General features: G+C 72.3%; 53 protein-coding genes (2 of these 53 only partly in view). 28 read left to right on the forward strand and 25 right to left on the reverse strand.

What is annotated here, in order from left to right; all coding sequences use genetic code 11:
• From ACFQQJ_RS15575 to ACFQQJ_RS15600, 6 genes are all read left to right on the forward strand, one after another.
• On the forward strand, positions 1–416 hold the 3' portion of the coding sequence (locus ACFQQJ_RS15575; RefSeq protein ID WP_377107885.1) for a 4-hydroxy-3-methylbut-2-enyl diphosphate reductase. The gene continues 547 nt to the left of window position 1, outside the view; 416 of the gene's 963 nt are visible here — the last part of the coding sequence; the start codon falls outside the window, past its left edge; it ends in the stop codon at positions 414–416.
• A 145-nt stretch (positions 417–561) separates the two neighbouring features.
• Entirely contained in the window at positions 562–1,665 is a 1,104-nt protein-coding gene (locus ACFQQJ_RS15580; RefSeq protein ID WP_377107887.1) for an ABC transporter ATP-binding protein, read from the forward strand.
• Entirely contained in the window at positions 1,662–2,306 is a 645-nt protein-coding gene (locus tag ACFQQJ_RS15585) for an ABC transporter permease (RefSeq protein ID WP_377107889.1), read from the forward strand. The genes ACFQQJ_RS15580 and ACFQQJ_RS15585 overlap by 4 nt, the downstream gene beginning before the upstream one ends.
• A complete protein-coding gene (locus ACFQQJ_RS15590) occupies positions 2,303–3,031 on the forward strand; it encodes an ABC transporter permease (protein ID WP_377107891.1) in 729 nt (242 codons plus the stop codon). The genes ACFQQJ_RS15585 and ACFQQJ_RS15590 overlap by 4 nt, the downstream gene beginning before the upstream one ends.
• A 28-nt stretch (positions 3,032–3,059) precedes the next feature.
• The gene (locus tag ACFQQJ_RS15595; RefSeq protein ID WP_377107893.1) at positions 3,060–3,983 is read left to right on the forward strand and encodes an ABC transporter substrate-binding protein; all 924 of its coding nucleotides are present in this window, start codon (positions 3,060–3,062) and stop codon (positions 3,981–3,983) included.
• 91 nt (positions 3,984–4,074) lie between these two features.
• Complete coding sequence (locus ACFQQJ_RS15600) at positions 4,075–4,956, forward strand: EamA family transporter (RefSeq protein ID WP_377107895.1); 882 nt, start codon at positions 4,075–4,077, stop codon at positions 4,954–4,956.
• Here ACFQQJ_RS15600 and ilvA read toward each other — a convergent pair whose 3' ends face one another.
• The 3 genes from ilvA to ACFQQJ_RS15615 form a co-directional block, all read right to left on the reverse strand.
• Positions 4,957–6,207 (reverse strand): threonine ammonia-lyase IlvA, encoded by a 1,251-nt coding sequence (gene ilvA / locus ACFQQJ_RS15605; RefSeq protein WP_377107897.1) that lies wholly within the window; start codon positions 6,205–6,207, stop codon positions 4,957–4,959.
• Positions 6,208–6,273: 66 nt separating this feature from the next.
• Positions 6,274–6,564 (reverse strand): DUF4287 domain-containing protein, encoded by a 291-nt coding sequence (locus tag ACFQQJ_RS15610; RefSeq protein WP_377107899.1) that lies wholly within the window; start codon positions 6,562–6,564, stop codon positions 6,274–6,276.
• Positions 6,565–6,597: 33 nt separating this feature from the next.
• Complete coding sequence (locus ACFQQJ_RS15615; RefSeq protein ID WP_377107901.1) at positions 6,598–8,109, reverse strand: DNA recombination protein RmuC; 1,512 nt, start codon at positions 8,107–8,109, stop codon at positions 6,598–6,600.
• A gap of 106 nt (positions 8,110–8,215) precedes the next feature.
• On the opposite strand from ACFQQJ_RS15615, the gene ACFQQJ_RS15620 reads away from it, so the two are divergent.
• Positions 8,216–8,779: a hypothetical protein gene (locus ACFQQJ_RS15620; protein ID WP_377107903.1), complete on the forward strand. Its 564-nt coding sequence runs from the start codon at positions 8,216–8,218 to the stop codon at positions 8,777–8,779.
• Between the two features lie 35 nt (positions 8,780–8,814).
• Positions 8,815–10,074, forward strand: coding sequence for a M18 family aminopeptidase (locus tag ACFQQJ_RS15625; protein ID WP_377107905.1), 1,260 nt, complete (start codon positions 8,815–8,817; stop codon positions 10,072–10,074).
• Here ACFQQJ_RS15625 and ACFQQJ_RS15630 read toward each other — a convergent pair.
• Positions 10,053–10,961, reverse strand: coding sequence for an HAD-IA family hydrolase (locus ACFQQJ_RS15630; RefSeq protein ID WP_377107907.1), 909 nt, complete (start codon positions 10,959–10,961; stop codon positions 10,053–10,055). The two genes, ACFQQJ_RS15625 and ACFQQJ_RS15630, sit on opposite strands and share 22 nt — an antisense overlap.
• Before the next feature lie 85 nt (positions 10,962–11,046).
• Here ACFQQJ_RS15630 and ychF point away from each other — a divergent pair, with 85 nt between their 5' ends.
• Positions 11,047–12,120: a redox-regulated ATPase YchF gene (ychF, locus tag ACFQQJ_RS15635; RefSeq protein WP_377107909.1), complete on the forward strand. Its 1,074-nt coding sequence runs from the start codon at positions 11,047–11,049 to the stop codon at positions 12,118–12,120.
• A 188-nt stretch (positions 12,121–12,308) separates the two neighbouring features.
• Here ychF and ACFQQJ_RS15640 read toward each other — a convergent pair whose 3' ends face one another.
• Both ACFQQJ_RS15640 and ACFQQJ_RS15645 read right to left on the reverse strand, forming a co-directional pair.
• Positions 12,309–13,592, reverse strand: a complete 1,284-nt coding sequence (locus ACFQQJ_RS15640) for a hypothetical protein (RefSeq protein ID WP_377107911.1) — start codon at positions 13,590–13,592, stop codon at positions 12,309–12,311.
• A gap of 438 nt (positions 13,593–14,030) precedes the next feature.
• Positions 14,031–15,289 (reverse strand): IS3 family transposase gene (locus tag ACFQQJ_RS15645; RefSeq protein WP_377107913.1). Its coding sequence is split into 2 segments (ribosomal slippage): positions 14,031–15,001 and positions 15,001–15,289, totalling 1,260 coding nucleotides; the frame shifts between segments, so codons are not numbered across the junction.
• Positions 15,290–15,403: 114 nt separating this feature from the next.
• On the opposite strand from ACFQQJ_RS15645, the gene ACFQQJ_RS15650 reads away from it, so the two are divergent.
• Together ACFQQJ_RS15650 and ACFQQJ_RS15655 are read left to right on the forward strand one after the other, a co-directional pair.
• Positions 15,404–16,096, forward strand: coding sequence for a hypothetical protein (locus ACFQQJ_RS15650; protein WP_377107915.1), 693 nt, complete (start codon positions 15,404–15,406; stop codon positions 16,094–16,096).
• 108 nt (positions 16,097–16,204) lie between these two features.
• Positions 16,205–16,642 carry a hypothetical protein gene (locus ACFQQJ_RS15655; protein WP_377107917.1) on the forward strand — a complete coding sequence of 146 codons (438 nt, stop codon included), beginning with the start codon at positions 16,205–16,207 and terminating at the stop codon, positions 16,640–16,642.
• Between the two features lie 637 nt (positions 16,643–17,279).
• Here the strand turns inward: ACFQQJ_RS15655 and ACFQQJ_RS15660 are convergent.
• The 3 genes from ACFQQJ_RS15660 to ACFQQJ_RS15670 form a co-directional block, all read right to left on the reverse strand.
• Positions 17,280–17,681, reverse strand: coding sequence for a type II toxin-antitoxin system VapC family toxin (locus ACFQQJ_RS15660; RefSeq protein ID WP_377107919.1), 402 nt, complete (start codon positions 17,679–17,681; stop codon positions 17,280–17,282).
• The gene (locus ACFQQJ_RS15665; protein WP_377107921.1) at positions 17,668–17,898 is read right to left on the reverse strand and encodes a hypothetical protein; all 231 of its coding nucleotides are present in this window, start codon (positions 17,896–17,898) and stop codon (positions 17,668–17,670) included. Before ACFQQJ_RS15665 ends, ACFQQJ_RS15660 begins: the two co-directional genes overlap by 14 nt.
• Before the next feature lie 251 nt (positions 17,899–18,149).
• Entirely contained in the window at positions 18,150–18,890 is a 741-nt protein-coding gene (locus ACFQQJ_RS15670; protein WP_377107923.1) for an alpha/beta fold hydrolase, read from the reverse strand.
• Positions 18,891–18,978: 88 nt separating this feature from the next.
• On the opposite strand from ACFQQJ_RS15670, the gene ACFQQJ_RS15675 reads away from it, so the two are divergent.
• The 7 genes from ACFQQJ_RS15675 (at position 18,979) to ACFQQJ_RS15705 (ending at position 24,209) form a co-directional block, all read left to right on the forward strand.
• Positions 18,979–19,974, forward strand: a complete 996-nt coding sequence (locus tag ACFQQJ_RS15675) for a helix-turn-helix transcriptional regulator (protein WP_377107925.1) — start codon at positions 18,979–18,981, stop codon at positions 19,972–19,974.
• A 50-nt stretch (positions 19,975–20,024) separates the two neighbouring features.
• A complete protein-coding gene (locus tag ACFQQJ_RS15680; RefSeq protein ID WP_377107927.1) occupies positions 20,025–20,645 on the forward strand; it encodes a DUF5701 family protein in 621 nt (206 codons plus the stop codon).
• An 80-nt stretch (positions 20,646–20,725) separates the two neighbouring features.
• Positions 20,726–22,003, forward strand: a complete 1,278-nt coding sequence (locus ACFQQJ_RS15685; protein ID WP_377107929.1) for a VOC family protein — start codon at positions 20,726–20,728, stop codon at positions 22,001–22,003.
• A gap of 34 nt (positions 22,004–22,037) precedes the next feature.
• Positions 22,038–22,427 carry a hypothetical protein gene (locus tag ACFQQJ_RS15690; protein WP_377107931.1) on the forward strand — a complete coding sequence of 130 codons (390 nt, stop codon included), beginning with the start codon at positions 22,038–22,040 and terminating at the stop codon, positions 22,425–22,427.
• 7 nt (positions 22,428–22,434) lie between these two features.
• Positions 22,435–23,196, forward strand: a complete 762-nt coding sequence (locus tag ACFQQJ_RS15695) for a glucose 1-dehydrogenase (protein ID WP_377107933.1) — start codon at positions 22,435–22,437, stop codon at positions 23,194–23,196.
• Positions 23,197–23,228: 32 nt separating this feature from the next.
• Positions 23,229–23,666: a YdeI/OmpD-associated family protein gene (locus ACFQQJ_RS15700; protein WP_377107935.1), complete on the forward strand. Its 438-nt coding sequence runs from the start codon at positions 23,229–23,231 to the stop codon at positions 23,664–23,666.
• 12 nt (positions 23,667–23,678) lie between these two features.
• Complete coding sequence (locus ACFQQJ_RS15705; protein WP_377107937.1) at positions 23,679–24,209, forward strand: GNAT family N-acetyltransferase; 531 nt, start codon at positions 23,679–23,681, stop codon at positions 24,207–24,209.
• Here ACFQQJ_RS15705 and ACFQQJ_RS15710 read toward each other — a convergent pair.
• Positions 24,193–24,822, reverse strand: a complete 630-nt coding sequence (locus tag ACFQQJ_RS15710; protein WP_377107939.1) for a dihydrofolate reductase family protein — start codon at positions 24,820–24,822, stop codon at positions 24,193–24,195. The genes ACFQQJ_RS15705 and ACFQQJ_RS15710 overlap by 17 nt on opposite strands.
• Before the next feature lie 73 nt (positions 24,823–24,895).
• Here ACFQQJ_RS15710 and ACFQQJ_RS15715 point away from each other — a divergent pair, with 73 nt between their 5' ends.
• Entirely contained in the window at positions 24,896–26,284 is a 1,389-nt protein-coding gene (locus ACFQQJ_RS15715) for a M20/M25/M40 family metallo-hydrolase (RefSeq protein ID WP_377107941.1), read from the forward strand.
• 40 nt (positions 26,285–26,324) lie between these two features.
• On the opposite strand, the gene cls is transcribed toward ACFQQJ_RS15715, so the two are convergent.
• Positions 26,325–27,791: a cardiolipin synthase gene (cls, locus tag ACFQQJ_RS15720; protein ID WP_377107943.1), complete on the reverse strand. Its 1,467-nt coding sequence runs from the start codon at positions 27,789–27,791 to the stop codon at positions 26,325–26,327.
• 246 nt (positions 27,792–28,037) lie between these two features.
• On the opposite strand from cls, the gene ACFQQJ_RS15725 reads away from it, so the two are divergent.
• Genes ACFQQJ_RS15725 through ACFQQJ_RS15740 form a run of 4 tightly spaced genes read left to right on the forward strand, consistent with a single transcriptional unit; the run spans position 28,038 to position 32,435 of the window.
• A complete protein-coding gene (locus ACFQQJ_RS15725) occupies positions 28,038–29,321 on the forward strand; it encodes a DUF6716 putative glycosyltransferase (RefSeq protein ID WP_377107946.1) in 1,284 nt (427 codons plus the stop codon).
• Positions 29,318–30,481, forward strand: coding sequence for a cytidylyltransferase domain-containing protein (locus ACFQQJ_RS15730; protein WP_377107948.1), 1,164 nt, complete (start codon positions 29,318–29,320; stop codon positions 30,479–30,481). The genes ACFQQJ_RS15725 and ACFQQJ_RS15730 overlap by 4 nt, the downstream gene beginning before the upstream one ends.
• Complete coding sequence (locus tag ACFQQJ_RS15735) at positions 30,478–31,413, forward strand: N-acetylneuraminate synthase family protein (RefSeq protein ID WP_377107950.1); 936 nt, start codon at positions 30,478–30,480, stop codon at positions 31,411–31,413. The genes ACFQQJ_RS15730 and ACFQQJ_RS15735 overlap by 4 nt, the downstream gene beginning before the upstream one ends.
• On the forward strand, positions 31,410–32,435 hold the full coding sequence (locus ACFQQJ_RS15740; protein WP_377107952.1) for a hypothetical protein: 1,026 nt from the start codon (positions 31,410–31,412) through the stop codon (positions 32,433–32,435). The genes ACFQQJ_RS15735 and ACFQQJ_RS15740 overlap by 4 nt, the downstream gene beginning before the upstream one ends.
• Here ACFQQJ_RS15740 and ACFQQJ_RS15745 read toward each other — a convergent pair.
• The gene (locus ACFQQJ_RS15745; protein ID WP_377107954.1) at positions 32,419–32,730 is read right to left on the reverse strand and encodes a hypothetical protein; all 312 of its coding nucleotides are present in this window, start codon (positions 32,728–32,730) and stop codon (positions 32,419–32,421) included. The two genes, ACFQQJ_RS15740 and ACFQQJ_RS15745, sit on opposite strands and share 17 nt — an antisense overlap.
• A complete protein-coding gene (locus ACFQQJ_RS15750; RefSeq protein ID WP_377108034.1) occupies positions 32,730–33,965 on the reverse strand; it encodes an anion permease in 1,236 nt (411 codons plus the stop codon). Before ACFQQJ_RS15750 ends, ACFQQJ_RS15745 begins: the two co-directional genes overlap by 1 nt.
• 159 nt (positions 33,966–34,124) lie before the next feature.
• Between ACFQQJ_RS15750 and metG the strand changes: the two genes are divergently transcribed.
• Positions 34,125–35,909 carry a methionine--tRNA ligase gene (gene metG, locus ACFQQJ_RS15755; protein WP_377107956.1) on the forward strand — a complete coding sequence of 595 codons (1,785 nt, stop codon included), beginning with the start codon at positions 34,125–34,127 and terminating at the stop codon, positions 35,907–35,909.
• A gap of 53 nt (positions 35,910–35,962) precedes the next feature.
• Here the strand turns inward: metG and ACFQQJ_RS15760 are convergent, their stop codons facing one another.
• On the reverse strand, positions 35,963–36,892 hold the full coding sequence (locus ACFQQJ_RS15760; RefSeq protein WP_377107958.1) for a type IV toxin-antitoxin system AbiEi family antitoxin domain-containing protein: 930 nt from the start codon (positions 36,890–36,892) through the stop codon (positions 35,963–35,965).
• Between the two features lie 378 nt (positions 36,893–37,270).
• On the opposite strand from ACFQQJ_RS15760, the gene ACFQQJ_RS15765 reads away from it, so the two are divergent.
• Positions 37,271–38,131, forward strand: a complete 861-nt coding sequence (locus ACFQQJ_RS15765) for a sulfotransferase family protein (protein WP_377107960.1) — start codon at positions 37,271–37,273, stop codon at positions 38,129–38,131.
• 25 nt (positions 38,132–38,156) lie between these two features.
• Here the strand turns inward: ACFQQJ_RS15765 and ACFQQJ_RS15770 are convergent, their stop codons facing one another.
• The 4 genes from ACFQQJ_RS15770 to ACFQQJ_RS15785 are packed head-to-tail and all read right to left on the reverse strand — an operon-like array spanning position 38,157 to position 41,744.
• Positions 38,157–38,804 (reverse strand): uridine kinase, encoded by a 648-nt coding sequence (locus ACFQQJ_RS15770; RefSeq protein ID WP_377107962.1) that lies wholly within the window; start codon positions 38,802–38,804, stop codon positions 38,157–38,159.
• Positions 38,801–40,453: a phospho-sugar mutase gene (locus ACFQQJ_RS15775; protein WP_377107964.1), complete on the reverse strand. Its 1,653-nt coding sequence runs from the start codon at positions 40,451–40,453 to the stop codon at positions 38,801–38,803. Before ACFQQJ_RS15775 ends, ACFQQJ_RS15770 begins: the two co-directional genes overlap by 4 nt.
• Before the next feature lie 9 nt (positions 40,454–40,462).
• Positions 40,463–41,272 (reverse strand): purine-nucleoside phosphorylase, encoded by an 810-nt coding sequence (locus tag ACFQQJ_RS15780; protein WP_377108036.1) that lies wholly within the window; start codon positions 41,270–41,272, stop codon positions 40,463–40,465.
• A 4-nt stretch (positions 41,273–41,276) separates the two neighbouring features.
• Entirely contained in the window at positions 41,277–41,744 is a 468-nt protein-coding gene (locus ACFQQJ_RS15785) for a hypothetical protein (RefSeq protein WP_377107966.1), read from the reverse strand.
• A gap of 68 nt (positions 41,745–41,812) precedes the next feature.
• Here ACFQQJ_RS15785 and ACFQQJ_RS15790 point away from each other — a divergent pair, with 68 nt between their 5' ends.
• Entirely contained in the window at positions 41,813–43,225 is a 1,413-nt protein-coding gene (locus ACFQQJ_RS15790; protein ID WP_377107968.1) for an NAD(P)H-quinone dehydrogenase, read from the forward strand.
• A gap of 5 nt (positions 43,226–43,230) precedes the next feature.
• Here ACFQQJ_RS15790 and ACFQQJ_RS15795 read toward each other — a convergent pair whose 3' ends face one another.
• The 4 genes from ACFQQJ_RS15795 to chvE all read right to left on the reverse strand — a co-directional run bounded on the left by ACFQQJ_RS15795 (position 43,231) and on the right by chvE (position 48,393).
• The gene (locus ACFQQJ_RS15795) at positions 43,231–44,400 is read right to left on the reverse strand and encodes an ROK family protein (RefSeq protein WP_377107970.1); all 1,170 of its coding nucleotides are present in this window, start codon (positions 44,398–44,400) and stop codon (positions 43,231–43,233) included.
• Positions 44,401–44,461: 61 nt separating this feature from the next.
• On the reverse strand, positions 44,462–45,673 hold the full coding sequence (gene mmsB, locus ACFQQJ_RS15800; protein ID WP_377107972.1) for a multiple monosaccharide ABC transporter permease: 1,212 nt from the start codon (positions 45,671–45,673) through the stop codon (positions 44,462–44,464).
• Complete coding sequence (gene mmsA / locus ACFQQJ_RS15805; protein WP_377107974.1) at positions 45,670–47,214, reverse strand: multiple monosaccharide ABC transporter ATP-binding protein; 1,545 nt, start codon at positions 47,212–47,214, stop codon at positions 45,670–45,672. Before mmsA ends, mmsB begins: the two co-directional genes overlap by 4 nt.
• Before the next feature lie 75 nt (positions 47,215–47,289).
• Entirely contained in the window at positions 47,290–48,393 is a 1,104-nt protein-coding gene (gene chvE / locus ACFQQJ_RS15810; RefSeq protein WP_377107976.1) for a multiple monosaccharide ABC transporter substrate-binding protein, read from the reverse strand.
• Between the two features lie 780 nt (positions 48,394–49,173).
• On the opposite strand from chvE, the gene xylA reads away from it, so the two are divergent.
• A complete protein-coding gene (gene xylA, locus ACFQQJ_RS15815; RefSeq protein WP_377107977.1) occupies positions 49,174–50,364 on the forward strand; it encodes a xylose isomerase in 1,191 nt (396 codons plus the stop codon).
• 4 nt (positions 50,365–50,368) lie between these two features.
• Positions 50,369–51,766 (forward strand): xylulokinase, encoded by a 1,398-nt coding sequence (xylB, locus tag ACFQQJ_RS15820; protein WP_377107978.1) that lies wholly within the window; start codon positions 50,369–50,371, stop codon positions 51,764–51,766.
• Positions 51,767–51,823: 57 nt separating this feature from the next.
• Here xylB and ACFQQJ_RS15825 read toward each other — a convergent pair whose 3' ends face one another.
• The 3 genes in view from ACFQQJ_RS15825 to ACFQQJ_RS15835 are tightly spaced (at most 25 nt apart) and all read right to left on the reverse strand, a layout consistent with a single transcriptional unit that may run on beyond the window.
• The gene (locus tag ACFQQJ_RS15825; protein ID WP_377107980.1) at positions 51,824–52,792 is read right to left on the reverse strand and encodes an acetylxylan esterase; all 969 of its coding nucleotides are present in this window, start codon (positions 52,790–52,792) and stop codon (positions 51,824–51,826) included.
• A 25-nt stretch (positions 52,793–52,817) separates the two neighbouring features.
• Positions 52,818–54,365, reverse strand: a complete 1,548-nt coding sequence (locus tag ACFQQJ_RS15830; RefSeq protein WP_377107982.1) for a family 43 glycosylhydrolase — start codon at positions 54,363–54,365, stop codon at positions 52,818–52,820.
• Positions 54,362–56,439: the 3' portion of a beta-glucosidase gene (locus ACFQQJ_RS15835; RefSeq protein ID WP_377107984.1), read on the reverse strand. The gene runs 370 nt beyond the window's last position; the window shows 2,078 of its 2,448 coding nt (coding positions 371–2,448); its start codon lies beyond the right edge, outside the window — the gene reads right to left on this strand; the stop codon is at positions 54,362–54,364. The genes ACFQQJ_RS15830 and ACFQQJ_RS15835 overlap by 4 nt, the downstream gene beginning before the upstream one ends.

The raw sequence follows: 56,439 nt of genomic DNA on the forward strand, positions 1-56,439 counted from the left end.
AGAAGTTCCCCGCCCTGATCGACCCGCCCAGCGACGACATCTGCTACGCCACCCAGAACCGGCAGTCGGCGGTCAAGCAGATCGCCGCGCACTCCGACCTGGTGATCGTGGTGGGCTCGCGCAACTCGTCGAACTCGGTGCGCCTGGTCGAGGTCGCGATCGAGGCAGGGGCGAAGGCCGCCTACCGCGTGGACAACGCCGGCGAGATCGACCCCGCCTGGCTCGAGGGCGTCGACGCGGTAGGGGTCACCTCGGGCGCCTCCGTGCCCGACGCGCTCGTGCAGGGCGTCCTCGACTACCTGACCGCACAGGGTTTCCCGGAGGCCGTCGAGGAGCGGCTGACCGAGGAGAACCTCGTCTTCGCCCTCCCCCCGGAGCTGCGCAAGGACCTCCGGCGCAAGGCGGACGGGGACTGAGCCCGGCCGGGCGGAACGATTCCGGGCGCCGGGGTGTTACCCACGACGTGATCCTCGCCGCGGCTCCACTGTCGGTGGCCGGGTGCATGATCGATACCAGCTGTACCGCCGTCACTGGTCCGCCACGTCGAGGAGGGAGGCCGGCATGATCCGTTTCACCGACGTCACCAAGGTGTACCCGGGCGGGACGGTCGCCGTCGGCGGCCTCAGCCTGCGTGCGCCGAGCGGGAAGATCACCGTCCTCGTCGGTCCTTCGGGCTGCGGCAAGACCACCTCGCTGCGGATGATCAACCGGATGATCGAGCCGACCAGCGGCACCATCGAGATCGACGGCCGCGACACCTCTGGCCTCGAGCCGAACGAGCTGCGCCGCGGCATCGGCTACGTGATCCAGAGCGGCGGGCTGTTCCCGCACCGCACGATCCTCGACAACATCGCCACGGTGCCGCTGCTCCTGGGCTGGGACCGGCGGAGGGCCCGCGCTCGCGCGCACGAGCTGCTGGAGCGGGTCGGTCTCGCGCCGGAGCTCGGCCGCCGCTACCCGAACCAGCTCTCCGGCGGCCAGCAGCAGCGCGTCGGCGTCGCCCGGGCACTCGCCGCCGATCCTCCCGTGATGCTCATGGACGAGCCCTTCAGCGCCGTCGACCCCGTGGTCCGCGAGCAGTTGCAGGACGAGTTCCTCCGGCTCCAGGCCGACATCGGCAAGACCATCGTCTTCGTCACCCACGACATCGACGAGGCGATCAAGCTCGGCGACCAGGTCGCCGTCCTGCGCGTCGGGGGGACGCTGGCCCAGCTCGCCGCCCCGGCCGACCTGCTCGCCGACCCGGCCGACGACTTCGTGGCCGACTTCCTCGGACGCGACCGCGGCTACCGCGGGCTCGCCTTCACCGAGGCCCCCGCACTGCCGGTCACCCGCGAGCCCACCGTGCGGCTGGGCGCCGGTGCGGACGAGGCCCTCCGCGTCGCCGCGGGCGAGGAGTGGCTGCTGGTGGTGGATGCGGACGGGGCGCCCGCCGGCTGGGTGCGTCCCTCGGCGCTGGTCGCGCCGGTCGGCCCCGACGACCTCCACCGCGGCGGTACCGTCGCCCGGGTCGGGGGCTCCCTGCGGGCCGCGCTGGACGCCGCGCTGTCCGCGCCGAGCCGGCGCGGCGTCCTCGCCGACGACGAGGGACGCCTGGTGGGCACCGTCCGCGCGCAGGACGTCCTCGCCGAGATCGAGCGCGAGCCGTCGGAGGCCGCCTCGTGAACTGGCTGCTGACGCACCTCGACGAGGTCGGCGGACTCATGGTCACCCATGCGGTCCTCTCGGTGATCCCGCTGGTGATCGGGCTCGTCGTGGCCGTCCCCCTGGGCTGGCTGGCGTGGCGCTACCGGCTGCTGCGCACCCCGCTCGTCGCCGGCACCGGCCTGCTCTACACGATTCCGTCGCTGGCCCTGTTCATCCTGATGCCCCTCGTGCTGGGCACGGGCATCCTCGACCCGCTCAACGTCGTGGTCGCCCTCAGCGTCTACACGGTCGCGCTGCTGGTGCGGACGGTGGCCGACGGCCTGGCGTCGGTGCCGGACGAGGTGCTCCAGGCGGCCACGGCCATGGGGATCGGGCCGTTGCGCCGGTTCTTCGGCGTCCAGCTCCCGCTCGCCGTCCCGGTGATCGCCGCAGGACTGCGGGTCGCGGCGGTGAGCAACGTGTCGATCGTGTCGGTGGCGGCCCTGCTCGGCATCGCCCAGCTGGGCTCGCTGTTCACCGACGGCTTCGCCCGCAACTTCCTCGACCCGATCATCGTGGGCATCGTGGCGTGCATGGTGCTGGCGCTGGCGCTCGACCTGGCGATCCTCGCGGTCAGCAGGGCGGTCACGCCCTGGCTGCGGGTGGGGAGCCCCGCATGAACCTGTTGTGGACGTGGCTGGTCGACCCGGCGCACTGGCAGGGCGACGACGGCATCCCCGTGCGCATCGCCGAGCACCTCGCCTACTCGGGCGTCACGCTGCTGCTGGCCGCGGCGATCGGCGTCCCGCTGGGGCTGTGGGTGGGCCACACCGGACGCGGGCGCGTGCTCGTGGTGAACCTGGTGAACGGCATGCGCTCGGTGCCGACGCTCGGCCTGCTCTTCGTCGCCGTGCTGGTGGTAGGGCCGCTGCTGGCCGGAGACATCGCCTTCGTCGTCCCGGCGATCTTCGTGCTCGTCGTGCTGGCCGTCCCGCCGATCCTCGCCGGGGCGTACGCCGGGGTGGAGGGTGTCGATCCGGGCGCACGGGACGCCGCCCGCGGCATGGGCATGCGGCCCCTCGAGGTGCTGGCGAAGGTGGAGGTGCCGTGCGCCCTCCCGCTGATCTTCAGCGGCCTGCGTTCGGCCGCGCTCCAGGTGGTGGCGACAGCCACGCTGGCGGCGTCGGTGAGCCTGGGCGGCCTCGGCCGCTTCCTCATCGACGGCCAGGCCTACCGCGACTACGGACAGATGGCCGGCGGTGCGCTGCTGGTGGCGGTGCTCGCGATGCTGGTCGACCTCGTCCTGGCCGGCGTCCAGCGCGTCGCGGTGTCTCCCGGCCTGGCGCCCGTCCCGACGTCGCGCCGCACCGGCCGGCTCTCCCGGCTCGTCCCCACCACGACCTGATCGACCCCACAAGGAAGAAGGAAGAGAGATGAAACACCTCGCGATCGTGACCGCGGCCGTCGCCTCCCTGGCGCTGACCGCCTGCTCCTCGGGCAACCCGCTGGCCAGCTCCGCCCCGGCGAGCTCCGCACCTGCGAGCAGCGCCGCGGCGGTCTCCGTCGTGGTCGGCTCGGCCAACTTCCCCGAGAGCGAACTGCTGGCCGAGATCTATGCCGGGGCACTGAAGGCCAAGGGCGTCCAGGTGACCCCGAAGCTGAACATCGCCTCGCGCGAGACCTACGTCCCGGCCCTGCAGAACGGGGAGATCGACCTGATCCCCGAGTACACCGGCGCCTTCGCCACCTACCTGAACGCTGACGCCGACACCTCCACCGAGGAGGCCGCGCTGGCGTCGCTGAAGGCCGCGCTGCCGGACACCCTGGAGGCGCTCGAGCCGGCGTCCGCGCAGGACAAGGACTCGATCACGGTCACCCGGGAGACCGCGGACACCTACCAGCTGAAGACCATCGAGGACCTCGTCCCGGTGGCCAAGGACCTGGTGCTCGGCGGCCCGCCGGAGTGGAAGAACCGTGCGGCCGGTGTCCCGGGGCTGAAGAAGGTCTACGGGCTGGAGTTCAAGAGCTTCAAGGCTCTCGACGTGGCCGGCCCGCTGACCGTCCAGGCGCTGAAGAACGGCCAGGTGCAGGCGGCCAACCTGTTCACCACCGACCCGTCGATCAAGGCCAACGACTTCGTCTCGCTCGAGGACACCAAGAGCTTCTTCGGCGCCCAGAACGTGATCCCGGTGATCACAAAGAGCAAGGCGACGCCCGAGGTGGTCGCGGCGCTGAACGCCGTGTCGGCCAAGCTCGACACCGACACCCTCGCCGGGCTGGTGACCAAGGTCGTCGTCGACAAGCAGGACGCCGCAGCGGTGGCCGGCGAGTGGCTGAAGGCCAACGGCCTGGTCTGACCCCGGATGGTCGGGATGGCTCCCCGGCGCTCGCTGCGGAGCCACCCGGCCGCGCACACAGGCGTAGCCTCCCTCCAGGAGGACTGGTCCGGTGTGGGTGGGATTCGCGTTCGGCTCGGCGGTGCTCGCCGGCCTGACGGCGGTGCTGGCCAAGATCGGCGTCCGGAACACCGACTCCACCCTGGCGACCGCGATCCGGACCGTGGTGGTGCTGGTCGCGTCGTGCCTGATGGTGCTCGTCGTCGGGTCGCAGTCGCAGCTGGCCCACCTGTCGGCGTCGACGCTGTGGTTCCTCGTGCTCTCGGGGCTGGCGACGGGAGCGTCCTGGCTGTGCTACTTCCGGGCACTCCAGCTCGGCGAGGTGAACCGGGTGGCCCCGGTCGACCGCTCCAGCCTCCTGCTCACGGTGGTTTTCGCGATGGTCTTCCTCGGCGAGACCCAGCACCTGGAGACCCGGCTGCCCGGTCTGGCGCTGATCGGCGTCGGCACCTGGCTGATGGCAACCAACGGCAGGGCGGCGGAGGAACAATCCGGCCCACAGCCCGATGCGGTACCCGGGCAGGGCTGGCTGCCGTGGGCGATCGGGTCGGCGGTCTTCGCCGCGCTCACCGCGATCCTCGGCAAGGTGGGCATCAGCGAGGTCGAGTCGAACCTGGGCACCGCGATCCGGACCGTGGTGGTGCTCGTGATGGCCTGGCTGATGGTGCTCGTGTCGGGCCGGCGGCACCGCCTCCGGGTGCCGCGGCGCGACCTGCTGTTCATCGTGCTCTCGGGGCTGGCCACCGGCGCGTCGTGGCTGTGCTACTTCCGCGCGCTGCAGGAGGGACCGGCGAGCGTGGTCGTGCCGATCGACAAGCTCAGCATCGTGTTCACGGTCGCCTTCTCGCTGTTCGTGCTCAAGGAGCGGCTCTCCGGCCGGTCCGCCCTCGGCCTGGCGCTGCTCGTCGGTGGCACGCTGGCGATGCTCGCCTGATCAGACCAGGAAGCGGTAGAAGGGGCTGTCGGAGGCGACCACCTCGAACGTGATCGGGCTGGCGTCCATCTTCATCAGCAGGTCGCCGAACGAGGCCGGGTCGCCCAGCTCGATCCCGACCAGCGCCGGGCCGGTCTCGCGGTTGCTGCGCTTGACGTACTCGAAGTGCGTGATGTCGTCGTCCGGCCCGAGCACCTCGTCGAGGAACCGCCGCAGGGCGCCCGGCTCCTGGGGGAAGTTGACCAGGAAGTAGTGCTTACGACCCTCGTACACCAGCGAGCGCTCGAGGATCTCCGCGTAGCGGGAGACGTCGTTGTTGCCGCCGGACACGATCACCACGACCGTCTGGCCGGGCTCGGGCTGGAACAACCCCAGGCTCGCCGCGGCGAGGGCGCCCGCGGGCTCGGTCACGATGCCCTCGATCTGGTACAGCGCGAGCATCTCCGAGCAGATACGGCCCTCCGGCACCGGGTAGAGCGCCGGTCGCCACCGCTCCACCACGCGGTAGGTCACGTCACCCGCCCGGCGGACGGCGGCGCCGTCCACGAAGGTGTCGAGCGAGGCGAGCTCCACCGGCCCGCCGGCGGCCACCGCGGAGATCATGGACGCGGCCCCCGACGGCTCGGCCCCCACGACCTTCGTGCCGGGGTGTCGCTCGCCGAGGTAGGCCAGGCAGCCGGAGATCATGCCGCCACCGCCCACCGGCGCCACCAGCACGTCGGGTGCAGAGCCGAACTGCTCGACGATCTCGAGCGCCACGGTGCCCTGCCCGGCGATCGTGCGGACGTCGTCGAACGCCGGCACCACCGTCGCGCCCGTCCGCCCCGCCTCGCGCAGCGCTGCCTCGGCCGCGTCGTCGTAGGTGTCGCCGGTGACGGCGAGCTCCACCAACCCTTCGCCGAGGGCCAGGATCCGCTGCCGCTTCTGGCGCGGCGTGGTGGCCGGCACGAAAATGCGCCCGCGGATGCCGAGCCGCGCACAGGCGTACGCCACACCCTGGCCGTGGTTGCCGGCGGACGCGCACACCACGCCGGCCGCCCGCTGCTGCTCGTCGAGCTGGGAGATCAGGTTGTAGGCGCCGCGGATCTTGTACGAGCGGACCGGCTGGAGATCCTCGCGCTTCAGCCACACGGACGCGCCGGTGGCGGCGCTGAGTCGCTCGTTGAACTGGAGCGGGGTACGGGTGACCACGCCGGCCAGCCGCTCCGCGGCCTGCTCCACCGCCCGGGCATCGATCGTCACGCGGCTCATTGTGCACCGGCCCGCCGCCCGCGGACGGCGCGCACGCCGGGCGACCCGCGCCGGTGAGACGCGGCGTCAGCGGTGGGGGTTGGTGGCCTTCCCGTCGAGCCACAGGGTGTCGGACGGGTCGGAGTGCGTACCGCCGGAGTTCACGTGCCGGTCGCTGATCACCGGGCCCTTGGTGATGACGTGGACGAGCGCCATGGCGTGCCCGCGTCCCAGGCCGTGGTCGGCGGCGAGCCAGGCGACGATCTCACCGGCCTTCGTCGACGGGCCGAACCCCTTCTGCGCGGCAAGGTCGACGAGCTGGCGCGGGGTCAGCCCCGTCTTGTCCTCGATGGTGTCGAGATACGCCTGGAACGACATCGGACCTCCTCCGCCCGGCGCGCGTGCGCCGGCTCAGGCAGTCTGTACCCCGCCCTCGGCCGGCGTCGAGTGCTCGCGGACCAGCAGGTCGTCCAACGCCGGCTGCGGGCGGGCCAGCAGCTCCTCGCTGCTGCGGCGCCCGATGAGGGGTGTGACCAGGGCCGCGTCCTCCACGAGCTCGGTGGCGGTGATCGGCCGCACGGCGGCGTCCGAGCCGTTGACCGCGGGGAGCTGCTTCTCGGTCACCTTCAGTTCACGGAGCTTGCGGGCGGCCGGGAACACCCGTCCCTCGATGGACCCGACGGCGTCGTTGTACGCGCCGACCGCGGACGTGAGGGAGCGGCCCACCTTGTCGAAGTGCTTGCCGAGGGTGCCCAGGCGGTCGTACAGCTCCCGGCCCACGCTGAACACCTCCTGCGCCGACTCGGCGAGAGCCGCCTGGCGCCAGGAGAAGGCGATGGTCTTCAGCATCGCGATCAGCGAGCTCGGGGTGGCCAGCATGACCGCGCGCTCGGAGGCGTACTCCAGGAGCGAGGGCAGCTGGTTGAACGCCTCCGCCGCCAGGGCCTCGCTGGCGAGGAAGAGCACGACGAACTCCGGGGTGCCCCCGCCGTCGGCCTTGTAGTAGTCCTTGCGGGACAGCTGGTCGACGTGGGTCTGCACGTTCTTCGCGAACTGGCCGAGCAGCCGGGCGCGGTCGCCCGCGTCCTCGCTCTCCTGCGCGTCGAGGAAGGCGCTGAGCGGCACCTTCGAGTCCACGTAGATGAACCGGCCCTCGGTGAGCGTCACCTTCAGATCGGGACGGATCGTCGCCCCGGTCGTGGTCTGGGTGGTCTGCTGCTGGACGAAGTCGCAGTGCTCCACCATGCCCGCGAGCTCCACCACCCGCTTGAGCTGGAGCTCGCCCCAGGCACCCCGGACCTGCGGCTTGCGCAGGGCGGTGACCAGCGCGGCCGTCTCGCGCCGCAGCGTCTCGCCGGTGAGCTTCACCTCGCTGACCTGGTTGCGCAGGTCGGTGGCCATCGCCACCCGCTCCTTCTCCACCTCGGTGAGGCGGTCGTTGAAGCGCTGGAGGCTCTCCCGCACCGGGGTGAGCAACTGGTCGGTGGCCTGCTGACGGGCCTGCGCGGACTCGTCGAGCCGGCGTGCCTGGTGTTCTGCGGTCTCCGCGGACAGCGCCTTGAACTGCGCGACCAGCTGCTCGCGGTCGGCGGCGATCTCCTCCGCGCGCCGCACGGCGGCGTCGCGCTCGGCGCGGCTGCCCGCGACCTCCGCGCGTGCCTCGGCCAGGTCGGCGAACGCGGACGCCCGCTCGGCGCGCGCCTGGGCCGCCTCGCCCTGCGCCACCGCGACGCCGAGCTGCACGCGCGCGGTCTCCGCGCGTGCCTGGGCTGCCTCTGCCCGTGCCTGCGCAGCCTCCGCCCGGGCCCGCTCGGCCTCCGCGTCCTGCGCCGAGGCGTCGCTGCGCGTGCGGGCGCGAACCAGCACCCACGTGAGAAGGGCACCCACGAGCATGCCCACGACCAACCACGCCAACGACTCCATGGCTCGATCTTGCCGGTCGCCTCCGACAGTTCCGCTGAGGCTCGCTCGGGGGCGGCCGGATGCGGGTCGAATACACTCCCCGCGAGGTCGAAGAAGGGCGGGGACGGTGGACGGTGCCGAGGACGGTGACGCCGGGCTGCCGGCCGACGCATCGCGCGTGCCGCTTCCGGCGGGGCTCGTCGCGGTCCCCGCGCACGGCGCCGGGGCCGTCGGCGCGCTGCTGAAGCGCCCGGCCCGGTGGTGGCTGTGGGTGAAGGGGGCGGCCTGGGCCGCCGGCGCCGTGCTCGGCGTCTCGCTCGCCGTCCGCAACGCCGCGTCGCCGTGGGGTGTGGCCCTCGCTCTCCTGATCACGGCCGTCTGCGCGGTGATGGCCGGCGGCGACCTCGCCCTGGCGGTGCGCGGCGGGCGTCCGGTGCTCGTGGTCGACGCGACGGACCTGCACGTCCTGGTGTTCTTCAGCCGGGTCTCGGTGCGGCTGTCGGCGATCACCCGGATCCGCGTCTACCGCAGGGACATGGTGATCACCGCGCCGGGAGGCATCGCCCACCGCGGGCGGCCGGGCCGGGCCCGCTCGACGAGCCTGGGCAACCTGCGCGTGCTGGAGGTGAGCGGGGAGGATCTGGCCGGCTACCTCTCGGCGAGGGCGGACGCGGCCGGCGCGCCCCGCTGAGCGGGCTGTCGCCCCGAAGGTGCAGACTGGGCGCCATGCCCGACGCCACCGCAGCACAGGACCTCGCCGCCTTCGTCTCCGCCTCCCCGTCCAGCTACCACGCCGCGGCGGAGGCCGTCCGCAGGCTGTCGGAGGCCGGCTTCACCGAGCAGCGCGAGACCGACCCGTGGCAGGCGGGCGGTGCGCGGTACGTCGTCCGCGACGGCGCGGTCATCGCCTGGCGCACCCCGGAGGCGGTGGACGGGCCGGTCGGCTTCCGCATCGTCGGCGCCCACACCGACTCCCCGGGCTTCAAGCTGAAGCCGGAACCGTCCTCGTACGCGTTCGGCTGGTCGCAGGCCGGCATGGAGGTGTACGGCGGCCCGCTGCTGAACTCGTGGCTCGACCGCGAGTTCGGCCTGGCGGGACGGGTGGTGACGCGCACCGGCGAGGTGCACCTGGTGTCCACGCCGCCGTGGCTCCGCGTCCCGCAGGTCGCGCCGCACCTGGACCGCAGCGTCAACGACAACCTGCACCTCGACCGGCAGGCGAGCCTGAAGCCGGTGTTCGGCACCGCCTCCCTCGACGTGCTGTCCGCCGTGGCCGGCCTGCTGGGGCTGCACCGCGACGAGATCGACTCCCACGACCTGTTCTCCGCGGTCGCGGAGGCGCCGGCGATCATCGGCGTGACGGGGGAGTTCCTCGCCTCCCCGCGCCTGGACAACCTCTCCAGCGTCCACGCGGGCGTGGTCGCGCTGACCGGCACCCCGGCCTCCGGGCAGGTGCAGGTGCTGGCCTGCTTCGACCACGAGGAGATCGGCTCGGACTCCCGCAGCGGCGCGTCCGGGCCGTTCCTGGAGAGCGTCCTGCTGCGCATCGCGGACGGGCTGGGCTGGGGCAGCGACGGCTACCACCGGGCGCTGGCGGCGTCTTTCGTGATCTCGGCGGACGCGGGCCACGCGATCCACCCGAACTACCCCCACCTGCACGACCCCGACCACCGGCCGACGGTGAACGGCGGGCCGCTGCTGAAGGTGAACGCCAACCAGCGCTACACGACCGAAGGTCCCTCGGCCGCCCGGTGGCTGCGCGTCTGCCGGGCCGCCGGCGTGCCCACCCAGCCGTTCGTCTCGAACAACGCCGTGCCGTGCGGGTCGACGATCGGCCCCCTCACCGCGACCCGCCTGGGCATCGAGAGCGTGGACGTGGGCATCCCGCTGCTCAGCATGCACTCCGCGCGCGAGCTGTGCGGCACGCAGGACCCGCAGTGGCTGGCCCAGGCGCTGACCGCGTTCTACGCCGGCGCGGACACCTGAGTGGCCCGCTCCAGCGGGAGCGGGACGAACAGGTGCGGGAAGCCGTCCTCGACGACGATCGGCAGGCCGTCCGGCTCGAGCCGCAGCAGGACGAGGTCGTCGTCGGCGAGGTCGGAGTAGAAGCGCTCCCGGGTGCGGGTGAGCTGCCCGGCGAAGGAGAGGTGCACGAACCCCTCGGCGTCGTACCCGAGGCCCCGTCCCGACCACGGGTAGGAGCCGGTCGCGAGGGCCCGTTCCCACTCCTCGCGCGGCGCCCAGTGGTACACGGGGACGGAGAGTGCCCGTCGCGGGGGCAACAGCCCGAGCGCGACGAGGTCGTCGCGGAGTGCGTCCGCGGTGCGGAAGTGGAGGCCGTGCAACCCGAACGCACGGGCGGCGGCGACGTTGGCGGGGGAGTCGTCGACGAACACCGTCGCGGCGGGCTCGAACCCCGCGCGCTCGCAGGCGATCGCGAAGATCCGCGGGTCGGGCTTGATGACGCCCTCGCGCCCGGACACGACGATGTCGCGGAAGCGTCCCAGGATCCCGAACCGCTGCCGGGCGTACGGGAACAGTTCCCCTGACCAGTTGGTCAGAGCGGTGGTCGGGACGCCGGCCTGGCCGAGTTCTGCGATCACGGCGCCCGTGCCGGGCACCATGCCGGTGAGCGTGGCGGCGAAGTGCGATCGGTAACCGCGGATGGCCACCTCGTCGCCGGGGTGGAGGGAGACCAGTTCGTCCTCGGCGGCGGCGAGGCTGTCGCGCCCGTCGTTGCCGCGGTTCCACTCGTGGAAGCCGATCCGCTCCATCAGGCGCGGCACCTCCGCCGCGTCCACCACCTGCTCGAAGGCCCGCTCGGGCACCCACTCCAGCACGACCCCGCCGAGGTCGAAGATCACCGCGTCCACGCACCCATCCTGTCGCAGGTCGGAGCGTCTTCCGCGCAAGGGCGTGGGCGAACCTGCGTCCCCGCGACCGATAGGCTTGGCCGACGTGGCTCTCACCATCGGCATCGTCGGACTGCCCAACGCCGGCAAGTCCACCCTGTTCAACGCCCTCACCCGCAACAACGTGCTCGCGGCGAACTACCCGTTCGCGACGATCGAGCCGAACGTCGGCGTGGTCGGGGTCCCCGACGAGCGGCTGCCGGTGCTGTCCGACATGTTCCACTCCGAGCGGGTCGTGCCGGCCACGGTGAGCTTCGTCGACATCGCGGGCATCGTGAAGGGCGCGTCGCAGGGCGAGGGCATGGGCAACGCGTTCCTGGCGAACATCCGTGAGGCGGACGCGATCTGCCAGGTCACGCGGGTGTTCCGCGACCCGGACGTGACCCACGTCGACGGCGCGGTGAACCCCGGCAGCGACATCGAGACCATCCGCACCGAGCTGATCCTCGCCGACCTCCAGACCCTCGAGAAGGCACTGCCCCGGCTGGAGAAGGAGGCACGGTTCAGGAAGGAGCGCCAGGCCGAGCTGGACGCGGCGCGCGAGGCGCAGCGCGTGCTCGACGGCGGTACCGGCGTCCACGCGGCCGGACTCGACCTCGCCCCGCTGCGCGAGCTCTTCCTGCTCACCGCCAAGCCGTACCTGTACGTGTTCAACTGCGACTCCGACGAGCTCACCGACACTGCGCTGATCGAGAAGATGAAGGCCCTGGTGGCGCCCGCGGAGGCGATCTTCCTGGACGCGAAGATCGAGTCGGAGCTGGTCGAGATGGAGCCGGAGGAGGCCCGCGAGTTCCTCGTGGAGATGGGGATCGCCGAGCCCGGCCTCGACACCCTCGCCCGTGTGGGCTACGAGACGCTCGGGCTGCAGAGCTACCTGACCGCCGGCCCGAAGGAGTCGCGCGCCTGGACGATCCGCAGGGGTGCCACCGCCCCGGAGGCGGCCGGCGTGATCCACACCGACTTCCAGAAGGGCTTCATCAAGGCCGAAATCGTCAGCTTCGGCGACCTGGTGGCCGCCGGCTCGATGGCCGCGGCCAAGGCCGCCGGCAAGGTGCGGCTGGAGGGCAAGGACTACGTGATGGCCGACGGTGACGTGGTGGAGTTCAGGTTCAGTAGCTGAGCACTTCTGACGGACGCCGGCCGCGTCAGCCGGATCCAGGGTGGCCGGCGTCCCTTCGAGGCTTCTCATGCCCACCGATCCGGGCTGTGCCAACCCGGATCGACGTCAACGGGCGCCGCCTGCCCAGAAGCCGGAGCCAGGTTGTGGATGCTCCGTCAGGCTCGTTCACCTGTGGATGGTGCCTCGCGTCAGTACAGGTCTTTGTAGAACTGGTACTGGATCCCGATTCGGGCGACCCAGTCGTGCGCGAGTAGGGCTGAGGTCACCGCGTCGCTGTTCGGCGAGCAGGAGGTGCGCGCGTCGCGCCGGCACGGATGGACAAGCTCCTTCGCGTGGGGCTTCATCCAGTCCAGGTACATCGTCGGGGTCTCCCCGCAGTTCGGCTGCTGTTGGGTCCGTGTCTGGTTCGTCGGTCTCCAGTCGAAGCTCGACGGCTCGTTGCGCCACGGGCAGATGCGCGCGGACGCAGTCAGGATCCTGCTTCGCCCGCGGGCGAAGTCGCCGCTCCAGCTGAGGTACTGGGTGACCTGGACGTGACACACCAGGCGGACGCTGCTGTCGGCTCGGCCTGCGTTGTCGCGTCCCTCGACGCAGTCGAGCCGCTGCTGCGTCCCCGCGAGCGTCACGCCCGCGATCCTGCTCAGCGCCTTGGTGTCTGCATCGGCTCGCGCGATGGCCCGGTGCCGCGCTGCCTCGGCCTTCGATCCGAACAGGATTGCGTACTCGTTCGGCCGCCCCTGTGCGTCCGCTGTCGCCTGCCCGGTGGGCTCCGGCTCCACGTACGTCGCCGGATCGAGCGGGTAGCTGAGCCGCACCCGTCCCTGCCAGGTGTGGCGGGCGATCTCGTCCACGATCTCGGCCGTCGACAGGCCACACGCGTTGTACCAGTCGCGCCTGCATGCCTCGACGCCGCGATACCAGGAGTTGGTGGCCCAGTGCACCCAGGCGTTCGGACCCTCCGGGCACAGTCCCTGCTGCAGACGGGCGGTGCCCGGTGGAGGCGTCCAGTCGACATGGGCCGTGCCCGCGAACGAGCACGTCACGGGGAGCCGCGCGATGATCGGGTCGTGCCCGTCACGGAACTCGCCGTTCCACGTCAGGTAGTGGAAGGCCCTCACCAGGCATTGGTGCCAGTCGGGTGTCGCACTGCCCTCCGGGCACACCAGGATGCGCTGGGTGGCAGAGATCGTCACGACGTCCATTCCGGTCAGCCGGTCGGTGTCGGCCGTCGCCAGTTGCGTCGCCTTCTGTAGCGCACGTGCAGCGTCGGAATGCGGGTCGGCGAAGAGCGCCTCCACCGGCCCGACCGACCGTGTCGGCGTCGGCGGGGCCGGCCGCAACGAGGACGCCGGCACCGGAACAGGGCCACCACCGGCGAGGCCTGAGAGCAGGCTGCAGCCGGTCAGGACCGTAGCCGCGGCCACGACGAGCAGGGCGAACGACGTGCGACGTCGGCCGGTGCGGGGGGTCACGGTGGCATCATGCCCGAAGCGCCGAGCGGCCGTGGCCGAATGTCGGACTCTGCTGCATGCCGCTCCCCAGATGAGGGTCTGCCGCCAGGCTGGTTGTCAGGAAGACCAACCACGGAACGCTCAAGATCACGGCCACGGCCCAGCCGGGGCGCCACTCGGGTGGCCTCCGCATCAAGGGCAGCTTCTTGTCCGAGCGAAGGCTCGCGGGGTGGACGAGGGCCAAGGCAAGCCCGCCGGCCGGGGTGTCGAATGGCACGACAAACGGACTTCACTTTCGACAACATCCCCAACGTGAACGAGTCAAAGCGATAGCCTCCAGCGCACATTTCGATCAGCGCTAGGCCGCTCGCCCATCCCTCACTGAACCGCCCCGGCGTGTCCGGAGACTCAGTTCTTTGAACCGCCCCGGCGTGTCCGGAGACTCAGTTCTTTGTCTCCTCAGCTTGCTGCTGGGGTTGCTGTTTGATCGTAGTAGGCGTTCTCGGTCTCGGCGGGGGTGAGGTCGCCCCCGGCGTACTCGTGGAGGCGTCGATGGTTGTACCAGTCGACCCACCGGGCGGTGGCGAGTTCGACCTCCTCATGGGTGCGCCAGGCTTGGCGCTTGATGACCTCGGTTTTGTACAAGCCGTTGATGGACTCGGCGAGGGCGTTGTCATAGCTCGATCCGACGGCGCCGACGGAGGGCCGGATGCCGGCCTCGGCGAGGCGTTGGCTGTGGGCCAGCGACAGGTACTGGCTGCCGTGGTCGTGATGCGCCACGAGGGCGGTGAAGTCGTCACGGCCTTCTCGTTGCCGGACCCAGATGGCCTGCTCGACGGCGTCGAGGACGAGGTCGACGCTCATCGACGTGGCGGCCCGCCAGCCCATGATCCGGCGGGCGTAGGCGTCGATCACGAACGCGACATAGACCCAGCCGGCCCAGGTCGACACGTAGGTGAAGTCGGCCACCCACAGCCGGTTCGGCGCGGTCGGGGCGAAGTTCCGGTTCACCAGGTCGGCCGGTTTCGAGCCCAAGCCCGCGATGGTGGTGCGCTTCACCTTGCCACGCACCACACCGGCCAGCCCCGCCTTGCGCATGAGTCGCTCGATCGTGCAGCGGGCCACCGGGATCCCTTCCCGGTTCAGCACCAGCCACACCTTCCTCGGCCCGTACACCCCGAAGTTGTCGGTGTGGACCCGGCGGATGTGGCCGAGCAATACCTCCTCGCGCTGCTGCCTGGCGGTGGGGAGCTTGTCGCGCCACTCGTAGTAGGTCGACGGGGCGATCTTCACCCCATGCTCACTGAGCACGGCACAGGTCGGCTCCACCCCCCATCGCAGCCCGCCGGCGGCGGGGGTGTGGTCGGCGTGCTCGCGGATGAAGTCCACGATCACTGCCCGGGCCGGTCGAGCTCGGCCGCGAAGAAAACCGACGCCGCTTTCAGGATCGCGTTCGCCCGCTTCAACTCCGCGTTCTCACGCTTGAGCCGTTTGATCTCGGCCGACTCCTCGCTCGTGACCCCTGGCCGGGCGCCCTGGTCGACCTCGGCCTGCCGCACCCACTTCCGCACCGTCTCCGCGGTGGAGACCCCGAGCAGTTCCGCGACCCGGGCCATCGCACCCCAGTCCGTCTCCTGATCCGGCCGGATCTCGGCATACATCCGCACCGCCCTGGCCTTCAGCTCGGCCGGATACCTCTTCGACGTGTTCCCTGACATGACTCCAACCTTCCCAAGGATTGGAGTCTCCGGACACGCCGGGGCGGTTCACCCCACGCGGCGTGTACTGGTCGTTTGGGGCGCACCCGGAAGGCGAGGGTGTTGGATGTGTCTGTGCCCGAAGTTGCCCCTGCGCGTCTCGCGCATCTTCTGGAGTCCATTGCCGAAGGTTGGGCGTCAGGCAAGATCCCGCCCGAGACTTACGTGCGCCCCTACATGAACAGCATCCACCTGTTGAATCGCCGCAACGCGCGCGTGATCGATCTCGATGGCGTCCAGTGCCTGGTTTGGCATCGCGCCGGCGAGACGATGCTTCATCTCGAAGTCCGCCTCCGCAACCCGTGGTTTCCGGCCTGGCACTGGCCCGGGCCAGCCTTGGAGTGGCGCCTGTCCCACGCCAAATCCCATGACAGGCTCGACGCCCGGGTCATCGAACAAGCCCGCGAGTGCCTGCCCGCGGTCGAATCGGTCCGGGAGCTGGCGAAGACCGCATTGTCCGAGTGCGAAGGCCGGACCCGGGTGTTCTGTCAGGGTGACACCGAACCCGACTGGGGCATGTGGGCGGAACAGTACATCCTCGCCAACGCCCTGCTCGGCGCCAAGTTCACCCCAGTTACCGCCAGCAACATGGAGACCCGCATAAGGCAGGCCGCGCTCACCTACTTCGGTGGCACCAACCCCTACGACTACAGCCCGATCCCAGACCGAGTGCTCGGACAGTTCTGCGCAATCGGATGGCTCGCGGCAGACATCCTCGCCGGCCAGACGGGCATCACCAAACCCCGGCCAAACAAGGCATTCACCTGACCAAACAAACCCAGCCTAGAACGCACTGCGTTCGGCAGGATCGTCCACCGAACTCGCGGCAGAACCGGATGATAGGTCGGCGTTCACGCCGCCCGATAGTCTCGTGTGGTGAGGCAACGATGGTGGCAAAGCCGCACCTGGCTGCTCCTTATCGTGTTGTGCACACCCTTGTTGGTCGGTGCCACCAGCGTGGCTGTGGCAGTCCTGGCGAACCACGGCCCAACCGAGTCAGGCTGCGGGCCGGAGAGCCGGCAGCGCCTCATCTCGCGCGCAACCGAGATTGGTGACCAGATCGGCCTCGACCTGGGCGACGTGCTCGGCTGCGACTCCGGTGATGGTGCATGGATCGAATGGACCAGCACCCAAGGTTTCGACCAGATCGAGGCCGCCGCGCGCGGAGCTGGCTGCCGCGACGGCGACTCGGAGGGGCTGGAGCCAGACGAGCTCTATCTGGTCTGTGGCTCGGGGTTCCAGCGCATCGCGGTATTCGTGGATTCGCCGGACTCCTCCAGGTCGATAAGTGGCTCGATCCAGTTCGACAGCTAACCTCCGGGCAGAGAGATTCACCGAGCGTGCAGCGGCAAAGTAGTGAGTTGCCGGCGTCGTGCTGGCGGCTGGCGTCCTTGCCTGATTCATGCGCTGGATCGTCCAGAGATGCCATGGTTGTGTCGCCGGCGCAACGTGGTGACGGTGGGAGCTGCGATGGAGAAGATGGCTGAGGCTGCGCGTAGGGCGGTCCCGGGCAAGCCGGGTGGATTTGTCGCACTCCTGCTCACCTCCATCGGCTTGGCGCTCGCGGGCCCCCTGATCGTGACGCTCCTTCTTCGCTTCGGGGTCCCGTCGAGACCCTGCCCAGATCTTGCGTGCGAGCAGCAGGACGCGGCGACCCTTACCGTGGTCCTCCAACTGTCACTGCCTGGTCTGGTCCTGCTCCTCCTGGCAGGAGGAGTCTGGATCCTGCGCCGCCGGCTCAGCTTCACACCGCCACCAGGCTGGCCAGCGTCCCCGGCGGGCTGGGTGCCCCCGCCGAGTTGGCAGCCGCCAGACGATTGGCCAACGGCACCCGAGAAGTGGAGCTACTGGCGGCTGCGCTGAGGCCCAGTTGCGCGCCTCACTCTGCGGCAGATGAGGTCGCGGCCGGGCAGCCGGAGGCTACCGTCCGCGGCGCGGCAGAAGCGTGACGTCAGTTGTTGGTCTTGATGACCTCGATGGTGCAGTGGGGACCGGTGGATCGGGCGAGCCGTCGATCGCCAGTGACCAAGGTCACCTGGAGCGCTTCGGCGAGGGCGACGTAGGCGGCGTCGTAGATCGTGAGGTTGTCGCGCAGTTCCCAGCACCGGGCCAGCAGTGGAGCGTGGTCGACACGCTGCAACGGCAGGTCCCGCAGGTCATCCAGCGCGAGCCCGACCCGGCGTGGGTCCAGGTGCCCAGCGCGAGCCAGACCGCGCCACACCGAGGCAACCTCGAGGTCGATCAGTGCTGGAGCGGCGAGCTGTTCGCCGCGCAACCGGCCCCGCACCGTGTCACCGTCCTGGCCATCATCGAGCAACCCGACGGCCAGCACGCTGGCATCAATGACGAGCACGGTCGAACCGCAAGGCACTCACTGCATCGGCGAGCGGCAGGGAGCCACCGGCCCGACCGCCAGCCCGGGCCAGCACCTCGTCCACAGTCGGCCGGGCTGCCTCGGCGATCAATCTGGAGCGCAGGTACTCCTGCAGCGACTGGTGCGCCGCGCTCGCCCGCTGCCGCAGGACCGCGTGAGTGTCCTCGGGTACATCCTTGATCTGAATGGTCGGCATGGAGCCATTATGGCGCCATGGGCGCCGATTCGGAAGCATACGCAGATCGGCAGCTGAGTGCGTCTACTCGGCAGGCTCAACCAGCGAACTGCACTCAGGATGAGAGTGGTGAGGCCGGCTCAGATGGTCTCTGGTCCGAGCGATGGCCAGTCGGCGCGACAAGCGGTGGAGTTCCGCCTGTCAGCTGAGCGACCGCTGTCCGCGCGCGGGCCTCACCATCCGCCGGCGAGCGGGGTAGGACGCCCCATCACCTAGCGGCCGGCAGACTCCAGCACGTCGGCGAGCTCCGCCGGCCGGCTGACCATCGGCCAGTGCCAGGTCGGGAGCTCGACATACGTCCAGTCGCTGTCGACCATGTGCGCGAACACCGGTGCGTGCGGTGCCAGCTGCCGCACCTGCTCGAGGGTGAAGGTGCACAGCACGCCCGTGCGTGGCAGCCGCTCCCAGGCGCCGGTGAGCGCGACCGGCTGGGTGGCGGTGCGCCAGGGTTGCGGACGCGAGTCCTCGACCAGCGCGGCCACGACCGTGTCGTCCACCCCCGGCACCCCGGCGGCGAGTTCGGCCCACGGTGGCGGAGGCAGCAACCACCCCTGGCCGTGTGTCGTCACCAGCTCCTCGTTGGCCGCCCGGGCGGCGGGACCCTCGAAGTCGGCCTGGGACAGGCCCTCCGGGAGGGGTCCCGAGTCGACGTACACCAGGCGGGCCACGCGCCCGGGCACGCGGTCAGCGGCTCCGGTCGTCACGAGGGCGCCATAGCTGTGGCCGACGAGTACGACGTCGTGCAGGTCGTGCTGCTCGAGCACGCGCACGACGTCGTCGATGTGGGTGGTGAGGTCGGTCCCGGGCGTGGCGAGGTGGGCGCGCTCGCCCATGCCCGTGAGGTCGACGGCATGGACGACGTGGCCGCGCGCACGCAGCCGGTCAGCGACGGCGCTCCAGACGGCGGCGCCGAGCCAGAAGCCGGGGACGAGGACGTAGGTGTTGGTGTTCATGACACCCACGCTAGGACCGATTGTGGACAGATTCGGTCCGGTATAGATTCACTGTTTCAGACACTTTCGACCACCGCCGAGGAGGGTCGTGGCCCGTCCGACCGGTCGCGTTCTCGCCATGCTGGAACTGCTCCAGACGGGCGGGCAGCGCACGGTGGGCGAGCTGGCCGCCCGGCTCGGGGTCGAGGAGCGCACCGTCCGGCGCTACGCAGGGCACCTCGCCGACCTCGGGATCCCTGTCGAGGCGCAGCGTGGACGGTACGGCGGCTACCGGCTCCTGCCTGGCTACAAGCTGCCCCCGCTGATGCTCACCGACGACGAGGCCGTCGCCGTCGTCCTGGGACTCATGGCCGCCGAACGGGAGGGGCTCGCCACCGCCGACCATGCAGCGACGGCGAGCGCCCTGGCCAAGGTGTCGCGCGTCCTGCCCCGTCCCCTGGGCCGCCGGCTGGAGAGCCTGCTCTCGACCGCGCAGTTCACCGCCCCGGTGCGCCCCACCGCTCCCGCCGTCGCCGACACCCTGCTCGCCCTCGCCTCGGCGGCGCAGGCGCAGCGCACGGTCGTGATCGCCTACACCGCGTGGGACGGGCAGGAGTCGCAGCGTGAGCTCGACCTCTACGGTCTCGTCTTCCACGCCGGCCGGTGGTACGTCACCGGCCACGACCACGGCCGGGACGACGTGCGGACCTTCCGCCTGGACCGGATCGCCGCGGTCCGGCAGGGCGAAGGCGGCTACGACGTGCCCGCCGACTTCGACGCCAGGACGCAGGTCGTGTCGGGCATCGCCGCGGTCCGGTGGTCGCACGAGGCCTCGGTCGTGCTGCGGACCACCCTCGCCGATGCGGTCGAGCGGCTGCCGGCGAGCGTGGGACGGCTGAGCGAGCACGTCGACGGCGTGCTCCTGCAGGCCCGGGCCGAGCGGCTGGACGGCATGGCCCGGATGCTGGCCGGGCTCGGCTGGGACTTCGAGGTGATCGCCCCGGACGCCCTGCGCCGCGAGGTCCTCGCCCTGTCCGACCGCCTCCGGGCCAGCGGGGAGCGCGGGGGTCGCGCCGCCACCGGATCGACGTCGCCGGACCGGTGAGCGCCACCACCGGGCACACGGGCCCATCCGCCGTCGTGCACACTGGGCGGATGGATGTGCGCCGGCAAGCCGATCGACTGGTCGACCTCGGGGTTCCCGAGCTGGCCGGGACCACCGCAGAGGCGCTCCTTGGCCTCGCCGACGGGCTCGAGGGGGACGGCGTCCTCTGCGTCCACCCGTCCCTGGTTCCGCCCTCGCGTCTCGTGCCACTGCTGCGCCATGACGGGCGGCCCGGGTTCGTCGTCGAGGACATGACCGACCTGGACGACTTCGCTGCGATCGCCGACGTCGGCGTACCCGACCGGCCGCTCTACCTGCTGCGGGGCGTGGACCGGGGGGACGACCTCCTGGACTGGACGCCCGACGCCGCGCTGCCCGAGGTGCGCGGCCGCGGACGGACCCCGCTGACGATCAGCGAGGGGATCAGCTGGCTGCTCCAGGAGCCGGACCGGCTCGAGGCGAACCGGTGCTTCATGTGCCTGGGCTCGCGCAGGATCACCCCGCGCGGGACGGACGCCCGGGTGCCCGCGATCTGGATCAGTCGTGGGACCGGACGGGACGGGCGGTCGCGCCGCAACGCCCCCAAGGTCGGGTGGTGCTGGGCGGGGAACCACCACACCTGGCTGGGCATCGCCAGCGCGTCCGGGCGTTCTCCGCGCCCGACCGGGTGACGTTCTCCCCCGAACTCGGGGGGCAACGTCACGCACTCGCCGCCTCTGGGCGGACGGGACGCGCGATGGCACGATGAGTCATGACGATCCTGACCCCACAGCAGTTCGAGGACGCCGGCGGAACCGGCGACTGGCGTGCCCTGAACGCGGGCGCCGACGCCTGGTTCGCTACGTCTTCCCATCGAGCGGGTGCCGGGCTGGTGCGTCGGGTGGCCGAGCTCGCTGAGGCCGCCGGGCACCATCCGGACGTCGACCTGCGTCGTGACGGCGTCCACCTGCGACTGTTCAGCCACGACGTCGCCGCCCTCACCGAGCGGGACGTCGCCCTCGCCCGCGAGATCTCGGCGGCGGCCGCGGAGCTCGGCCTGCGCGCCGATCCGGCCGCGGTGCAACGCCTGCAGGTCGCGATCGACGCCACGGATACTGCTGCGCTCGTGCCGTTCTGGCAGGCGGCCCTCCGCTTCGACCGCGACGCGGACGACGTGCTCGCCGACCCGCTGGGCCGCCAGCCACGGCTCTGGTTCCAGACCATGGACGCGCCCCGCCCGCTGCGCAACCGCCTCCACCTCGACGCGGGCACGCCGTGGGAGCTGGTGCCCGGCACGACCGAGGCGCTGCTGGCCGCCGGCGGGCGGATCACCTACGAGAACCAGTGGTGGCGCACCGTCGCCGATGCCGAGGGCAACGAGGCCGACGTGTTCCCGCTCGCCGCGGAGCACGGGACGTTCGCCGACCCGGGCGCGAGCGACTGGCGGACGATGCTCACCGCGGCGGTCCACTACCCGACGCGCTCGTTCGTCCAAGGCGTCGAGCTGCTGGAGGCGGTCGCGGGGCTCGCCGACGACGCCGGCCCGCCGTTGATGGTCGACCTGCGCTACCGGGGCGTGACCGTCGACGGGGGCAAGGACCAGCACGAGGCGGAGGGGTTCGTCGCCCTGGCGCGCGCCGTGCAGTCCGCCGCGAGGGGGCTCGGCCTCACCGCCGACCCGACCGGGGTGCGCGACGTCCAGCTCGGCATCGACGCGCTCGACATCGAACCGGTCAAGGACTTCTGGCGGGCGGCGCTGGGCTACGTCGACGACCCCCGTCCCGGCCTGCACGACCTCTACGACCCGCGCCGGCTGAACCCGCCGGTGTTCTTCCAGCAGATGGACGCGCCGCGCGCGCAGCGCAACCGCATCCACCTCGACCTGTTCGTGCCGGCCGACCGGGCGCGGGCCCGGGTGGCGGCCGCCGTGGCCGCCGGAGGCCACGTGGTCAGCGACGCCGAGGCGCCCTCGTGGTGGACGCTCGCCGACCCCGAGGGCAACGAACTCGACATCGCCGTCGCTCCAGACCCCGCGAAGACCCGATCTTGACGGCGCCTTGAGGATCCTCGCCGATCCTCGAGGGATGACCGAACGTCCTTCGCTCCGGCCAGGGGCGGATGCACCCGTGCCCCGGTGGCGGATCGCCGGCGCGGCGTTCCTCGTCCTCGCGCTCGCCGCGGCCGCGGCCCAGTGGATGGCCACGGTCGTGTTCACCGCTGCCGAGGACGTCGAACCCTCGTGGGCCGGAGGGGCGCTGCTCGCCCTCGCGGGCGCGATCTATCTCGGAGCGACGTCCGGCACGTGGGCGGGCTTCCGCCGCAAGGCGCGGGTCTGGGTGGCGGTGACCGCGGTGGCCGGGTTCGCGATGATGGGTGCCGACGCGTCCCAGGGGTCGCCCCGGATGGCGGCCGAAGAGGCGCCGGCGGGCTCGCCCCAGCCGGTCGCGGGACTCCGTCCCCTCGTGCGGGCATGATGGGGCAATGATCGACTTCGGCCTCGACGGCGAGGTGGCGCTGGTGACGGGCGCGTCCAGCGGCATCGGGCAGTCCATCGCCCTCGCGCTCGGACGGGCCGGAGTGGCCGTCGGGTGCGGGGCACGGAACGCCACGCGGTGCGCGGAGACCGTCGACCGGATCCGGAACGCCGGAGGACGCGCGATCGCCGTCGAGTGGGACGTCACCGATCCCGCGCAGGCGACCGCCGCCGTCGACGCGGTGGAGCAGGCGTTCGGCCCGCTCGGCCTGGCGGTCAACAACGCCGGGGTCGGGGCGGGCACGCCGGCGCTGGAACTGACGCCCGGGCAGTGGCAGGCGGTTCTCGACACCAACCTCACCGGCGTCTTCTTCTCCTGCCAGGCCGAGGCACGCGCCATGCGCGCGCACGGACGCGGTGCGATCGTGAACATCGCCTCGATCTCGGCCACGATCGCCAACCGCAACCTCACCCAGGCCCAGTACAACGCGAGCAAGGCCGCGGTCGTGCACCTCACGAAGTCGCTGGCGGTGGAGTGGGCGCCGCTCGGCCTCCGGGTGAATGCGGTCAGCCCCGGCTACACCCTGACGCCGATGAACCGGCGGCCGGAGGTGGCCGACCTGGTGGCGGAGTTCGCCGACACGACCCCCCTGGGCCGCCTCGCCGAGCCCGAGGAGATCGCCGGCCCCGTCCTGTTCCTCCTCGGCCCGGCGGCCGGCTACATCACCGGGGTCGACCTGCTCGTCGACGGCGGCTACTGCTGCTGGTAGCCCGCTGCGGGGCCGTGCGGCACACTTCTGGCATGGAATTCACCACGGAACTGCAGGCGACCGGCGGCACGACCACCGGCTTCGTCGTCCCAGACACGGTCGTCGAGGCGCTGGGCGGGGGACGCCGTCCCAAGGTGGCCGCGACGGTGAACGGCCACACCTGGCGCACGAGCATCGCGCCGATGGGCGGACAGTCCTGGCTGGGGGCCAGCGCCGCGGTGCGCCAGGCGGCCGCCCTCGCCGCCGGACAGGTGCACACGGTGGTGGTGGAACTCGACACCGCCCCCCGCACCGTGGAGGTGCCGGAGGACCTCGCGTCGGCCCTGGCCGCCCACCCGGAGGCGGCCGCGGCGTGGGAGCGCCTCAGCTACAGCCACCAGCGGCAGCACGCGGACGCGGTCGCGGCGGCCAAGGGCGCCGACACACGCCGGCGGCGGATCGACGCGACCATCGCCAAGCTCATCGGCTGAGCGGAGGAACCGATGGGTTGGCTGCCGGACGACTTCGACCACCCGCTGCGCGTCGAGGTGGGCCCCGGGTACCACCTGCGGCCGATCAGGGCCACCGACGTCGAGCTCGACATGCCCGCGGTCATGGGCTCCCAGCCGCGCCTGTGGACGATCTTCGGGCCGGCCTGGGGCTGGCCGCCGGCAACCATGACGGCCGAACAGGACCGGGAGGACCTGGCGCGCCACGAGCGCGAGATCGAGGCGCACGAGTCCTTCAACTACGCCCTGTTCGACGAGGAGGAGACCGAGCTGGTCGGCTGCGTCTACATCGACCCGCCGGAGAAGGTGGGCGCCGACGCCGAGGTGTCGTGGTGGGTGCGCGACGAGTACGTCGGCAGCGGGCTGGAGGACGAGCTGGATCGCCTGGTGCCCCGGTGGCTCGCCGCGTCCTGGCCGTTCCGGGCCGTCCGCCTGATCGGCCGCGACCTGACCTGGCAGGACTGGCTCGCGCTGCCCGACCTCCCCGACCCTGAGGAGCCGGACGCGCTCAGGCCTTCCTCGTGAAGGTGAGGTGGGTGACGCCGCTGGGGGAGGAGACCGCCTCGACGTCGTAGCCGTCCTCCACCCCCTCCAGCCCGTCCCAGAGCCGGACGCCGCGTCCCAGGAGGATCGGCACCTGCACGACGTGCAGGTGGTCGACCAGGCCCGCGGAGAGGAAGTCGCGCACCACGCTCGGCCCGCCGCCGATCCGGACGTCCTGCCCGGCGGCGGCGTCCCGCGCGATCGCCAGCGCCTCGGCCGGGGTGGCCTCGAGGAAGTGGAAGACCGTCCCGCCCTCCCGCTCGATCGGCGGGCCGGGACGGTGGGTGAGCACGAAGACCGGTGTGTGGAACGGGGGGTTCTCGCCCCACCAGCCCGTCCAGCCGGGGTCGTCCTGCCACCCCGGCGGGCCGAACTTGTTCGCGCCCATGATCTCTGCGCCGATCCCGATCCCGTGCTGCTGGGCGAACGCGTCGTCCACGCCCGCGGAGCCGGCCGGGTCCCAGAACCGGGTGGCGAACATCCACTCGTGCAGGCGCTGGCCGGCGTGGCCGAACGGCGCCTCGGCCGACTGCGGCTCACCCGTGGCGAAGCCGTCGAGGGAGATGGACAGGTTGTGCACCCTTGTCAGGGACATCGCGCTCCTCCGTCGTCGCAGGCCAGCGACTGTACCCGCCGGGCCCGTGGTGGTCACGGGTAGCGTCGTGGGGGTGAGGCGCCTCCTCCGCCCCTGGGTGATCCTGACCGTCGCCGTGGTCCTGGTGGCGGTCGCCGGTGTGGTGCTCCTCACCCGGGCCGCGCGTCCGGCGACGGTCGACTCCGGGCAGCTCCGTGACGCCGTGACGCCGCAGGCCCTCACCGCCCACCTCGACGCGCTCCAGCGGATCGCGGACGCCCACGGCGGCAACCGCGCCGCCGGCACCGCCGGCTACGCCGCGTCGGTGGACTACGTGGAGGCCCAGCTCGAGAGCGCGGGCTACGAGACCAGCCGCCAGCCGTTCAGCTACGACCGCACCGACCTCACCCGGGCCACGCTGCGGCGCACGGCGCCGACCCCCACCACCTACGCCGTCGGACGTGACTTCCGTCCGCTCGCCCACTCCGGTGACGGCTCGGTCACGGCGCGGGTCGTGGCCGTCGACCTCGCGCTCTCCGGCGACCGGGCGACGACCAGCGGGTGCGAGGCGTCCGACTTCACGGGCTTTCCGCGGGGCGCCATCGCGCTCGTGCAGCGGGGCACCTGCCCGTTCGCGACGAAGGTCGACTACGCGACCGCGGCGGGGGCCGGCGGCGTGGTCGTGCTCAACCAGGGCAACGGCCCGGGCCGGATGGACGTGTTCGCCGGCACCCTGGGCGCACAGGCCGGGATACCCGTCGTCGCGACGACGTTCGAGCTCGGTGCCGCGTGGGCGGACGCACCCGGCACGACCCTCGCGCTGGCCGTCGAGGCCACCGTGACCCGGGTGACCACGGAGAACCTCATCGCCGACACCCCCGCCGGGCGGGCCGACCGCACGGTGGTGCTCGGGGCGCACCTGGACAGCGTCCCCGAGGGGCCGGGCATCAATGACAACGGCTCCGGGGTGGCGGCGGTGCTGGAGACGGCGCTCGCGTTCGGCCGGCTCGGCGTCCAGCCGCAGAACCGGGTGCGGTTCGCCTTCTGGGGCGGGGAGGAGGACGGGCTGCACGGCTCGGAGCACTACATCGCCCGGCTCGGCGAGGAGGAACGCCGCCGGACGCTGCTCTACCTCAACCTCGACATGATCGGCTCGCCCACGCCTGCGGCGTCCGTGTACGGGGGCGGCGAACCCGGTTCCGGCTGGCCCGACGGGTCCGGGAACGTCCAGGCCGTGCTGGCCGGCTTCCTTGCCTCGCAGGGCGTGACGCCGGGGACGGTCACCTTCCGTGCGAGCGACCACGCGTCCTTCCTGGCCGCGGGGATCGCCGCCGGCGGGCTGTTCACCGGGGCGGACGAGGACGCCGACCCGTGCTACCACCGGGCCTGCGACCGCACCGGCGACATCGATCCCGCCATGCTCGGGCTGATGGCCGATGCCGCAGCCCACGCCACGCTGGTCTTCGCCCAGTCCACGCCGTAGCGGGGCTCGGCCGTCGGCACGAGCCCGGGGGAGCGAGAAGCTACTGCAACGCCGACGTGAGGCGGGCGAGGTTGTCGAGCACCGTCGAGCGGAGCGGCTGGCGCAGCCACTCCTCGAGGGTGAGCTCGCGGGAGGCCGCGCGGTAGTCGTCCTCGACCGCCCGCAGCTGGGTGACGAACTCCTCGCCGCGCACCAGCATCGAGATCTCCTGGTTCAGGCCGAACGAGCGCATGTCCATGTTGCTCGAGCCGATGATCGCCACGTGGTCGTCGATGGTCATCGACTTGGAGTGCAGGATGAACGGCCGCTCGTACATCCAGATCCTCACCCCGGCACGCAGCAGGTCCTCGTAGTAGCTGCGCTGGGCGTGGTAGACCATCGCCTGGTCGCCCTCCTCGGAGACGAACAGCTCCACGCGCAGGCCGCGCTGGCAGGCGGTGGTGATCGCCAGGAGCAGGCCCTCGTCCGGGATGAAGTACGGCGAGACGATGATGATCCGCTCCTGCGCCGCGTACAGCAGGCCCATGAACAGCTTCAGGTTGTTCTGGAACTCGAAGCCCGGCCCCGACGGCACGATCTGCGCCTCGAGGGTGCCGGGACACTCCACACTCCCCGCGGGCCCCAGCGCCTCGACCAGCACCTCGTCGGTCTCGCTGTACCAGTCGCCGAGGAACACCGCGTTCACCCCGGAGACGACGGGCCCTTCCACCCGCACCATCAGGTCCACCCAGTGCAGGCCGCGGCGGATGTTGACGGGGAGGTTGTAGGTGGAGTCGGTGAGGTTCTGCGAGCCGGTGAAGGCCACCCGGCCGTCGACGACCAGCAGCTTGCGGTGGTTGCGCAGGTCCGGACGCTGGTACTTCCCCTTCAGCGGCTGCACCGGCAGCATCAGGTGCCACGCCGCCCCCATGGCGTCCAGCCGCCGGCGGGTCTGCCGGTAGTACGGCTTGCTGCGATTGGCCCAGTGGTCGAGCAGGACGCGGACGGTCACCCCGCGCGCGGCCGCATCCTCCAGGGCCTGGAAGAACACCTCGGTCGTGGCATCGGCCTGGAGGATGTAGAACTCGACGTGCACGTAGATGGAGGCCCCGCGCACCGCCTCGGCCATGGCCTCGATGCTGTCCTCGTAGCCCGGGTACAGCCGGGCGGCGTTGCCGCCGCTGAGCGGCAGGGCGCCGAGGTTGCGGTTCAGGGTCACCAGCGAGCTGAACCAGTCCGGCGCGTCGGTGCCCGGGTTGCCGAGCTCCCGGTGCAGCGTGGCGTCGCGGATGTAGGCGTTGATCTCGTCCTGCTTGCGGCGCCGCGCGCGCGGAAGGCGCGGGCTGCCGATCATCAGGAACAGGAACACCCCGATCCAGGGGATGAAGTAGATGGCCAGCAGCCACGCCATCGCCGCGGTCGGACGCCGTCTCCGCGGGACGACGATGATGGCGGCGATCCGGATGGCCAGGTCGACGAGGGCGGCGATCAGGATCGCCCACAACGTCCATTCGCTGGTGGCGTCCACCCATCCCCCTGCACGCGCCGCGCCCGATGTCGGGCACAGCGTAGCCAAGTTCCGCCCCCGCCGGGCGCCGGCCGGCCCCGCCCACCGCGCCCGGCCCGGACACCGTGCCGTCGTCGCGTCCGGGCCGGCGACCCCGTCGCGCCGGGCCGTGCGCACCGGGCGCGCGCCCACGGTGTTCGCATGACGTTCACCGACTCGTCCACCGGGGTTGATCGGACGGCCGCCCGCGCTGCCTAGCTTGCTGGTGTGACCACCGAACCCACTCCCCGGCAGGCCCGCACGGTCGCCGTGCTGGCCGACAGCGACAGCCGCTGGAAGTGGGGCGTCCACCTCGCCCGGCGCCTGGCACCGTCCCGGCCCGTCCTCGGCTACCAGGTGGCCGTGACGGAGGCGCCGCCCAGCCCGCGACAGCTCCGGGACGCCGGCATGGATCCGGCGCGCGTGCGCACCGTCACCCCCGCCGAACTCCTCCGGGCGCTCGTCACGGACGCCCCCGACGTGCTCGTCCTCTCCCTGCCCGGCGGAGGGGTGCAGGCCATGCTGCACCTCATCGCCGCAGCCGGGTTGCCGCGGCGACCGCTGCTGGTGACCGGCTACGTCGGCGTCGTCTACGAGAAGGTCGCCGAGGGCCTCCTGCTGCGCGCGGGCGCCGACCTCGTCGCCGCGAACAGCCCGGCCGACCTCGAACGCTTCCGCGCCGTGCTGCGCGGGGCCGGTGCCGACGACGACGCGCTCGTGCTCACCCGCCTGCCGTTCCTGGGCGACCCCGGCCCGCGCGCGGCGACGGGCCGCTACACCGTCACCTTCGCCGGCCAGCCGGGGGTCCCGGCGAGCCGCTGGCAGCGGCGCTACCTGGTCGAGCGGCTCGCGCGGCACGCGCGCAACCACCCCGAGCGGGACGTGGTCGTGAAGCTCCGAGCCCTGCCCGGGGAGCGCATCACCCACGCAGAACCCCACCCCTACGACGAACTGGTGCGGGCCCTCGGCGCCGCCCGTCCGTCCAACCTGACGGTGGTCACCGGCGACATGGGACGCACCCTGGACCGCACCGACCTGCTGGTGACGGTCAGTTCCACGGCTGCGGCCGAAGCGATCCACCGGGGGATCCCGACCGCGGTGCTCACCGACTTCGGCATCCGCGAGTCGCTCGGCAACGCCTACTTCCTCGGCTCGGGCTGCCTGGCCTCCTTCGACGACCTCGACGCCGGCAGGGTGCCCGAGGCGGACGCCCGCTGGGCACGCCGTAACGGCCTGGGCACGACCGTCGACCAGCTGCCCGGACGCGTCGCCGAACTCCTCTCCCGGGGACCGCTGCCCGCCGTCCGGCCCTTCTACACGCCGGCGAACGCCACCTCGATGCTGCCCGGGCTCCTGGCGCGCCACGGCGTGGCCACCGACGGGACGCCGCTCGCGCAGGCCGACGGCATGCCGCAACTCCTGCGGAGCGCCGTCCGGACCGGTGCGCGGCGGATGTACCGGCACGGGGCCGGCGTGGTCGCCCCCGCCCTGCGGAAGCTGGCCTCGCTGTGAGCGGCGACGTGCTGGCCGTCATCCCGGCGCGCGGCGGCTCCAAGGGCGTCCCGGGCAAGAACCTGGCCCGCGTCGGCGGGGTGCCGCTGGTGGTGCGGGCCGTGCGGGCCGCCCTCGCCGCCGAGCGCATCACCGCCGTCGCGGTGTCCACCGACGACCCGGCGATCGAGGCGGCCGCGACGGCCGCCGGCGCGCTGGCCGTCCGGCGCCCGGCCGAGCTGTCCGGTGACACCGCCTCCAGCGAGTCGGCCCTCGCCCACGCCGTGGACGTCCTGTACGCCTCGCACCGCGACGACCTCGAGGTGGTCGTGCTCGTGCAGTGCACCAGCCCGTTCCTGACCGCCGCCGACCTCGACGCCGCCGTGGCGGCCGTCCAGGACGGCGCGGACACAGCGTTCACGGCCGCCGCCTTCCACGGCTTCGTGTGGCGTGGCGCCGCTGACGCGCACGGGGTGAACCACGACTCCCGGGGGCGCCAGCGCCGCCAGGACCGCGAGCCGGAGTGGCTGGAGACCGGCGCGGCGTACGCGATGCGGGCCGACGGGTTCGCCGAGCGGGGACGCCGGTTCTTCGGTCGCACCGTGGCGGTGCCGACCGATCCCGAACGGGTGCTGGAGATCGACGAACCGTCCGACCTGGAGCGGGCGCGGGCGCTCGCGCCGCTGCTGGACGGCGGCCACCGGCCGCGTCCGGGAGAGGTCGACGCGGTCGTGCTCGACTTCGACGGAACCCAGACCGACGACCGCGCCTGGCTGGGAGCGGACGGCACGGAGCGGGTCGCGGTGCACCGCGGCGACGGTATGGGCGTCGCCGCGATGCGCCGGGCCGGACTCCCCGTGCTGATCCTCTCCACGGAGGTGAACCCGGTGGTGTCGGCGCGGGCCGCGAAGCTCGGCGTGGAGTGCCGCCAGGGCATTCCCGCCAAGGGCGAGGAGTTGGCCCTGTGGCTGTCCGAGAAGAGGCTCGCGCCCGGCCGCGTCCTCTACCTCGGCAACGACGTGAACGACCTGCCGTGCTTCGCGCAGGTCGGCTGGCCCGTGGCGGTCGCGTCCGCCCAGGCACCGGTCCGGGCAGCCGCCCGGGCCATCACCTCCGTGCCGGGAGGGCACGGAGCCGTCCGCGAGATCGCCTCGTGGATCCTCGAGGAGGACCAACTGTGAACATCAGTCCCAGGCTCCGCCGCATCGGCGACCGGCTCGTCGGACCCGGCCAGCCCGTCTACGTGATCGGCGAGATCGGCATCAACCACAACGGTGACCTGCGCACCGCGATGGCGCTGATCGACGCGGCCAAGGCCGCCGGCATGGACGCCGTCAAGTTCCAGAAGCGCACGCCCGAGGTGTGCACCCCCCGCGACCAGTGGGAGGTCGAGCGCGACACCCCGTGGGGCCGCATGACCTACATCGACTACCGCCACCGCGTGGAGTTCGGGGCGGAGGACTACCGCCAGATCGACGACTACTGCCGCGAGATCGGCATCGACTGGTTCGCCTCCCCGTGGGACGTGGAGAGCGTCGACTTCCTCGGCGCCTTCAGCCCGTCCACCTACAAGGTGGCCTCCGCCAGCCTCACCGACGACGTGCTGCTGCGCGCGCTGCGGGCCACCGGCCGGACGATCATCCTGTCCACCGGGATGTCGACGCCGGCGCAGATCCGGCACGCCGTCGAGGTGCTCGGCAGCGACAACATCGTGATGCTGCACGCCACCAGCACCTACCCGGCGCCGCCGGAGCAGCTGAACCTGCGGATGATCAAGACGCTGGAGGCCGAGTACCCGAACGTGCCGATCGGCTACTCCGGGCACGAGGTCGGCCTCCAGACCACGCTGTGCGCCGTCGCGCTGGGTGCGGTGATGGTCGAGCGCCACATCACCCTCGACCGGGCGATGTGGGGCTCGGACCAGTCCGCGTCCGTCGAGCCGGAAGGCATGCGCCGGCTGGTGCGCGACATCCGCGTGATCGAGTCGGCCCTGGGCGACGGCGTCAAGCAGGTGTACGACGGAGAGCGCAACGCGATGGCGAAGCTGCGCCGGGTGTCGGGCGTGGTGGCGGAGGCGGAGGCGGCCCGGTTCGGGCCGGAGCGGGTGGCATGACCGAGACGCTCGCCCTCGTCGAGAGCCCGGCGCAGTTCCTCCACGTCCTGGAGTGGGCCCACGCCGAGCAGGTGGCCGACCGCACGCGGGTCGCCGTCCTGGCTCCCGCCGACCCGGCGAGCGTCGCCCAGTTGCGCGCGCTCAACGACTTCGCGGACGAGGAGGGCATCGCGGTGGACTGGCACGCGCCGCGGGCGGGTGGCCTCGCCGGGGTGCGGACGGTGGGCGCGCTGCGTCCGGTGGTCGCCTCGGCACGCCGCCTGGTGATCGGTGACCCGTTCTCCGGGATGGTCCAGGCCCTGCTGCCGTTCAGCCGGGCCGCGGAGGCCGTGGTCGTCGACGACGGCACGGCGACGCTCGAGTTCGCCGCGCAGTTCACCCACGGGGAGCCGCTCCAGCGCTGGCACGCGGGCCTCGCGCTCGCCCGGCGTCCGCTCGCCGCGCACGCCCGGCGCTTCCTCACCCGCACCCGGCTGAGCCTGTTCACCGTGATGAGCGTCACCTCGCTGCCCGGCAGCCGGGTGCAGCACCACGGCTACGACTGGACGCGGCGCCGCTTCGGGCCACCGAGGGTGCTGCGCGGGGTGGACGTCGTCGGCTCGTCGCTCGTCGAGACCGGGGTGGTCGAGCCCGCCGCGTACCTCGAGGCCGTCGAGGCGCTCGCCGAGCGCAGGGGGGCGGCCGGACGGTACTTCGCCCACCGGCGCGAGGCGCCGGAGAAGCTGCAGGAGCTGTCGCGGCGCACCGGCCTGCGGATCGTGCGTCCGCGGGTGCCGCTGGAGATCGAGCTGCGGCGCGGCCCGGTGGCCGAGCAGCTGGCCAGCTTCCCGTCCTCCGTCGGCTACACCCTGCCGCTGGTGCTCGCCGGGGCGGGCTGCCGGATCGCCGTCCAGCCGCTGCCGGAGACGATGATCCGCGAGCAGGTCGGGGCGAGGGCGCGGCGGTTCCTCGAGCGGGTGTCGCAGGACATGCAGGCGGCGTCGTCGGGGGTCGGCCCCGTGGCGCTCAGTGCTTTGCCGTGATGACCGGGATGATCCCGTTGAAGGTGATCGAGTAGCCCAGCCCGTGCGCGGTGATGTAGCCGACGCCGATGAGCACGGCCAGCACCACGAGGCTGAACATCGTGTAGGCGACGATGCGTCCGCCGAGGTGGGCCTTCGGCAGCACCCCGTCCGCGTGGATCTCTGCGTCGCCACCGGTGCCCCAGGCGAGCGCACGGACGCCGAAGGCGAACATCGCCGGCAATCCTGCGCCGAGCAGCAGCCCCGCGAGCAGCACCCTCCATGCGCCGTCGAGCGCGGCCAGCAACTGGTCCATCAGCGCACTCCTCCGGACACGGGGACCTCCTGTTGGGCCTTCTCCGGGTCAACCCACTCGTCGTTGACGTTGTGGTGGCCCACCCGGTCATGGCGCGAATGCCACCACATGTAGAGCGCGGCGAGACACATGAGGCCGAAGACGATGAAGGCGCCGGTCGAGCCTCCGATGAGGTGCCCGATCCACCACATTCCGGCGCCGACGAGACCGGCCAGTGGCAGCGTGGTCAGCCAGGCCAGGCCCATGCGCCCCGCCACGCGCCACCGAACCGTTGCGCCCTTCCTGCCGACGCCCGTGCCGAGGATGGAACCCGTGGCGACGTGCGTGGTCGACAGGGCGAAGCCGAGCTGGCTGGACACCAGGATGACGGCAGCGGAGGAGCTCTCCGCTGCCATACCCTGCGGCGGCGAGATCTCGACCAGTCCCTTGCCCATCGTGCGGATGATGCGCCATCCGCCGATGTAGGTGCCCGTCGCGATGGCCAGCGCGCAGGCCACCTTCACCCAGAACGGGACGTCGTGCGTCTGCGTCCAGTTGCCCGACGCGATCAGCGCGAGGGTGATCACGCCCATGGTCTTCTGGGCATCGTTGGTGCCGTGGGCGAGCGACACCAGCGATGCCGTGCCGATCTGGCCCCAGCGGAAGCCGTTCTCCTGGTAGCGCTCGGCGACATCGCGGGTGATCCGGTAGACCAGTGCCGTTCCCACCATGGCGACGACGAGCGCGATGGCCGGTGACAGGAGAGCCGGCAGAACCACCTTGCCGATGACGCCGTCGAGCTTGGTGCCCTCCCCGACCCACTTCACGCCACCCCAGCCCAGGCTGGCGACGGTGGCGCCGATCAGACCGCCGAACAGGGCGTGCGAGGAGCTGGAGGGCAGGCCCCACAGCCACGTCAGGATGTTCCAGATGATCGCTCCGGCCAGGCCGGCCATGAGGATCAGAAGGAGCGCGTGGCCGCTGTCGGCCGTGAGCTCGGGCTTCGGGGTCCCGTCCGGGTTCTGGATGCGGATCACGGCGTTCGTCACGGTGATCGCGACCTCGACGGACAGGAAGGCACCGACGAGGTTGAGGATCGCGGAAAGGGTCACCGCCGCCTTCGGGGTCAACGCCTTCGTCGCGATCGAGGTGGCCATCGCGTTCGCTGTGTCATGGAACCCGTTAGTGAAATCGAAGGCCAACGCCGTGATAACGACGAGCGCCAAGAGTATGAACTCGGGGGTCACATTCAACATGGTAGGGGTAAGGGACCCCGATCGTGAAAGTCGCCCAGCCCGGCGCAACAGCCCGGCGGGCCGGGTGCCCGGCGTCGGGCCCGTCGGCAACGGGAGCGCTCCCGGGCGGGCCGGACGGGCGTCCGTGCCGTGGGCGCGGAGCGCATAGGATGACCCTTCGTGAGTTCCCGCATCCTCGCCGCCGTCGCCTGGCCGTACGCCAACGGCCCGCGGCACATCGGCCACGTGTCCGGCTTCGGAGTGCCCTCCGACGTGTTCTCCCGCTACCAGCGAATGGCCGGCAACGACGTGCTGATGGTCAGCGGCACCGACGAGCACGGCACGGCCATCCAGGTGCAGGCCGACAAGGAGGGGCTCACCCCGCAGCAGACGGCCGACAAGTACCACCGCATCATCGCCGAGGACCTCCAGGCGCTGGGCTGCTCCTACGACCTCTACACCCGCACCACCACGCTGAACCACCGCGAGGTCGTCCAGGAGCTGTTCCGCACGCTGCACGACAACGGCTACGTCGTGGCCGAGGTGCAGCAGGGCGCCATCTCGCCGTCCACCGGACGGACGCTGCCCGACCGCTACATCGAGGGCACCTGCCCGCACTGCGGCTACGACGGCGCCCGCGGCGACCAGTGCGACAACTGCGGCCGCCAGCTCGACCCGATCGACCTGATCAACCCGCGCTCGCGGATCAACGGCGAGGTGCCCGAGTTCATCGAGACCGAGCACTTCTTCCTCGACCTGCCGGCCCTGGCCGGTGCGCTGGGGGAGTGGCTCGCCACCCGCACCGACTGGCGTCCCAACGTCATGAAGTTCAGCCTCAACCTGCTCAAGGAGCTGCGTCCGCGGGCCATCACCCGCGACCTCGACTGGGGCGTCCCCATCCCGCTGGAGGGCTGGGAGGACGCGTCGATGAAGCGCATCTACGTGTGGTTCGACGCGGTCATCGGCTACCTGTCGGCCGCCGTGGAGTGGGCGCGCCGCTCCGGCGACCCCGACGCCTGGAAGCTGTGGTGGCAGGCAGAGGACGCGCGCTCGTACTACTTCATGGGCAAGGACAACATCACCTTCCACTCGGTGATCTGGCCGGCCATCCTGCTGGGCGCGAACGGCCAGGGGGACAAGGGCGGACACGGCTCGGCGTACTCCCCGCTGAACCTGCCGACCGAGGTGGTCTCCTCGGAGTACCTGACGATGTCGGGGTCGAAGCTGGCGTCCTCGCGGGGGCACGTGATCTACGTCCGCGACTTCCTGGCCGCGTTCGGGCCCGACCCGCTGCGCTACTTCATCGCCGTCGCCGGCCCGGAGAACCAGGACACCGACTTCACCTGGGAGGAGTTCGTCCGGCGCAACAACTACGAGCTGGCGAACGAGTGGGGCAACCTGGTGAACCGCTCGATCTCGATGGCGCACAAGAACGTCGGGGCGATCCCGGCGGCCGGAGAGCTCACCGACGCCGACCGCGAGCTGCTGGACGCGGCCAGGGCGGCGTACGCCGTCGTCGGCGACCTGTGGGGGCGCTGCAAGTTCAAGCAGGCCACCGCCGAGGCGATGCGCGTGGTCGGCCTGGCCAACAAGTACATCTCCGACTCCGAGCCCTGGAAGCTGAAGGACGACCCGGTGCGGCGCGACACCGTCCTGCACGTCGCGCTCCAGGTGGTGCAGGACTGCAACACCCTGCTCACGCCGCTGCTGCCGCACGCGGCGCAGAAGGTGTTCGAGGCGCTCGGCGGCCAGGGGGTCTGGGCCGCGCAGCCCGAGCTGCGGCTCGTCCGCGAGGGCGACGGCCCCGAGTACCCGGTGCTGACCGGCGACTACACCGCCCAACTGGCGACCTGGGAGTCGCGTCCGATCGCGGTGGGGACGCCGCTGTCGAAGCCGTCCCCGCTGTTCGCCAAGCTCGACGACACCCTCGGCGAGACCGGCCCCGACTGGGCCCCCATCGCCTGACCACTCGCAATGTGGACCGAAACCGCCGATCTCGGCGGTTTCGGTCCACTTTGTCATTGGAGACCGTGGTGAGCGCAGCGGGGGCAGGGGGTGATGTCGCCGGGCCAGCCGTGGATACGCAGGACGCCGGCCACCTGGCGGGCGACCTCGCAGGGCCGGCCGCGCACGTCCCTGCTGCCGTAGCGCAGGGTCACCAGGCTCAGTTCCGCATGCCGGTTGTCCCGGGAGAGGTCGCGGAACGCGGACTCCGCGTCCACGTGGCCGGCGCGGCCGTCGAGTTCCACGAGCAGGCCGTACTCCTCGTACAGCGCATCGCTGCGTGAGCCCCTGCTGACATGTACCTGCCGGCGCGCCGCGGGCAGCCCGTGGGCACGCTCGACATCCCTGCGGTAGGCGTACTCCAGGGTGCTCTCGATGCCGGAGAGGTCGCCCAGGAGCGCGAGCAGCATCCGCCGTTCGCGCACGCGGGCGCGGGCCCCGACGGTCGTCCGGAGGCTGCCCAGGCTGACGATGCGCCGCCGCACCGCGTCGGAGAAGAGGGCCACCGCCGCCTCGGGGTGGAGGTTCTCGGCGACGTCGATCACCGCGTCCTCAGCGCTGATCCGGGGAAGGAGCCCGCGTCGTCGGGAGAGCCGCCCGATGGTGTCCCTCCGCATCAGGGCATCGACCGAGGAGCGCGGCCTGCGGTCCGCCGGCACCCAGACCAGCGGGATTCCGACGGGGCGCTCGAGGCCGAGGACGCGGAGCGCGGCGTCGCCGCCGAGAGCGCACGGCTCGCCGCCGCGCAGCACGGCGAGCCAGGCCTGCTTCTCCGGGCCCTCCACGCCCGGCCGGGTGTCGTAGACGCCGTGGCACGCCACCGACCAGTGGCCCTGGGCGACCAGCCGACGGACGGCCTGGTTGCCGAGGCCGAGGAGTCCGGCCTGCTCGGCGCTGACCAGTCCGGACTGCGCCGCGGCGAGCTGCCTCATCGGCCCGCTCACGTCCTGTCTGTGGTGCACGCCCTCATCTTCCGCACGACCGGACGCCGCGGCGTCGCCGGTCGCGCCGCCTGTGGACGGCGTCCTCGCCTGTGGACAACGCGCCTCAATGGCATCTCCTCGGGCCTCGTCGCTTCGCTCTCGCGCTCATTCGCCCCGCCTGCCTTCCCCCTCCCCTTCGCAAGATGGACCGAAACCGCCGTCAACGAAGGTCTCGGTCCACCTTGCGTGGGGGAGGGGCTGCGGGCGGGGCGGGAAGGCGGGGGCGGGATGCGGGGGATGAGAGGCGGAGCGGTGCAGCCGACGGGGGGTCATGCTGCGGTCACCGGGAGGACGCCGTCCGGACACCAGCCGTTCGGGTGGGGCGCCTAGCGTCGCGGCATGGCCTCGAGCACACCCTGGCGGACGTCGGCGAGCGACGCCCTCGCCCGGTGGACGGGCTACCGCGTCGTGAGGGACGGGTCCCACGTCGACACCCTGCCGCGCGGGCGCGCCCGTCCGCCGCTCGACCCGCAGGACCGGCTCGTCCCCGAGCCGGTGTTCCTGCTCTCCTCCGTGCGCTCCGGCTCGACGCTGCTCCGCGCCGTCCTCAACTCGCACAGCCAGGTGCACTCCCCGCACGAGACCCACTTCCGCCGTCTCACCGTCGTCGCGCGGACGCCGCCGTCGCGCCAGGCCCTGGAGGCGGACGGGCTGACCCTCTCCGATGTCGACCACCTGCTGTGGGACCGGCTGCTGCACCGGAGCCTCGAGCGCTCCGGCAAGCGGGTGCTGGTCGAGAAGACCCCGAGCAACGTGTTCGTCGCCGACCGGCTGCACACGGCCTGGCCAGGGGCCCGGTTCATCTTCCTGATCCGCCACCCGCTGATGGTCGCCAGGTCGTGGCACGCCGCCGACCCCGCGGGGCGGCCGATGGAGCGGGCAGTGGAGCACACCCTCGCCTACATGGAGCACCTCGAGCGGGCGCGGCGCCGGCACCCGGGCATCACGGTGCGCTACGAGGACCTGACGGCCGATCCCGCCACCCAGACGCGGCGCCTGTGCGACTTCCTCGGGGTCGAATGGGAGCCGGCGATGGTCGACTACGGCCAGGCCGACCACGGACGGTTCGAGGCCGGCATCGGCGACTGGAGCGACCGCATCCGCTCGGGTCGTATCCAGCGCGCGGCGGACCTCCCCGCCCCGGAGGACGTCCCGGAGAGTCTCACCGGCATCGCACGGGCCTGGGGCTACCTGGCCTGACCTCGCGGGCGCGGACTCAAAGGGGTCAGGGCGCGGGCACCGGCTTCGGGGTGGCGGCGAGGTGGGCGAGCGCCCCGCGCATGGACAGCGGCGTGAAACCGGCCGCGACAGCCTTGCGCCGGAGCCCGGGCTGGGCACGCCACAGGGCCAGCCCCCGGCGCAGCAGGATGAGCGGCGGCTTGCGCTTCTTCGCCAGGTCGCGACGCAGGCGCAGCCAGAACACGACCGGCCCCGGGCGGTCGAGGTACACCGCGTCCACGTCCAGGCCGGCCTCGCGACAGGTGGCCAGGAACTCGATGGCGAAGATGCCCTCAGCGGTGAGGCAGGTGGCGCCGTCGAGGCGCACCTCGTGGGTGCCCACCCGGCGACTCTCCGAGATCGAGTAGGCCGGCACCACCACCGAACCCGTCGACAGCAGCTGCTGGAGCGCGGCGACGGCCGAGCGCGCGTCCCAGGAACGGACGTCGTCCCAGTCGGTGATGCCCAGGGTCTGCGGCATCCCGGGGTGGTCGGCGTCGAAGTAGAAGTCGTCGAGCCGCAGTGACGGGCAGCCGACCGCGTGGGCGAGCCGCGACTTCCCGCTCCCGGACGGCCCCGCGATCAGCACGAGCCGGCAGGGCGGGGACGCGGGCTGCGCGCCGGGCGGTTCGGCCGCCGTCCCCGGGCCGCTCACAGGCCGAGCGCCGCGGCCATGTCGGCACGGGCTGCGGCCATCACCTCCGCGGCGCGCGCACGGGCGAGGACGAGGTCCTGGCTCTCCTCGACCCCGAGCCGCACCTGGAGGTAGCACTTCAGCTTGGGCTCCGTGCCGGACGGCCGCACCACCACGCGCACCGACCCGCCGCTGAAGAGCATGCCGTCGGTGGGGGGCAGCTGGGCGCTGCCCGCGGCGAGGTCGACCGCGGTGACCGGCTCGCCGGCCAGCACGGACGGCGGTGTGGCCCGCACGCGGGCCATCGCGTCGGAGATCAGGCTCAGGTCGGCGACCCGGAACGACAGCTGCGAGGTGAGGTGCAGGCCGTACCCGCGTGCGATCTCGTCCAGCCGGTCGGCGACCGTCCGTCCGTCCGCCGCCAGCTGGGCGACGAGGGCGAGCACCCGCACCAGGGTGGTGATGCCGTCTTTGTCCGGGACCGCCGCGGCGTCGGTGCAGTAGCCGATCGCCTCCTCGTACCCGAACGCCAGCCCGGGCACCCGGCCGATCCACTTGAAGCCGGTGAGCGTCGTCGTGAACGGCTGCCCGTGCGCCTCCGCCATCGTTCCCAGCAGCGTGCTGGACACCACCGAGCACGCGTACGTGCCCTGCACCCCGCGGCGCAGGAGGTCGTCGGCCAGCAGGGAGCCCATCTCGTCCCCGGTGAGCATCCGCCAGGTGCCACCGATCGGGGCGGCGATGGCGCAGCGGTCGGCGTCCGGGTCGTTCGCGATCGCGACGTCGGCACCCACCTCGCGGGCCAGCGCGAGGGCCAGGTCGATCGCGCCCGGCTCCTCCGGGTTGGGGAACGGGACGGTCGGGAACGCCGGGTCCGGCTCGATCTGCTCGGTCACCCGGTGGGGGCTGCCGAAGCCGGACGCCTCCACGACCCGGTCGACGACAGAGGCGCCGACGCCGTGCATGGCCGTGTACACCCAGGTGACCTCACGCGGCGCACCAGGCGGGGCGAGCGATGCCGCCCGCGCGACGTAGGCGTCCACGAGTTCCTCCCCGACCAGCGGGTAGTCCTCGCTGCGGGCGATGTCGGCCAGCGGCCGGGACGCGACCTCGGCGATCCGGGCGGCGATCAGGCCGTCCGTCGGCGGGATGATCTGCGAGCCGTCGCCGAGGTAGACCTTGTAGCCGTTGTCCTGCGGCGGGTTGTGGGACGCGGTCACCACGACGCCGGCGACACACTCGAAGTGCCGGATCCCGAACGCCACCACGGGCGTGGGCAGGGGACGTGAGCACAGCAGCGGCTGCAACCCGGCCCCGGCGAGGATCTGCGCGGTGTCGGTGGCGAACACGTCGGAGTTGTAGCGAGCGTCGTAGCCGACGATCACCCGTCCGCCCTCGAACCCGAGGTCGAGCAGGTGGGCGGCCAGGCCGGCCGCCGCCTGGCTGACCACGACCCGGTTCATCCGCGCCGGGCCGGGGCCCAGCGGGCCGCGCAGGCCGGCCGTACCGAAAGCCAGCGGGCCGGAGAACGCGTCGGCGAGCTCGGCCAGCGCCGTCCCGTCCCCCGCGTCCGCGCGGGCGACGAGGTCGTCCAGTGCCACGGCGGTGGCCACATCGGGGTCCTGCTCGCGCCAGGCGGTGATCCGCTCGCGCAGTTCGGTGCCGATCATGGCGTCCTCCTAGAGCCGGTCGAGGAGGACGGCGAGCAGTGCGCGCAGGCGGGGCTCGGCGGCCTTGCCCGCGGCGATCACCTCCGCGTGCTCCAGGGGGGTCGGGGAGATCCCCGCCCCGGGGTTGGTCACCAGGGAGATGCCGAGCACCTCCAGGCCGGCCTCGCGTGCGGCGATGGTCTCCAGCGTGGTGGACATGCCCACCAGGTCGCCGCCGAGGACCTTGGCCATCCGCACCTCGGCGGGGGTCTCGTACTGCGGTCCCCGGAACTGCACGTAGACGCCTTCGAGGAGGGTCGGGTCCACCTCGTGCGCGAGGGCGCGCAGCCGCGCGGAGTACGCCTCGGTGAGGTCGATGAAGGTCGCCCCCTCCAGCGGCGTGGCGCCGGTGAGGTTGATGTGGTCGCGGATCAGCACGGGCGTGCCCGGTGCCCAGTCGGCGTGCAGGCCGCCGCACCCGTTGGTGAGGACGATCGCGGACGCCCCCGCAGCCGCGGCGGTCCGGACGCCGTGGACGACGGCGGCGACGCCACGTCCCTCGTAGAAGTGGGTGCGCCCGGTGAACAGCGCGGCCACCTTCCCGGTGCCGGTGCGGATGAGCTTCAGGGCCCCGCCGTGCCCGGCGACGACCGGCTTGGCGAAGCCGGGGAGCTCCTCCAGCGGGCACTCGCCGAGCTGCTCGCCGACGCCGGCGGACGCGCCGGACCACCCTGAGCCGAGCACGAGGGCGAGATCGATGGAGGAGATCCCGAAGCGGTGGGTGAGGGTTGCGGCGGCCTCTGCGGCGAGGGCGCGCGGATCTGTCTGCGCAGTCACCAGATGACTATAACGACGGGGTCCGGTCCCGGTCAGCCGGGGCGTCGTCCTCGCCGTCCCCGCCGGTGTCGTCCTCGTCGTCCTCGAGCAGCGCGAACCGGGTGGCGCGCCGCCGCGGCTGCCGCCGGATCATCACCACCAGGGCGGCGAACAGCCCCAGCCACACGAGCACCTGGCCGGTGTGGACGCGGTCCCTCGGGCCGGCGAGGTAGGCCCACGCCATCAGCACGAGACCGAAGGCGATCGTGGCCGCGGCGCCGGAGAGGACCATCCGCGAGCGGCGTCCGGCCGGCCGGGCGGCCGACAGGTGCAGCAGCCACACGCCCGCGGCGACCGACACCGACAGCGGCAGCGAGGAGAGCTCCAGCAACACGGTCTGCGCCGGCGTGGCCTCCGGCAGCCCGACGACCACCATCACCACGCTGACCAGCACGCCGGCCAGGGCGACGGCGGAGAGGATGACGCGGGGGACCACGTGCCGAGCCTAACCAGCGCGCGCACCCGGGCAGGGACGCGACGCGTCCGGCGTGGGAGAATCCTGGGGTGACGGACGTGGTGATCATCGGCGGCGGTCCCGGCGGCTACGAGGCGGCGCTGGTGGCCCGCCAGCTCGGTGGCCGGGTGACGCTCGTCGAGCGCCGCGGGCTGGGCGGCTCGGCCGTCCTGACCGACGTGGTGCCGTCGAAGACGCTCATCGCCGCCGCGGAGGTGATGACCAAGATCCGCACCGCGGAGGAGGTGGGCCTCCACCTCACCGACGACACCCGCCGGCTCGGCGCGGCGGTGAGCGTCGACCTCGGGCAGGTGCACGCGCGGATCCGAGAGCTCGCCCGCGCGCAGTCCGCCGACATCACTGAGCGGCTGCGCGCCGACGGCGTGCGGATCATCAGCGGGAGCGGGCGGCTGGACGGCCCGCAGCGGGTCATCGCCCAGACCGCGGACGGCGACGAGGAGCTGCCGGCCGACATCGTGCTGGTGGCGACCGGTGCGCACCCCCGCGAGCTCGACACCGCCCGTCCCGACGGGGAGCGGATCTTCACCTGGGCCCAGATCTACGATCTGGAGGAGGTGCCGAAACACCTGATCGTGGTCGGGTCGGGCGTCACCGGCGCCGAGTTCGCCAGCGCCTACACCGCCCTGGGCGTCACCGTGACGCTGGTCTCGTCCCGCCACCAGGTGCTGCCGGGGCAGGACGACGACGCCGCGCGGGTGATCCAGCACGTCTTCGAGAACAGCGGCATGACGGTGCTCAACGGCGCCCGCGCGCTGGGCGCCGAGCGGCGCGGGGACGAGGTCGTCGTGCGGCTCGCCGACGGCGCGGAGGTGGTCGGCTCGCACTGCCTGATGGCCGTCGGTGCCATCCCCAACACCACCCACATCGGCCTGGAGGAGGCGGGCGTCCGCCTGTCCGCGTCCGGGCACATCGAGGTGGACCGGGTCTCGCGCACCAGCGCCCGCGGCGTCTACGCCGCCGGTGACTGCACCGGCGTCAACGCCCTCGCCAGCGTGGCGGCCATGCAGGGCCGCATCGCCATGTGGCACTCCCTCGGCGACTCGGTGGCCCCCCTCGACCTGCGGACGGTCTGCGCGAACGTGTTCACCGCCCCGGAGATCGCGACGGTCGGCTGCAGCCAGGCCGACATCGACACCGGCGTCGTTCGTGGGCTCACGATGATGCTGCCGCTGCGCAGCAACGCCCGGGCGAAGATGCAGGCCCTCACCGACGGCTTCGTGAAGATCTTCTGCCTGCCCACCACCGGCATCGTGGTCGGCGGGGTGGTGGTGGCGCCGTCGGCGTCCGAACTGATCCACCCGCTGTCACTGGCCGTGCGCAACAAGCTCACGGTCGACCAGCTCGCGGAGACCTTCACGGTCTACCCGTCGCTGTCCGGCTCGCTGGCCGAGGCCGCCCGGCGCCTGCACGGGCACTCCGCAGAGCAGGTCATCACCTACTGAGCAGGTCAGCGGGACAGGGACGCCGGGTCGGTCAGCAGGGGCTCGAACGCCAGCGCGGCCGCGCCGATCATCAGCAGGTCCGGGCCGAGCTCGGCCGGGGTGATCCGGACGCCCTCCAGCGACGGCGGCAGGGCCGCGGCGGCCACGACCCGCTCCAGGCCGGCCGGGTCGTACGCCTGGAGCGCCGCCAGGAAGCCGCCCAGGGCGATCACGGCGGGGTTGAACAGGTTGATGGCCGCGGCGAGCGCGCTGCCGAGGTGCCCGAGCTGGCGCTCGACGATGGCGGCCACCCGGTCCGAGCGGTCGGCCAGCAGGGCGGTCTCGAAGGCGGCGGCGTCGGCCCGGGGCAGCCCGAGTGCGTCCAGCAGCTCGGCGCGGGTCACCTCCGCCTCGAGCGTGCCGGCGATGCCGGCGGAGTCGACGACGGACGAGCCGGAGACCCGGACGTGGCCGAGCTCACCCGCGTAGCCGGCGATGCCGCCCAGCGGCGTCCCGGCGATGATCACGCCGCCGCCGATGCCGGAGGCGCCCCCGTTGACGTAGACGAGGTGGTCGTGGCCGCGGCCCGCGCCGAACTCGTGCTCGGCCAGGGCGCCGAGGGCGGCGTCGTTCGCCACCAGCACCGGGTAGCCGACCGCGGCGGCCAGCGGCTCCCCGAACGGCTCGTCGTGCCAGTCGAGGTGCGGAGCGTTGCGCACCACACCGTCGCTGGTGCGCACCTGCCCGGGCACGGCGACGCCGACGCCGGCGACGGTGAGGCCCTCGAGCTCGACCTGCATGCCCGCGATCACCGCGGCGGTGATGCTCAGCACCTCCGACGCGGTGGGGATCCGGTCGTACTCGTGCCGGATCACCCGGCGGACGCCACCGTCCAGCCCGACCAGCCCGATCGTCAGCGCGTCGATCTCGGGGTTCACCGCGATCGCGGTCACCTCGGGACGCACCTCGACCACCGGGCTGGGGCGTCCCACCTGGCCCTGGGAGTCCGGCTCGCGCTCGGCGACCAGCCCCAGTTCCACCAGGTCGTTGACGAGGCTGGCGATCGTCGAGCGGTTGCGTCCGGTGCGCTTGCACAGCACGGCCCGGGACGCCGGCCCGCCACGGTAGAGCAGTCCGAGGATCGCCGAGAGGTTGGTACGCCGGACGTCCTCGGTCGTGCCCGCCGTGATCGCCATGCCTGCCACTCCTGAGTTCGTGCGTCCGGGGGAGACTATCGCGCGATCCCGGCGCGCAGGATCACCGCCCGCCGCGCCTCTTGTTGATCAGGTCGAACGCCACCGCGAGCAGCAGGACGAGGCCCTTGATCGCCATCTGCCACGCCGCGTCCACCGACAGGATCGACAGGCCCATGTTCAGCACGCCCATGACCAGGCCACCGATGACCGCCCCGGTCACCGTGCCGACACCGCCCTGGACGGCGGCGCCGCCGATGAACACCGCCGCGATCGCGTCCAGCTCGTAGTTCTGGCCGGCGGAGGCGACGGCGCTCCCGGCGCGGGCGGTGCTGACGACACCGGCGAGAGCGGCGAGAACGCCCATGTTCACGAAGATCGCGAAGTTCACCCGGCTGGTCTTCACGCCGCTCATCACGGCGGCGAAGAGGTTGCCACCCATCGCGTAGACGTGCCGGCCGAACACCGTCCGGTTGAGCAGGAAGGAGTACGCCACGACCAGCACGGCGAGGATGATCAGGATGATCGGGGTGCCGCTGTAGTTGGCCAGCTGCCAGCAGACGGCCATGATCGCGACCACGGCGAGGGCGATCTTGACCCAGAAGGACGCCGCACCCTCCACCGGCAGGTCGAGGCGGCGCCGTCCGGCCCGCGCGACCAGCTGGAGGGCGACCAGCGCCGCGCACGCGAGCAGGCCGAGGACCAGGGTGAGCACGTCCACCCGGCCGATCTTGCCCAGCCAGCTGGGCAGCCAGCCGGCTCCGATGGCGACGAACTCGTTCGGCAGGCCGCCGATGGTGCCGCCGTGCAGGAAGATCAGGGTGAGCCCGCGGAACAACAGCATGCCGGCCAGGGTGACGATGAACGCGGGGATGCCCATCAGGGCCACCCAGAAGCCCTGCCAAGCGCCGACCACCGCGCCGACAAGCAGCGACACGATCACCGCGAGCCACCACGGCAGGTGCCACTCGCTCATCGCGAGGGCCGCGACGGCGCCGATCATGGCGACGGCCGACCCGACGGACAGGTCGATGTGGCCGGCGATGATGACCATCACCATGCCGATGGCCAGGATCAGCACGTAGGAGTTCTGCTGGATCAGGTTGTTGACGTTGCCGGGCATCAGCAGGCGTCCGCCGGTGAGCACCTCGAACAGGCCGATGATCACCACGAGCGCCGCGAGGATGCCGTACTGGCGCAGGTCGGTCGCCAGGCGCCGGCTGCCCGCTGCGGGAGCGCTGCCGGTCGCGGGTGAGGTGCCGGTCTGGGTGGTCATCGCTGGGCTTCCTTTCCCATGGTCATCAGGTACATCAGGTCCTCCTGCGTCGCCTCCGCGCGGGGCAGCTCGCCGGTGACGGCGCCCTCGGAGATGGTGTAGATCCGGTCGCACATGCCGAGCAGTTCGGGCAGTTCGGACGAGATCATCACGACCGCCTTCCCCTGGTCGGCGAGCGCGTTGATGAGGCCGTAGATCTCGTACTTCGCGCCCACGTCGATGCCGCGGGTGGGCTCGTCGAGGATCAGCACGTCCGGCCCGGAGACCAGCCACTTGCTGAGCACGACCTTCTGCTGGTTGCCGCCGGACAGGCGTCCGACGACCTCAGAGACGCTGGGCGTCTTGATGTTCATGTCCCGCCGGTAGTCCTCGGCCGAGAGGTACTCGCGGTTGCGGTCGATGACCCCCCACCGCGCGAACCGGGAGAGGGCGACGGCGGAGATGTTGGTGGTGACGCTCGCGATCAGGTTCAGCCCGTAGCGCTTGCGGTCCTCGGTGACGTAGGCGATCCCGTGGGCCACGGCGTCGTCCACCGTGGCGGTGGTGATCTCCTCCCCGTCCTTGTAGACCCGGCCGGAGATGCCGGTGCCGTACAGGCGTCCGAACAGGCTCATCGCGAGTTCGGTACGGCCGGCGCCCATCAGCCCGGCGAAGCCGACGATCTCGCCGGCGCGGACGGAGAAGCTGGCGTGGTCGACGACCACCCGCGACGGGTCGGCGGGGTGGTGGGCCGTCCAGTCCTCCACGCGGAACTTCTCCTCGCCGATGGTGGGCTGGTGCGGCGGGAACAGGTTGTTCAGCTCGCGGCCGACCATGGCCTTGATGATCCGGGCCTCCGTGGCGTCCGGGGACGACATGTCGATGGTCTCGATCGTGTGGCCGTCACGGATCACGGTGACCCGGTCGGCGATGCGCCGCACCTCGCGGAGCTTGTGGGAGATCAGGATGCAGGTGATGCCGTGGTCGCGCATCCCGGCGATCAGGTCGAGCAGGTGGTCGGAGTCCTCGTCGTTGAGGGCCGCGGTGGGCTCGTCCAGGATCAGCAGGGAGACGTCCTTGGCCATGGCCTTGGCGATCTCGACCAGTTGCTGCTTGCCGACGCCGATCTCGTAGACCTTCGTGGACGGGTTCTCGTTCAGCCCCACCTTGGCCAGCAGGGCCGCGGCCTCGATGGTGGTGCGGTCCCAGTTGATCACGCCGCGCGCGGCGCGCTCGTTGCCGAGGAAGATGTTCTCCGCGATCGAGGCGAGCGGATTGAGGGCGAGCTCCTGGTGGATGATGACGATGCCGGCCGCCTCGCTGGCGTTGATGTCGCTGAAGGTGGCCTCGGCGCCATTGAGCTCGATCGTGCCGGTGTAGGTGCCGTGCGGGTAGACGCCGCTGAGCACCTTCATCAGCGTCGACTTCCCCGCGCCGTTCTCGCCGCAGATGGCGTGCACCTCGCCGCGCGCCACCTCGAGGCTCACGTCGTCGAGGGCGCGGACGCCACTGAAGTCCTTCGTGATTCCCTGCATCCGCAGGATGGTCGCTTGGTCAGCCATGCCTCTCACCTGTCGCAGTGCCGGACGGACGCCCCTGTGGGGCGGCAGGCACCCTGCCGCCCCACAGGAGAGGACTCAGCCGAGACCGACGTCAGAGGCCTTGAGGAACCCGGAGTCGATCAGCTTGCTCTGCACGAGGTCCTTGGTGACGACCTCGGGCTCGATCAGGTAGGACGGGACGACCTTCACGCCGTTGTTGTAGGTCTTCTCGTCGTTGACCTCGACCTTCTCGCCCTTGGTGATCTGCTGGATCATCGTGAACACGCGGTCACCCAGCTTGCGGGTGTCCTTCCACACGGTCATGGCCTGCTCGCCGGCGAGGATCGCCTTCACGTTGGCCTTGTCGCCGTCCTGGCCGGTGATCATCGGGTAGTCCGCACCCGGGGCGTAGCCGGCGCTCTTCAGCGACGCGACGATGCCGATCGCGAGGGAGTCGTTCGGGGAGAGGACGGCCTGGACCTTCTTGCCGCCGGTGTAGAACGAGGACAGGCGGTTGTCCATCTCGGCCTGGGCCTTGTCGGACTGCCAGGACTGGATGCCGATCGAGGTCCACTCGTCGTTGGACTTCGGGGCCTTGCCGCTGGGGACGACCAGGGTGCCCTTCTGGACGTAGGGGAGCAGCACGTCCCAGGCGCCGGCGAAGAAGAACTTGGCGTTGTTGTCGTCGGGGCTGCCGGCGAACGGCTCGAAGTTGATCGGGCCGGCCGCGGAGTCGAGCTTCAGCTGGTCCTTGAGGAAGTTGCCCTGGAGCTGGCCGACCTTGTAGTTGTCGAAGGTGGCGTAGTAGTCGACGTTGGGGCTGCCGTTGATCAGGCGGTCGTAGGCGATGACCTTCACCGTCTGCTTGGCGGCCTCCTCGAGGACCGGGCCGAGGGCGGTGCCGTCGATGGACGCGATCACGAGGATCTTCGCCCCGCCGGCGATCTGGTTCTGGATCTGGCTGATCTGCTGGTCAACCTTGTTGTCGGCGTACTGGAGGTCGACGGTGCAGCCGGCGTCCTTCAGCTTCTTCTGGAGCTGCTCGCCGTCGTTGATCCAGCGCTCCAGGCTGCGGGTGGGCATCGTGATGCCCACGTTGCAGTTGGCGGCGCCGCCAGGGGTGGTGCTCGCACACGCCGCGAGCGGGAGCATCAGTGCCCCCGCCGCGAGGAGCGCGACGAACCGGGTCTTGTGCGACATCTGTGTTCCTCTCTGAATCGCTGTCGCCGAGTGCCCTGGTCGCGGCGCTCCGCTGCGTCGCTCCAGAGCCGGGTTGCGTCCGCAACCTTTTGTCGATAGCGGCAACTTAACGCGCACGGTGAGGGCCAGCAAGGGTCGATGATAACGATCACATAACGGTGCGAAAGGATTCGTTGCGGGTCGCGACGCCCAGCGGGTTTCACGGCGGACGCCGTCCCGCCGGCGGCGCCCCCGCGTCCCCCACGTTGAGGGCCAGCCTTGCAGCCGAGCGTCGCCGCCTTGCGTCCCCCAGGCCTCAACGCCGAGGGCCAGCCTTGCGGCCGAGCGTCGGCACCTCTGCGTCCCCCATGCCCCGACATCGAGGGCCAGCCTTACGGCCCAGGGCCAGCACCCAGGGGCGAGCCCTCGGCGACAGGGCTGGCCCTCGATGGTCGGGGCGGGCCCTCGACGTTGGGGGCTGGCCCTCGAGTCGGGAGGCGGCCGGCCAGGGTCGGCGGGCGGGCGTGGGGCCCCAGGCCCCGGGCGGAGGGCGGGCGTGGCTGCGGGGCGACCCCGGCCGGGCGGCGGGGGGTGGCGGCGGCGGGCCCGGCCCGGCGGCGGAGGGGCAGGGACGGCGGCGGAGGGGCAGGGACGGCGCTGGCGTGGCGGCCGCGCGGCCCGGCATCATGGGGGCGACGGGTCCGCCGCACTGCCGCTCACGGGGGCTGGACGGGGCGCCGGGGACTCGGATAAGTTGTCTAGGACAACATTCGCTCGATGAAGAGAGAGATGGGAAGCCTCGTGACTCTCACGCCTACCCCTTCGGACCAGTTCACCTTCGGCCTGTGGACGGTCGGCTACAACGGCACCGACCCGTTCGGTGGTCCCACCCGCGCCGCGATGGACGTGGTGTACGTGGTGGAGAAGCTCGCGTCCTACGGCGCCTACGGCCTCACGTTCCACGATGACGACCTGTTCGCGTTCGGTTCCACCGAGGCCGAGCGCCGGACGCAGATCGACCGGCTCAAGGCCGCGTGCGAGGCGACCGGCCTGAAGGTGCCGATGATCACCACGAACCTGTTCAGCCAGCCGGTGTTCAAGGACGGCGGCTTCACCTCCAACGACCGCAACGTGCGCCGCTTCGCCCTGCGCAAGGTGCTGCGGAACATCGACCTGGCCGCGGAGATGGGCGCGAAGGTCTTCGTGATGTGGGGCGGACGCGAAGGTGCCGAGTACGACGCGGCCAAGGACATCCGCTCTGCGCTGGAGCGGTACCGCGAGGCCGTCAACCTGCTCGGCCAGTACGTCACCGACAAGGGCTACGACCTGAAGTTCGCGATCGAGCCGAAGCCGAACGAGCCCCGCGGCGACATCCTGCTGCCGACGGTCGGCCACGCACTGGCGTTCATCGAGTCCCTGGAGCGCCCGGAGATGGTGGGCCTCAACCCCGAGGTCGGCCACGAGCAGATGGCCGGGCTGAACTTCGCCGCGGCGATCGCGCAGGCGCTCTACGCGGGCAAGCTGTTCCACATCGACCTCAACGGCCAGCGGGGCATCAAGTACGACCAGGACCTCGTGTTCGGCCACGGCGACCTGCACAACGCGTTCGCCCTGGTCGACCTGCTCGAGAACGGCGGCCCCGAGGGCGGCCAGGCCTACACCGGCATGCGCCACTTCGACTACAAGCCCTCCCGCACCGAGGACGAGAACGGCGTCTGGGACTCCGTCCAGGCGAACATGCGCACCTACCTGCTGCTGAAGGAGCGGGCCAAGGCCTTCCGCGCCGACCCCGAGGTGCAGGCCGCGCTCGCCGACGCCAAGGTCTACGAGCTCGCGCAGCCGACCCTGGCCGAGGGCGAGAGCTACGACGACCTGCTCGCCGACACCAGCGCCTTCGAGGACTTCCAGGCCGGCGCCTACTACAACGGCAAGGGCTTCGGCTTCGTCCGGCTCCAGCAGCTCGCCACGGAGCACCTGCTCGGAGCACGCTGACCCCATGACGAAGGTGATCGGGGTCGACTCCTCGACCCAGAGCTGCAAGGTCGTCGTCCGCGACGCGGACACCGGTGAGCTGCTCGCCTCCGGGCGGGCGGCCCATCCGGACGGCTCCGAGGTCGACCCCGCCCACTGGTGGACGGCGCTGCAGGACGCGCTCGCCCAGGCCGGCGGCCTGGACGGTGTGGCGGCGGTCAGCATCGCCGGCCAGCAGCACGGCATGGTCGTCCTCGACGCAGACGGACGGGTGATCCGTCCCGCGCTGCTGTGGAACGACACCCGGTCGGCGGAGGCCGCCGGAGCGCTTATCCAGGAGGTCGGTGCGCAGGAGATCGTCGCCCGCACCGGCTCGCTGCCGGTGGCGTCGTTCACGGCGACCAAGCTGCGCTGGCTGCGCGACCACGAGCCGGAGAACGCGGCCCGCGTGGCCGCGGTCTGCCTGCCGCACGACTGGCTGACCTGGCGCCTTCGTGGCTACGGGCCGGCCGGGGAGTCGGCGCTCGGGCCGGACCTGTCCGAGCTCGTCACCGACCGCTCGGACGCCTCCGGCACCGCGTACTGGTCGCCCGCGGACGGCGAGTACGACCACGACCTGCTCACCCGAGCACTCGGCCACGACGCTGCCCTGCCCCGCGTCCTCGGCCCCTCTGCATCGGTGCCGGGGCCCGGCTTCCTCGTCGGCCCCGGCGCCGGTGACAACGCGGCGGCGGCGCTCGGCCTGGACGCGCGTCCCGGCGACGTCGTCGTCTCGCTGGGCACCTCGGGGACGGTCTTCGCCGCCGCGTCCGCGCCGGTGACCGACGTGACCGGGACGGTGGCCGGCTTCGCCGACGCGACCGGCGGGTTCCTCCCGCTGGTGTGCACCCTCAACGCCGCCCGCGTCCTCGACGCGGTGGCCGGCGTCCTCGGCGTCGACCACGCGGAGTTCGCCCGGCTCGCGCTCGAGGCGGCCCCCGGGGCCGGGGGAGCGGTGCTGGTGCCCTACTTCGAGGGCGAGCGGACGCCGAACCTGCCCGACGCGACCGCCAGCCTCACCGGGCTGACCCTCGGGTCGACCTCGCGGTCCAACCTCGCCCGCGCCGCGGTCGAGGGAATGCTGTGCGGGCTCGCCGCCGGGCTGGACGCGGTCCGCGAGCTCGGTGTCGAGGCCGGTCGCATCCTGTTGATCGGCGGCGCGGCGGCCAACCCGGCCGTGCAGGCCGTCGCAGCCCAGGTGTTCTCGGTCCCCGTCTGCGTGCCCAGCCCCGGCGAGTACGTGGCCGACGGCGCCGCGCGCCAGGCGGCCTGGGTGCTCACCGGGTCGCGTCCCGCATGGCCGGTGGCCCTGGTCGCCGCGCCCGAGCCGGACCCGCGGCCGGAGATTCTCGCCGGGTACCACGCGGCGGCGTCCCGCTACTGACCCCCGGAGGTGCCGGGACGTCGCACGTCCCGGCAACCCGGAGGGTGTGCGCCCCGGCTACCGCCGCCGGCGGAGCCACTCCACCTGGCGCTGCCAGTGGAACAGCTGGCCGCCCTCGTGGCCGTTGAACTCGTAGACGGCGATCTCCCGGTCGGGGCCGCCGTAGCCGTTGAAGGCGGCGAACACCGTGGACGGCAGCACGATGTCGTCCATCAGCCCGACGGAGAACAGCGCCGGCGCGCTCGCCCGGCGCGCGAACACCGCGCCGTCGAAGTACGACAGGGTGGCGAACACCTCGTCCGCCCGGTCCCTGTGCACGGACAGGTACTGGGTGACCTCGGTGAACGGGCGCCCCGGCGTGAGCGCGACCGACCGGCGGAAGTGGCACAGGAACGGCACGTCCGGCAGCGCGGCCACGACCCCGTCCCCGAGCAGCCCCGCGACGGCGAGGGTGATGCCGCCGCCCTGGCTGCCCCCGGTCACGGCCACCCGGCCCGCGTCCACGTGGCCGAGGGAGCGGACCGCCTCGACCAGGCGGACGGCGTCGGTGAACACGCGCCGGTAGTAGTAGGTCTCCGGGCTCTCGATGCCGCGGGTCATGAAGCCCTCGAACGCCGCGCCCGTGCCGTGCGGGTCGGGCGTCGCGCCGCCGCCGCCCCAGCCGCTGCCCTGCCCGCGGGTGTCCATGACGACGTGGACGAAGCCGGCGGCCGCCCAGTGCAGGTGCTCGGCGGGCAGGCCGCGTCCGCCGTTGTAGCCGATGAACTCGACCACGGCGGGCAAAGGTCCACCGGACCGGGGACGGATCACCCAGGCGCGGACGGGGTCGCCGGCGTAGCCGGAGAAGACGAGGTCCTCGACGACGAGTTCGCTCACCGGCCCGGGCACGGGCGTGACCGACAGCTGCTGCGGCAGGGCTCGGGCCTCGGCGAGGGTCCGGGCCCAGAACGCGTCGAAGTCGTCGGGCTCCGCCACGTCGGGACGGTAGCCGGCGAGTTCGGGCAGGGTCAGGTCGGTCAGTGGCACGGTGCCCTCCTCGGTGCGGGGCCGGTCAGGCCGGCCGGTACTCCACCCGGTCGACCTCGACGACCGTAGCGGACGCCGGGTCCGGGGTGGTGGCGTAGACGCCCAGCCAGAGCCCGATGAAGCCGCCGGTGGCCACGGAGTCGAGCGTGCGCGCGTCCGCGGTGGCCACGACGGTCCGCGCCCCGTCCGCCGTGGTCACGCCCAGGTCGTAGTCGACGCCGCGCGCGTGGACGTCCAGCGTGAGCGGCGAGCCCACCGCGGCCCCGGGCCGGGCCTCGCCGAGCAGCGTCTCCGCGCCCGCGCGGCGGTGGACCGCCCGCACGACCGCCTCGCCGGACGGGCCGGTGGCCAGCGCGAGGCGCACGTGGTCGCGCTCGGACTGGCGGATCGCCAGGCCCGCCTCCTCGCCGGCCGCCAGCGGCGCCCGCAGGCTGGCGGAGAGGTCGAGGTCGCGGTGCTGCTGGCGCAGGCCGAGGAAGGACGGCGTCCCGGGGTCGGTGAGCGTCTCGACGGACGGGCGCAGCGTCCAGCCGTCCCCGCGCGCCGTGGCGAACGCGGCGGCGGGACCGCGCAGCGACGTCCAGCGCGGGTCCTCGGGCCGGACGACACCGCCGCCGTCGCCCGCCGGGGCGGCCGCGGCGAAGGGCACCTCGACCTCGGCTGGCACCCGGCCCTCGCCGGGGGCGAACACGGGCCAGCCGTCCTCCCACGTCACGGGGACGAGGAACGTCTCCCGGCCGAGGGGGTAGTGGTAGCCGCCGTAGGGACGCATCGCGAGGAGCACGGCCCACCAGCTGCCGTCCGCGGCCTGCACGAGGTCGGCGTGACCGGCGCCCACCACGTCGCTGTCGCGCCCGAGGTGGCGGTGGGTGAGCACCGGGTTGCAGCGATTGGACTCGTAGGGACCGGTGACCGAGTCCGCCCGCGCCACGGCGACGCTGTGGTGGAACTCCGTGCCGCCCTCCGCGGCGAGCAGGTAGTAGCGGCCGTCCACCTTGTACAGGTGGGGCGCCTCCGCCCAGACCACGCCGAGCATGGCCCCGTTCCAGACCACCGTCTCCGGCCCGACAAGGGCCATGGTCGTCGGGTCGAACTCGCGGACCCACACCTCGGTCTGGTCGTGCCAGCGGGGTTCGCGGGCCAGCCGGGTGCCGTGCATCCAGACGCGCCCGTCGTCGTCGAAGAAGATCGACGGGTCGATGCCGTCCGCGTCCAGCCACACCGGGTCCGACCACGGCCCGGCCGGGTCGGTGGCGGTCATCAGGAAGTTCCCCCCGCGAGTGGCGTCCGCCGGGTCGACCAGGGTGCAGACCACCCAGTAGCGGCCGTCGTGGTACCGCAGCGTCGGCGCGTAGAGGCCGCCGGAGGAGGCGATCCGCGAGTAGTCGAGCTGGTCCGCGCGGGTGACCACGTCGCCGATGTGCTCCCAGCGGGCCAGGTCGGTGCTGTGGAACACGGGGAGGCCGGGGAAGTACTCGAAGGTCGAGGTGACCAGGTAGTAGTCCCCGCCCACCCGGCAGACGGACGGGTCGGGGTAGCAGCCGGGCAGCACCGGGTTCGCGACGCGGCTCATGCGTCCCTGACCTCGGCCCGTGCCTGCCGCGCGTCCGCCGTGGTGACCTCGTGGGCCGGCCCGAGGACGGTCAGGACCGCCCGCGGGGTGGCGGTGCCGGGGACGGGCTCCGCGACCGACAGCCCGACGTTGTTGATCGCGCCGTTGGTCTGGCTGACGCTCGGCATCCCGCTGGCCGAGGCCGCCGAGTGGGAACCCACCCAGACCTCGACGTCGCCGGGCTCGACGATCCGCACCACGCGCCGGTCGGAGAACGCCAGTCGGGTGGTCGGGATGGTGAAGCGCACCCGGCGCGACTGGCCCGCGGCCAGCTCGACCCGCGCGTAGGCGAGCAGCTGGCTGACCGGGCGCACCACGGACGCGAGCAGGTCGTGGCCGTACACCTGCACGACCTCGCTGCCGTCCACCGCGCCGGTGTTGGTGACCGTGACCTCGACGCAGAAGGCGCCGTCGGCCGGCACCTCGGCGTCGACCCGCAGGTCGCTGTAGGCCACCTGCGTGTAGGACAGGCCGAACCCGAACGGGCGGGCCGGGGTCGGGTCGGTGGCCGTCACCTCGGACGGTCCGCCGAGCAGCGGCTGGAGGTAGGTGTAGGGCTGCGCGTCGCCGGTGCGCGGCAGCGACACCGGGAGCCGGCCCGACGGGTTGACCGCGCCGGTGAGCACGTCGGCGATCGCGAGGCCGCCCCCCTCGCCGGGGAAGAAGGCCTGGAGGACGGCCGCCGGCCGCGGACGGGGCCCGTCGAGCGCCCAGCCGACGGCGTACGGACGGCCGGTGAGCAGCACCATGACGACCGGGGTGCCGGTGGCGGCCACCGCTTCCACGAGCGCGCGCTGGGCGCCGGGCAGCTCGAGGGACTGGGTGTCGTTGCCCTCGCCGACCGTGCCGCGGCCGAAGAGCCCGGCCTGGTCGCCGACGACCACCACGGCCACGTCTGCCCCCGCGGCGGCCGCCACCGCCGCGGGGATGCCCCTGGTGTCGCCGTCCTCGACGTCGCAGCCGTGGGCGACGACGAACTCGGGCGTCGGCGCTTCCGGCCCGAAGGCGTCCCGCAACGCCTCCGAGACGGTGGGGATGGCGATGCCGGCGGGGTAGCCGGGGAAGCCGGGCAGCACGTGGTTGGCGAAGGAGTAGCAGCCCTGGAGGGCGTCCGTGCGGTCGGCGTTGGGGCCGATCACGGCCACCCGGCGGATCGGGGCGCGGCGTCCCAGCGGCAGCACCCCGTCGTTGGACAGCAGGACGATCGAGCGCTGCGCGAGGCGGCGGGCGAGCTCCTGGTGCCCGGCGGGGTCGAGGTCGATGGCGGTGGGTGGCTCGTCGGCGTAGGCGCCGGGGTCGAGCAGGCCGAGGGCCTCCTTCTGGGCGAGGGCGCGCAGGACGGCGCGGTCGACGTAGGCCTCGTCGACGCGGCCGGCGCGGACCTCTGCGGCGAGCGGGGCGAGGTAGGCGTCCCCGGTGGGCAGCTCGACGTCGATGCCGGCGGTGAGGGCCAGCGCGGCCGCCTGGCCACGGTCGGCGGCGACGGCGTGCATCACCTGGAGGAAGCTGACCGCGAAGTAGTCGGCGACCACCACGCCGGTGAACCCGAGGCGCTCGCGCAGCAGGCCGGTGAGCAGGTCGGCGTTGGCCGCCACAGGGACGCCGTCGATGTCGGTGTAGGAGTTCATCACCGAGCGGGCACCGCCGTCGAGGAGGGCCATCTCGAACGGGGGGAGGAACACGTCGGCGATCTCGCGGGGGCCGGCGTGGACGGGCGCGTGGTTGCGACCGGCGACGGAGCCGGAGTAGCCGAGGAAGTGCTTGAGGGTGGCGTGGACGCCTGCCGACTGCAGGCCCTGGACGAAGGCGGTGCCGACGGTGCCGACGAGGTAGGGATCCTCGCCGATGCACTCGTCGACGCGTCCCCAGCGGGGGTCGCGGACCACGTCCATCACCGGGGCGAGGCCCTGGTGGATGCCGAGGGTCGCCATCGAGGTGCCGATCGCCGCCCCGACCTCGCGGACCAGGTCGGGATCGAAGGACGCGCCCCACGCCAGCGGCGTGGGGAAGGTGGTCGCCTTCCAGGCCGCGAGGC

The sequence above is a fragment of the Propionicimonas sp. T2.31MG-18 genome (genome assembly GCF_964266745.1).
Taxonomy (GTDB): Bacteria; Actinomycetota; Actinomycetes; order Propionibacteriales; family Propionibacteriaceae; genus Propionicimonas.

What these genes read in the sequence shown, in the direction of transcription:
- ACFQQJ_RS15685 (WP_377107929.1), top strand. Translation starts at nt 20,726, where the DNA reads ATGACGATCCTGACCCCACAGCAGTTCGAGGACGCCGGCGGAACCGGC.
- ACFQQJ_RS15670 (WP_377107923.1), bottom strand. Translation starts at nt 18,890, where the DNA reads ATGAACACCAACACCTACGTCCTCGTCCCCGGCTTCTGGCTCGGCGCC.
- ilvA (WP_377107897.1), bottom strand. Translation starts at nt 6,207, where the DNA reads ATGAGCCGCGTGACGATCGATGCCCGGGCGGTGGAGCAGGCCGCGGAG.
- ACFQQJ_RS15700 (WP_377107935.1), top strand. Translation starts at nt 23,229, where the DNA reads ATGGAATTCACCACGGAACTGCAGGCGACCGGCGGCACGACCACCGGC.
- ACFQQJ_RS15615 (WP_377107901.1), bottom strand. Translation starts at nt 8,109, where the DNA reads ATGGAGTCGTTGGCGTGGTTGGTCGTGGGCATGCTCGTGGGTGCCCTT.
- ACFQQJ_RS15775 (WP_377107964.1), bottom strand. Translation starts at nt 40,453, where the DNA reads ATGATCGGCACCGAACTGCGCGAGCGGATCACCGCCTGGCGCGAGCAG.
- ACFQQJ_RS15690 (WP_377107931.1), top strand. Translation starts at nt 22,038, where the DNA reads ATGACCGAACGTCCTTCGCTCCGGCCAGGGGCGGATGCACCCGTGCCC.
- ACFQQJ_RS15665 (WP_377107921.1), bottom strand. Translation starts at nt 17,898, where the DNA reads ATGCCGACCATTCAGATCAAGGATGTACCCGAGGACACTCACGCGGTC.
- ACFQQJ_RS15610 (WP_377107899.1), bottom strand. Translation starts at nt 6,564, where the DNA reads ATGTCGTTCCAGGCGTATCTCGACACCATCGAGGACAAGACGGGGCTG.
- ACFQQJ_RS15625 (WP_377107905.1), top strand. Translation starts at nt 8,815, where the DNA reads ATGCCCGACGCCACCGCAGCACAGGACCTCGCCGCCTTCGTCTCCGCC.
- ACFQQJ_RS15705 (WP_377107937.1), top strand. Translation starts at nt 23,679, where the DNA reads ATGGGTTGGCTGCCGGACGACTTCGACCACCCGCTGCGCGTCGAGGTG.
- ACFQQJ_RS15740 (WP_377107952.1), top strand. Translation starts at nt 31,410, where the DNA reads ATGACCGAGACGCTCGCCCTCGTCGAGAGCCCGGCGCAGTTCCTCCAC.
- ACFQQJ_RS15765 (WP_377107960.1), top strand. Translation starts at nt 37,271, where the DNA reads ATGGCCTCGAGCACACCCTGGCGGACGTCGGCGAGCGACGCCCTCGCC.
- xylB (WP_377107978.1), top strand. Translation starts at nt 50,369, where the DNA reads ATGACGAAGGTGATCGGGGTCGACTCCTCGACCCAGAGCTGCAAGGTC.
- ACFQQJ_RS15745 (WP_377107954.1), bottom strand. Translation starts at nt 32,730, where the DNA reads ATGGACCAGTTGCTGGCCGCGCTCGACGGCGCATGGAGGGTGCTGCTC.
- mmsB (WP_377107972.1), bottom strand. Translation starts at nt 45,673, where the DNA reads ATGACCACCCAGACCGGCACCTCACCCGCGACCGGCAGCGCTCCCGCA.
- ACFQQJ_RS15710 (WP_377107939.1), bottom strand. Translation starts at nt 24,822, where the DNA reads ATGTCCCTGACAAGGGTGCACAACCTGTCCATCTCCCTCGACGGCTTC.
- ACFQQJ_RS15680 (WP_377107927.1), top strand. Translation starts at nt 20,025, where the DNA reads ATGGATGTGCGCCGGCAAGCCGATCGACTGGTCGACCTCGGGGTTCCC.
- ACFQQJ_RS15795 (WP_377107970.1), bottom strand. Translation starts at nt 44,400, where the DNA reads ATGGCGATCACGGCGGGCACGACCGAGGACGTCCGGCGTACCAACCTC.
- ACFQQJ_RS15580 (WP_377107887.1), top strand. Translation starts at nt 562, where the DNA reads ATGATCCGTTTCACCGACGTCACCAAGGTGTACCCGGGCGGGACGGTC.
- ACFQQJ_RS15595 (WP_377107893.1), top strand. Translation starts at nt 3,060, where the DNA reads ATGAAACACCTCGCGATCGTGACCGCGGCCGTCGCCTCCCTGGCGCTG.
- ACFQQJ_RS15750 (WP_377108034.1), bottom strand. Translation starts at nt 33,965, where the DNA reads ATGTTGAATGTGACCCCCGAGTTCATACTCTTGGCGCTCGTCGTTATC.
- ACFQQJ_RS15590 (WP_377107891.1), top strand. Translation starts at nt 2,303, where the DNA reads ATGAACCTGTTGTGGACGTGGCTGGTCGACCCGGCGCACTGGCAGGGC.
- ACFQQJ_RS15695 (WP_377107933.1), top strand. Translation starts at nt 22,435, where the DNA reads ATGATCGACTTCGGCCTCGACGGCGAGGTGGCGCTGGTGACGGGCGCG.
- ACFQQJ_RS15830 (WP_377107982.1), bottom strand. Translation starts at nt 54,365, where the DNA reads ATGAGCCGCGTCGCGAACCCGGTGCTGCCCGGCTGCTACCCCGACCCG.
- chvE (WP_377107976.1), bottom strand. Translation starts at nt 48,393, where the DNA reads ATGTCGCACAAGACCCGGTTCGTCGCGCTCCTCGCGGCGGGGGCACTG.
- mmsA (WP_377107974.1), bottom strand. Translation starts at nt 47,214, where the DNA reads ATGGCTGACCAAGCGACCATCCTGCGGATGCAGGGAATCACGAAGGAC.